The 57,151-nt window shown below is 73.0% G+C and carries 49 protein-coding genes and 1 riboswitch (2 of these 50 only partly in view); of the genes, 21 read left to right on the top strand and 28 right to left on the bottom strand.

What is annotated here, in order from left to right:
• Positions 1–295 carry the 5' end (the start) of a LysR family transcriptional regulator gene (locus ACVHNB_RS00515; protein ID WP_428953478.1) on the bottom strand. 692 nt of this gene lie to the left of the window's left edge, so the window shows 295 of its 987 coding nt (coding positions 1–295); it begins with the start codon at positions 293–295; the stop codon falls past the left edge of the window.
• A gap of 160 nt (positions 296–455) precedes the next feature.
• Between ACVHNB_RS00515 and snpA the strand changes: the two genes are divergently transcribed.
• Entirely contained in the window at positions 456–1,118 is a 663-nt protein-coding gene (snpA, locus tag ACVHNB_RS00520; protein WP_456229010.1) for a snapalysin, read from the top strand.
• A 133-nt stretch (positions 1,119–1,251) separates the two neighbouring features.
• On the opposite strand, the gene ACVHNB_RS00525 is transcribed toward snpA, so the two are convergent.
• The 6 genes from ACVHNB_RS00525 to ACVHNB_RS00550 all read right to left on the bottom strand — a co-directional run bounded on the left by ACVHNB_RS00525 (position 1,252) and on the right by ACVHNB_RS00550 (position 7,859).
• The gene (locus ACVHNB_RS00525) at positions 1,252–3,228 is read right to left on the bottom strand and encodes an FUSC family protein (protein ID WP_456227178.1); all 1,977 of its coding nucleotides are present in this window, start codon (positions 3,226–3,228) and stop codon (positions 1,252–1,254) included.
• A 94-nt stretch (positions 3,229–3,322) separates the two neighbouring features.
• Complete coding sequence (locus ACVHNB_RS00530) at positions 3,323–4,342, bottom strand: endonuclease/exonuclease/phosphatase family protein (protein ID WP_456227179.1); 1,020 nt, start codon at positions 4,340–4,342, stop codon at positions 3,323–3,325.
• A gap of 103 nt (positions 4,343–4,445) precedes the next feature.
• Positions 4,446–4,961, bottom strand: a complete 516-nt coding sequence (locus ACVHNB_RS00535) for a DUF7144 family membrane protein (RefSeq protein ID WP_428953476.1) — start codon at positions 4,959–4,961, stop codon at positions 4,446–4,448.
• Positions 4,962–4,977: 16 nt separating this feature from the next.
• Positions 4,978–5,922, bottom strand: a complete 945-nt coding sequence (locus ACVHNB_RS00540; RefSeq protein WP_456227180.1) for a hypothetical protein — start codon at positions 5,920–5,922, stop codon at positions 4,978–4,980.
• A 78-nt stretch (positions 5,923–6,000) separates the two neighbouring features.
• Entirely contained in the window at positions 6,001–6,849 is an 849-nt protein-coding gene (locus tag ACVHNB_RS00545) for an ABC transporter permease (RefSeq protein WP_428953474.1), read from the bottom strand.
• Positions 6,846–7,859, bottom strand: coding sequence for an ATP-binding cassette domain-containing protein (locus ACVHNB_RS00550; RefSeq protein WP_456227181.1), 1,014 nt, complete (start codon positions 7,857–7,859; stop codon positions 6,846–6,848). The genes ACVHNB_RS00545 and ACVHNB_RS00550 overlap by 4 nt, the downstream gene beginning before the upstream one ends.
• A gap of 132 nt (positions 7,860–7,991) precedes the next feature.
• Between ACVHNB_RS00550 and ACVHNB_RS00555 the strand changes: the two genes are divergently transcribed.
• A complete protein-coding gene (locus tag ACVHNB_RS00555; protein WP_456227182.1) occupies positions 7,992–8,429 on the top strand; it encodes an SH3 domain-containing protein in 438 nt (145 codons plus the stop codon).
• A gap of 101 nt (positions 8,430–8,530) precedes the next feature.
• A complete protein-coding gene (locus ACVHNB_RS00560) occupies positions 8,531–8,971 on the top strand; it encodes a hypothetical protein (RefSeq protein ID WP_428953471.1) in 441 nt (146 codons plus the stop codon).
• Here the strand turns inward: ACVHNB_RS00560 and ACVHNB_RS00565 are convergent.
• The 5 genes from ACVHNB_RS00565 to ACVHNB_RS00585 all read right to left on the bottom strand — a co-directional run bounded on the left by ACVHNB_RS00565 (position 8,961) and on the right by ACVHNB_RS00585 (position 14,425).
• On the bottom strand, positions 8,961–10,202 hold the full coding sequence (locus tag ACVHNB_RS00565; RefSeq protein ID WP_456227183.1) for a PP2C family protein-serine/threonine phosphatase: 1,242 nt from the start codon (positions 10,200–10,202) through the stop codon (positions 8,961–8,963). The two genes, ACVHNB_RS00560 and ACVHNB_RS00565, sit on opposite strands and share 11 nt — an antisense overlap.
• 90 nt (positions 10,203–10,292) lie before the next feature.
• Positions 10,293–11,690 carry an IclR family transcriptional regulator domain-containing protein gene (locus tag ACVHNB_RS00570; RefSeq protein ID WP_428953469.1) on the bottom strand — a complete coding sequence of 466 codons (1,398 nt, stop codon included), beginning with the start codon at positions 11,688–11,690 and terminating at the stop codon, positions 10,293–10,295.
• A 17-nt stretch (positions 11,691–11,707) separates the two neighbouring features.
• The gene (locus ACVHNB_RS00575; protein WP_428953468.1) at positions 11,708–12,520 is read right to left on the bottom strand and encodes a ParB/RepB/Spo0J family partition protein; all 813 of its coding nucleotides are present in this window, start codon (positions 12,518–12,520) and stop codon (positions 11,708–11,710) included.
• The gene (locus ACVHNB_RS00580) at positions 12,520–13,293 is read right to left on the bottom strand and encodes a nucleotide-binding protein (RefSeq protein ID WP_428953467.1); all 774 of its coding nucleotides are present in this window, start codon (positions 13,291–13,293) and stop codon (positions 12,520–12,522) included. Before ACVHNB_RS00580 ends, ACVHNB_RS00575 begins: the two co-directional genes overlap by 1 nt.
• Before the next feature lie 85 nt (positions 13,294–13,378).
• A complete protein-coding gene (locus ACVHNB_RS00585) occupies positions 13,379–14,425 on the bottom strand; it encodes an Lrp/AsnC family transcriptional regulator (RefSeq protein WP_456227184.1) in 1,047 nt (348 codons plus the stop codon).
• A 162-nt stretch (positions 14,426–14,587) separates the two neighbouring features.
• On the opposite strand from ACVHNB_RS00585, the gene ACVHNB_RS00590 reads away from it, so the two are divergent.
• Entirely contained in the window at positions 14,588–16,528 is a 1,941-nt protein-coding gene (locus ACVHNB_RS00590; RefSeq protein WP_428953465.1) for a hypothetical protein, read from the top strand.
• 181 nt (positions 16,529–16,709) lie between these two features.
• On the opposite strand, the gene ACVHNB_RS00595 is transcribed toward ACVHNB_RS00590, so the two are convergent.
• Both ACVHNB_RS00595 and ACVHNB_RS00600 read right to left on the bottom strand, forming a co-directional pair.
• Positions 16,710–17,516: a DUF4389 domain-containing protein gene (locus tag ACVHNB_RS00595; protein WP_428953464.1), complete on the bottom strand. Its 807-nt coding sequence runs from the start codon at positions 17,514–17,516 to the stop codon at positions 16,710–16,712.
• Between the two features lie 69 nt (positions 17,517–17,585).
• Entirely contained in the window at positions 17,586–18,809 is a 1,224-nt protein-coding gene (locus ACVHNB_RS00600; protein WP_456227185.1) for an MFS transporter, read from the bottom strand.
• Positions 18,810–18,892: 83 nt separating this feature from the next.
• Between ACVHNB_RS00600 and ACVHNB_RS00605 the strand changes: the two genes are divergently transcribed.
• The 3 genes from ACVHNB_RS00605 to ACVHNB_RS00615 all read left to right on the top strand — a co-directional run bounded on the left by ACVHNB_RS00605 (position 18,893) and on the right by ACVHNB_RS00615 (position 21,460).
• Positions 18,893–19,822, top strand: coding sequence for a LysR family transcriptional regulator (locus tag ACVHNB_RS00605; protein ID WP_456227186.1), 930 nt, complete (start codon positions 18,893–18,895; stop codon positions 19,820–19,822).
• Positions 19,823–19,925: 103 nt separating this feature from the next.
• On the top strand, positions 19,926–20,888 hold the full coding sequence (locus ACVHNB_RS00610; protein WP_428953461.1) for a S8 family peptidase: 963 nt from the start codon (positions 19,926–19,928) through the stop codon (positions 20,886–20,888).
• A 131-nt stretch (positions 20,889–21,019) separates the two neighbouring features.
• On the top strand, positions 21,020–21,460 hold the full coding sequence (locus tag ACVHNB_RS00615) for a hypothetical protein (RefSeq protein WP_428953460.1): 441 nt from the start codon (positions 21,020–21,022) through the stop codon (positions 21,458–21,460).
• 27 nt (positions 21,461–21,487) lie between these two features.
• On the opposite strand, the gene ACVHNB_RS00620 is transcribed toward ACVHNB_RS00615, so the two are convergent.
• Together ACVHNB_RS00620 and ACVHNB_RS00625 are read right to left on the bottom strand one after the other, a co-directional pair.
• A complete protein-coding gene (locus ACVHNB_RS00620) occupies positions 21,488–23,338 on the bottom strand; it encodes a DUF6049 family protein (protein ID WP_428953459.1) in 1,851 nt (616 codons plus the stop codon).
• 96 nt (positions 23,339–23,434) lie between these two features.
• Positions 23,435–23,845: a bleomycin resistance protein gene (locus tag ACVHNB_RS00625; RefSeq protein WP_456227187.1), complete on the bottom strand. Its 411-nt coding sequence runs from the start codon at positions 23,843–23,845 to the stop codon at positions 23,435–23,437.
• A gap of 120 nt (positions 23,846–23,965) precedes the next feature.
• Between ACVHNB_RS00625 and cbiE the strand changes: the two genes are divergently transcribed.
• A complete protein-coding gene (cbiE, locus tag ACVHNB_RS00630; RefSeq protein WP_456227188.1) occupies positions 23,966–25,201 on the top strand; it encodes a precorrin-6y C5,15-methyltransferase (decarboxylating) subunit CbiE in 1,236 nt (411 codons plus the stop codon).
• Positions 25,198–25,947: a precorrin-4 C(11)-methyltransferase gene (gene cobM, locus ACVHNB_RS00635; RefSeq protein ID WP_428953456.1), complete on the top strand. Its 750-nt coding sequence runs from the start codon at positions 25,198–25,200 to the stop codon at positions 25,945–25,947. The genes cbiE and cobM overlap by 4 nt, the downstream gene beginning before the upstream one ends.
• Positions 25,948–25,978: 31 nt before the next feature.
• On the opposite strand, the gene ACVHNB_RS00640 is transcribed toward cobM, so the two are convergent.
• Positions 25,979–27,118 (bottom strand): cobalt-precorrin-5B (C(1))-methyltransferase, encoded by a 1,140-nt coding sequence (locus ACVHNB_RS00640; protein ID WP_456227189.1) that lies wholly within the window; start codon positions 27,116–27,118, stop codon positions 25,979–25,981.
• Positions 27,119–27,129: 11 nt separating this feature from the next.
• Here ACVHNB_RS00640 and ACVHNB_RS00645 point away from each other — a divergent pair, with 11 nt between their 5' ends.
• Positions 27,130–27,873, top strand: a complete 744-nt coding sequence (locus ACVHNB_RS00645; protein WP_428953454.1) for a cobalt-precorrin-6A reductase — start codon at positions 27,130–27,132, stop codon at positions 27,871–27,873.
• A gap of 3 nt (positions 27,874–27,876) precedes the next feature.
• Here ACVHNB_RS00645 and ACVHNB_RS00650 read toward each other — a convergent pair whose 3' ends face one another.
• The 3 genes from ACVHNB_RS00650 to ACVHNB_RS00660 are packed head-to-tail and all read right to left on the bottom strand — an operon-like array spanning position 27,877 to position 31,287.
• Positions 27,877–29,391 carry a precorrin-2 C(20)-methyltransferase gene (locus ACVHNB_RS00650; protein WP_428953453.1) on the bottom strand — a complete coding sequence of 505 codons (1,515 nt, stop codon included), beginning with the start codon at positions 29,389–29,391 and terminating at the stop codon, positions 27,877–27,879.
• Positions 29,388–30,029, bottom strand: a complete 642-nt coding sequence (locus ACVHNB_RS00655) for a precorrin-8X methylmutase (RefSeq protein WP_428953452.1) — start codon at positions 30,027–30,029, stop codon at positions 29,388–29,390. The genes ACVHNB_RS00650 and ACVHNB_RS00655 overlap by 4 nt, the downstream gene beginning before the upstream one ends.
• A 13-nt stretch (positions 30,030–30,042) precedes the next feature.
• The gene (locus ACVHNB_RS00660) at positions 30,043–31,287 is read right to left on the bottom strand and encodes a cobalamin biosynthesis protein CobG (protein ID WP_428953451.1); all 1,245 of its coding nucleotides are present in this window, start codon (positions 31,285–31,287) and stop codon (positions 30,043–30,045) included.
• Between the two features lie 99 nt (positions 31,288–31,386).
• A riboswitch (cobalamin riboswitch) is annotated at positions 31,387–31,477 on the top strand.
• 53 nt (positions 31,478–31,530) lie between these two features.
• On the opposite strand from ACVHNB_RS00660, the gene cobN reads away from it, so the two are divergent.
• The 3 genes from cobN to ACVHNB_RS00675 all read left to right on the top strand — a co-directional run bounded on the left by cobN (position 31,531) and on the right by ACVHNB_RS00675 (position 38,076).
• Positions 31,531–35,154 carry a cobaltochelatase subunit CobN gene (cobN, locus tag ACVHNB_RS00665; protein ID WP_456227190.1) on the top strand — a complete coding sequence of 1,208 codons (3,624 nt, stop codon included), beginning with the start codon at positions 31,531–31,533 and terminating at the stop codon, positions 35,152–35,154.
• A 221-nt stretch (positions 35,155–35,375) separates the two neighbouring features.
• Entirely contained in the window at positions 35,376–37,358 is a 1,983-nt protein-coding gene (locus ACVHNB_RS00670; RefSeq protein WP_456227191.1) for a WD40 repeat domain-containing protein, read from the top strand.
• A gap of 127 nt (positions 37,359–37,485) precedes the next feature.
• Entirely contained in the window at positions 37,486–38,076 is a 591-nt protein-coding gene (locus ACVHNB_RS00675) for a Uma2 family endonuclease (protein WP_428953447.1), read from the top strand.
• A 15-nt stretch (positions 38,077–38,091) separates the two neighbouring features.
• Here ACVHNB_RS00675 and ACVHNB_RS00680 read toward each other — a convergent pair whose 3' ends face one another.
• On the bottom strand, positions 38,092–40,578 hold the full coding sequence (locus ACVHNB_RS00680; RefSeq protein ID WP_456227192.1) for a polysaccharide lyase family 8 super-sandwich domain-containing protein: 2,487 nt from the start codon (positions 40,576–40,578) through the stop codon (positions 38,092–38,094).
• A gap of 202 nt (positions 40,579–40,780) precedes the next feature.
• Here ACVHNB_RS00680 and ACVHNB_RS00685 point away from each other — a divergent pair, with 202 nt between their 5' ends.
• Both ACVHNB_RS00685 and ACVHNB_RS00690 read left to right on the top strand, forming a co-directional pair.
• Positions 40,781–41,908, top strand: coding sequence for a ThiF family adenylyltransferase (locus ACVHNB_RS00685; RefSeq protein ID WP_428953445.1), 1,128 nt, complete (start codon positions 40,781–40,783; stop codon positions 41,906–41,908).
• On the top strand, positions 41,905–42,510 hold the full coding sequence (locus tag ACVHNB_RS00690; RefSeq protein WP_428953444.1) for a GNAT family N-acetyltransferase: 606 nt from the start codon (positions 41,905–41,907) through the stop codon (positions 42,508–42,510). Before ACVHNB_RS00685 ends, ACVHNB_RS00690 begins: the two co-directional genes overlap by 4 nt.
• A 53-nt stretch (positions 42,511–42,563) precedes the next feature.
• On the opposite strand, the gene ACVHNB_RS00695 is transcribed toward ACVHNB_RS00690, so the two are convergent.
• Positions 42,564–44,135, bottom strand: a complete 1,572-nt coding sequence (locus tag ACVHNB_RS00695) for a PTS ascorbate transporter subunit IIC (RefSeq protein ID WP_456227193.1) — start codon at positions 44,133–44,135, stop codon at positions 42,564–42,566.
• A gap of 33 nt (positions 44,136–44,168) precedes the next feature.
• Positions 44,169–44,975, bottom strand: a complete 807-nt coding sequence (locus tag ACVHNB_RS00700; RefSeq protein ID WP_456227194.1) for a PTS sugar transporter subunit IIA — start codon at positions 44,973–44,975, stop codon at positions 44,169–44,171.
• Positions 44,976–45,170: 195 nt separating this feature from the next.
• Between ACVHNB_RS00700 and ACVHNB_RS00705 the strand changes: the two genes are divergently transcribed.
• Positions 45,171–46,271 (top strand): PP2C family protein-serine/threonine phosphatase, encoded by a 1,101-nt coding sequence (locus ACVHNB_RS00705; protein WP_456227195.1) that lies wholly within the window; start codon positions 45,171–45,173, stop codon positions 46,269–46,271.
• A 21-nt stretch (positions 46,272–46,292) separates the two neighbouring features.
• On the opposite strand, the gene ACVHNB_RS00710 is transcribed toward ACVHNB_RS00705, so the two are convergent.
• From ACVHNB_RS00710 to ACVHNB_RS00730, 5 genes are all read right to left on the bottom strand, one after another.
• On the bottom strand, positions 46,293–46,796 hold the full coding sequence (locus tag ACVHNB_RS00710; RefSeq protein WP_428953440.1) for a DUF6069 family protein: 504 nt from the start codon (positions 46,794–46,796) through the stop codon (positions 46,293–46,295).
• An 89-nt stretch (positions 46,797–46,885) separates the two neighbouring features.
• Positions 46,886–47,296 carry an SHOCT domain-containing protein gene (locus tag ACVHNB_RS00715; RefSeq protein ID WP_428957603.1) on the bottom strand — a complete coding sequence of 137 codons (411 nt, stop codon included), beginning with the start codon at positions 47,294–47,296 and terminating at the stop codon, positions 46,886–46,888.
• Between the two features lie 173 nt (positions 47,297–47,469).
• A complete protein-coding gene (locus ACVHNB_RS00720) occupies positions 47,470–49,131 on the bottom strand; it encodes an acyl-CoA dehydrogenase family protein (RefSeq protein ID WP_428953439.1) in 1,662 nt (553 codons plus the stop codon).
• 28 nt (positions 49,132–49,159) lie between these two features.
• Entirely contained in the window at positions 49,160–49,768 is a 609-nt protein-coding gene (locus ACVHNB_RS00725; protein WP_456227196.1) for a TetR/AcrR family transcriptional regulator, read from the bottom strand.
• 101 nt (positions 49,769–49,869) lie between these two features.
• A complete protein-coding gene (locus ACVHNB_RS00730) occupies positions 49,870–50,346 on the bottom strand; it encodes an ArsI/CadI family heavy metal resistance metalloenzyme (protein ID WP_428953437.1) in 477 nt (158 codons plus the stop codon).
• A gap of 79 nt (positions 50,347–50,425) precedes the next feature.
• On the opposite strand from ACVHNB_RS00730, the gene ACVHNB_RS00735 reads away from it, so the two are divergent.
• From ACVHNB_RS00735 to ACVHNB_RS00755, 5 genes are all read left to right on the top strand, one after another.
• Positions 50,426–50,815 (top strand): ArsR/SmtB family transcription factor, encoded by a 390-nt coding sequence (locus ACVHNB_RS00735; protein WP_456227197.1) that lies wholly within the window; start codon positions 50,426–50,428, stop codon positions 50,813–50,815.
• The gene (arsB, locus tag ACVHNB_RS00740) at positions 50,812–51,909 is read left to right on the top strand and encodes an ACR3 family arsenite efflux transporter (RefSeq protein WP_456227198.1); all 1,098 of its coding nucleotides are present in this window, start codon (positions 50,812–50,814) and stop codon (positions 51,907–51,909) included. The genes ACVHNB_RS00735 and arsB overlap by 4 nt, the downstream gene beginning before the upstream one ends.
• Positions 51,910–51,967: 58 nt before the next feature.
• Positions 51,968–52,318: an arsenate reductase ArsC gene (locus ACVHNB_RS00745; protein WP_456228827.1), complete on the top strand. Its 351-nt coding sequence runs from the start codon at positions 51,968–51,970 to the stop codon at positions 52,316–52,318.
• A gap of 68 nt (positions 52,319–52,386) precedes the next feature.
• Positions 52,387–53,064 (top strand): hypothetical protein, encoded by a 678-nt coding sequence (locus tag ACVHNB_RS00750; RefSeq protein ID WP_456227199.1) that lies wholly within the window; start codon positions 52,387–52,389, stop codon positions 53,062–53,064.
• Positions 53,065–53,579: 515 nt separating this feature from the next.
• Positions 53,580–57,151 carry the 5' portion of a DUF5979 domain-containing protein gene (locus tag ACVHNB_RS00755; protein ID WP_456227200.1) on the top strand. The gene runs 1,501 nt beyond the window's last position, so 3,572 of the gene's 5,073 nt are visible here — the first part of the coding sequence; the start codon lies at positions 53,580–53,582; its stop codon lies beyond the right edge, outside the window.

The raw sequence follows: 57,151 nt of genomic DNA on the forward strand, positions 1-57,151 counted from the left end.
GCAGCCGGCCGGGGCCCTCGCCCGTGGTGGCGGCGGTCGCGCGGGTCTCCTCGACCAGGGTGCGCAGCCCGTCGACCAGCGGGCGGGCGCGGGTGAGCAGGACGCGGCCGAGCGGGGTGGGGCGGCAGCCGGTGCGCTCGCGGGTGAACAGCCGGCCGCCGAGGAAGTCCTCGATGCGGCGCAGTTGGGTGCTCAACGCGGGCTGGGTCATGCCGAGCCGGCGGGCCGCCTTGTGCAGGCTGCCGGTGTCCTCGATCGCGCACAGGGCGCGCAGGTGCCGCACGTCCAGCTCCATGGGCGTCGAGGGTAAGCCGGTCGCGTGGGTCGCACCAGTACGCCTCACGGGTTCCGTCCGGACCCGGTGGTGCCCCAACGCCCGGGTGATAACCCGGAGTTATCGCCAAGTGCCATCATTCCCAGGCGCCCCTCAGGCCCCCACAATCTCTTGCATGACCATGACACCACCCCCCACAGTCATTCGTCTCCTCGCGTGCGCGTTCGGCGCGGGGCTCACCGTCACGGCGCTCGCGGCCGGCCCGGCCACCGCGCAGACGCAGCCGCAGGCGGCGGCGCAGGCCCGCTACACGGGCTCCGCGGAGGAGGCCGCGGCCAACAAGGCGTTCTTCGAGGCGGTCGTGAAGTCCGTCGCCGAGAAGCGGGCGGCGAACCCCGCCGCCGCCCAGGTCACCGTCACGTACGACGCTTCTGGAGCCCCCACGTTCCAGCAGCAGATAGCGAACAGCGCGTCGATCTGGAACTCGTCGGTGTCGAACGTGAAGCTCCAGGCGTCGTCCGGCGGCGGCGACTTCTCGTACCGCGAGGGCAACGACGCCCGCGGTTCGTACGCGTCGACGGACGGCCACGGCAGCGGCTACATCTTCCTCGACTACGCGCAGAACCAGCAGTACGACTCCACGCGCGTGACCACGCACGAGACCGGGCACGTGCTCGGCCTGCCGGACCACTACGAGGGTCCGTGCAGCGAGCTGATGTCGGGCGGCGGCCCCGGCCCGTCCTGCACCAACGCGTACCCGGACGCCAATGAGAAGTCCCGGGTCAACTCGCTCTGGGCCAACGGGTTCGCCAAGGCGCTCCAGAAGGCGGGGGCGCTCCGCTAGGGGGCGGGTTCCGGATCACCGGGTGCCGATGGAGGTGCGTGGCCGGCCGCGGCTGTCGTCGTGGCCGGCCACGCCCCGCGGCGGAGCCGCTGATCGACACAGCCCCGCGCCCCTGAGGCGCGCGCGACCCCGCTCACGCCGCAGCCGGCACGTCGCCCGACGGTCCTTCCCGGACTCCGATCGCACGGGCGGCGGCCACCTCCTGGCGGACGTGTTCCAGGACGCCGTCCTGGGGCCCGGACGGGCCGAAATCCGCCCGGACCTCCTCCAGCACCTCGGAGTCCCGCAATCCCTCGGCCAGCTCCCTCAGCTGACCGAGCACCTGGGTCACCTCCGCCGCAGAAGGCGGAGCCGCACCATGCCGTACCCGGACCCGCGCCGCGGTCGTCGCGTCCACGATGCGCTCGACCGCGACGACGAGGGGCCACCACGCCGCCGCCCGCCTCCCCGTGGGCGGCGGCTCGGTGAGCGCCCGCTGGAACTCCGCGCGGATCACCGACAGGTCCCGGTACAGGCGGCGCCGCATCCGCGCCCGTTCCGCCGGATCGGCCTCGCCGGCGGCGCCGAACGCGCACTCCACGTACGCCGCCGTGTCCGCGACGGCGTCGGCGAGCCGGTCGCCGATCCGGGTGTGCCAGCTCTCCGGCCACAGCAGATAGCCCGCGACGAGCGCGATCGCGCAGCCCATCAGGCTGTCCAGGAGCCGCGGCCACAGCAGCGCGGTGCCCTGGTGGTTGAGGATGTCGGACAGCAGCAGGATCACCGGGGTGATGGCCGCGGTCTGGAACGCGTAGCCGCGCGGGGTGAGCGCCGGGATGAGCGGCGCGAGCAGCATCATCACCGGCACGTCCCACCAGCCGAGCGGTACCTCGGCGAGCACGGCCGCCGCCACGACGAGCCCCGCCGCCGTGCCGAGCGCGCGCAGCACCGCCCGCGAGAACACCGAACCGAAGTCCGGCTTCATGACGAACGTGATGGTCAGCGCCACCCAGTACGAGCGCGGGACGGGCACGAGCGAGACCAGTGCCTGCGCGATGCCGATGCACAGGGCGAGCCGCAGGCCGTAGCGCCAGGAGGCGCCGGACAGCAGGACGGTGCGGGCGCCGCGGCGGGCCCGCACCCGCAGCGCGGCCGGGCGGCCGAGCCGGTCGTCGACGTTCGTGAACTCGCTGTCCCCGGTGCGTGCAGCGACCTCGGCGGCGTGCCGCACCGCGTGGTCGACGGCGCGCGAGGCCGGCCCGTCGGGTTCGGGCAGGGCGGGCGGCACCGCGTCCAGGGGGCGGCCCGAGGCGATGGCGTCGGCGAGGGCGCGGACGGCGTCGGGCACCTGCGGCGGCAGCGGAACCCCGCACTGGTGGGCGGCGGGCGCGGCCTCCACGACGGGTGTCACGGCGTTCAACTGGGCGACGAGCCGGACCAGTTCGGGATTGCGGCCGTGGGTGCGGGCCCGCCGGGCGAGGACGAGGTCGTAGGCCTGGTTGAGCGACTGGGTGACGGCGAGGCGGGTCTCGGCGTACGTGAGGGGGTCCTGGCCCGCGGCTTCGAGGAGGTGGGCGACACCGCGGTACGTCGCCGCGACCGCGGCCCGCTCGGGCACCCCGCCCCGCAACGGCCAGGCGAGCAGCGCGAGGAGCAGGACCAGCGCGCCGCCGCTGGTCATCAGCAGCGGTGCCAGCCACCAGTCGCCCGGCATCGGCAGGCCCGCGCCCACCACACAGTTGAGCAGGAGCAGCAGCCCGGAGACCGAGGCGACCGCGCCGATCGTCGAGATCATCCCGGAGACCAGGGCGACGGCCGTGACGGCGGCGACCGCGAGCCAGCCGTGCCCGTACACCAGCGATCCGATCGTCACGCCGACCGCGCCGAACAGCTGGGGTACGGCGATGTTGAAGATGCGCATGCGGTACGCGTCCGCGGTGTCGCCGATGACGCCGGAGAGGGCGCCCATCGAGGCGAGGGCGCCGTACGCGGGTTGGTCCGTGACCAGGCCGATCGCCAGGGGGGCCGCCATGGCGATCGCGGCGCGGGTGGCTGCCGCCCAGGGGACGGGGGCTCGTTGGGGCCGGAGTGTTCTGACCAGCCAGTCGGGGGGCGTCAGGCGGGGCGGCATATGGCCAGTATGCGATCTTCTGTTGCTGTCACGGGGCTCCGCCCCGGACCCCGCTCCTCAATCGCCGGAGGGGCTTGATTTGGGGCTCCGCTCCTCAATCGTCGGAGGGGCTTGGAGCGTGCAGTGTCAGATCCACCAACAACGCCCTGTGATCCGTGTCCGCCAGTTTCAGGAAGCGGGAGTCCTCCGCCGAGAACTCGGCGCTCACCAGCACATGGTCGATCTGCGTGCCGAGCGCGCCGGGGGCCGACGACGGCCAGCTGGGGGTGCGGGCGTGGCCGGTCAGGCGGGCCGCGTCGCGCAGCCGGCCCGCGTCGAGGATGTGCCGGAACGCGGCGTGGTCCTGCGTCGCGTTGAAGTCCCCGGCCAGGATCGTCGCGTCCCCCGCGCCGTCGGCCGCGACGTCCCGCAGCCGGCCCAGTTCGCGCTGCCACAGCCCGACCTGACCCGGCAACGGCGGCATGGGATGCGCGAGTTGGAGCCGTACCGCGTGCCCCCGTACGTCGGCGGTCGCGCCCGGCATGCCCATCGTCCCGGGCACCGTCGGCGCCGCCTTCAGCGGGAAGGCGCTGAGCACGAGGGAGCCTTCCGAGCCGCCCGCGCGCACCGCCTGCCGGTACGGGTACGCGGTCTCCAGGGAGTTGCGTTCCAGCGTGTCCTGGCAGCCGTAGTCGCATTCCTCGACGAAGACGATGTCCGGCTCGTGCCGGGTGATCGTGTCGATCAGCGCGTCGGTGCCGCGCCCGAACTGCACGTTCGAGGACAGCACGCGGATCCCGGAGACCGGCGGGCCGTCGGCCTCCGCGTCCGCCCCGTACGGCTCCAGGTACCAGGCGAGGGCGCCGAGCGCGACGACGCCCCACAGCATCCCGGTGCGCCAGCGCGCGAGGAGCGCGAGCAGCAGCGCGGCGACGGTGGGGGCGATCAGCCACGGCAGGAAGGCGAGCAGCTGGGTCACGGGGGTGATGCCGTCGCTGTCCGCGGCACGGCAGCCGGCCACCGCGCTCACCCCGGCCAGCAGCAGTCCGGCCGCCCACGCCCCGGCTCTGTTCACCCGGCGGCGCCCGCCGTCCCCGGTCCCGGACCGCAGGTCGCCGGACGCCGCGTCGGTCATCTGCCGCTGGTCCAAAGCCGGGCCTTCCGTAGGGAGTTCTGCTGGATCCTCCCGGAAAGACGGGACGGCGGGCCAGACGGTTGTCGGGCCCGCCGGACTGCCGTCAGGCGGTCTTGGACCGGGCGGCGCGGTCCGGTTCGGTGGCGAGGGCCCAGATGACGAAGACGCCGATGCCGATGGAGATCACCGACCACACGGGCGCGTACGGCAGGAACATGAAGTACTCGACGATGTAGAGCGCCGCCAGGCCGATGCCCGCGCCGCGCGCCCACTCCGAGCCCTTGAGGATGCCCCAGCCGGTGAGCGCCACGAGGATGCCGAGGATCAGGTGGATCCAGCCCCACGTGGTCAGGTTGAAGGAGTAGACGTAGTCGCCGACCCGGCCGTACACGTCGTCCTTGGCGATGCCCGCGATGCCGTTGAGGATCCCGAGGACGCCGCTGACCAGCATCAGGACGCCGGCGAAGACGGAGCCGCCGGTGGCCCAGCCGTTGCCGGGGCCGTCGCCGCGGGTGGGGTCGGGGGTGCGGGCCCGGTGCTGCGCGGACCAGGCGCCCGGGTCGGGGCCCGGCTCCGCTCCGGGGTTCGGGGGCGTTCCGGGGGGTGTCGTCTCGCTCATGGTGGGGCCTCCTCAGTCACGGGAATGCTCGCCCCGGCGCGGACTCGCGGCACTCGGTGTAGGGCCGGACGGGTGACTGCTGCGGGGCGGAGCCCCCGGCCGTGCGGCGCGCGGCCCGCGCGGACCGGCCGGGCCCGAACCGGCCCGTCAGCCACGCCCCCAGCGCCACCGCCGCGCCCACGCCCACGATCACCCAGGACGCCGTCCGCATCGACGACGTCAGCGCGTCGTACACCGCGCCCGCCGCCGCCTTGTCCGCGTCGCTGTCGAGGTCGCCGAGGGTGAGGGAGCGGGCGATCGTCTGGGCGACGAGGAGGGCGGCCGCGCCGAGGGCCGCGCCGAGCGCGGTGGCGGTCAGGGCGCGGCGACGGTGGACGGCCAGGAGCAGGCCCGCGACGGCGAACACGAGGGCGGCCAGGGGCAGCCACAGCCCCGCGATCTGGAGCATGTGGAACACCGTGCGCAGCTGGTCGAGGTCACCGGCCGACAGGATGGTGATCTCGCTGTGGGTGACGGGGATCTGGTCCGCGAACGGCACGCCGTCGTCCTGGAGCTGCCGCTCGACCTGCTCGCCGACCGGGGCCAGGTCCAGGGTGACGGGGCCGGTGCTGCCGTCGTCGAGGGACTGCTGCACGGCGTCGTGGGCGGCCCGGTTGGCGGTGTCCCAGGCCTTGCGGAACGCGGCGGTGTCGGTGAACGAGACGACCGCGTCGTGCAGGTACCGCTCGACCGTGGACTGCAGCGGGCCCACGCTGATGTTCTTCATGATCCCGGTGGTCACCGCGTCCGCGACCGCGTTCTGCACGTCCGGGTCGCCGGCCAGCGGCGCCATCGCGGACACGTAGCGGTCGCTGTCGCCGATCTCGTACTTCGCCCAGGTGGACAGCGTGCCCAGCGGAACCAGGAGACAGGCGAGGACCAGCAGGACGGTGGCGACGACGGTGCGGGCTTTTCGGGTCACCGTCCCAGGCAAGGCCCCGGCCGCGTACCGCGCGACCGGGGTACCTGCATACGGCCTACGGAAGCCCCGGAGGACGGGTCACTTCCGGTTGTACAGCCGCATCGTGACCGGCCCGAACACGGCGACGAGCAGTGCCGCCCAGCCGAGCGACCACAGCACCTCCGCCGTCGGCCAGTCGCCCGCCATCAGGCCGCGCACGGCGGACGCCACGTGCGTGACGGGGTTGTTGTTGACGAAGGCCTGCAGCCAGCCCGGCATCGTCTCCGGCTCGACGAAGATGTCGCTGAGGAACGTCAGCGGGAAGATCACCATCATGCTGACGCCCATCACCGACTTCTCGGTGCGCAGCAGCAGCCCGAACATCGTCCAGATCCACGAGAACGCGAACGAGAAGACGAGGAGCAGCGCCACGCCCGCGAGGACGCCCGGCACGCCGCCGTCCGGCCGGAAGCCCATGATGAGGCCGACCACGAGCATCACGACGGACGCGATCGTGTAGCGCAGGGCGTCGCCCAGCAGATAGCCGACCATGACCGCCGGGCGCCAGATCGGCAGCGTACGGAAGCGGTCGAAGACGCCCTTCTCGATGTCGGTGTTGACCGAGACGCCCGTGTACATCGTGATCATGACGACGGACATCACGAGGATGCCGGGCAGCAGGTACTGGATGTACTGGGTCGGGGAGCCGGCCAGCGCGCCCCCGAACAGGTACGTGTACATCAGCACCAGCATGATCGGGAACGCCGTGACGTCGAAGAGCTGCTCCGGCACGTGCTTGATCTTCAGGATCGCCCGCCAGCCGAAGGTGAGCGCCGCCGACACGGCGCCGGGCCGGGGCGGCCGCTGCGTGGCGACGAGCAGCGCGGCGAGCGAGTCGGCGCTGACCGGGGCGAGTTCCTGGGCGTCGGTGCCGGTGACGGTGGTCATGCCGTCGCCTCCTCGGTGGTCGCTGTCTGGACCGGCTGGTCGGTGAGGGCCAGGAACACCTCGTCGAGGCTGGGCTGGCCCAGGGAGAAGTTGTCGACGGTGATCCCGGCGGCGGTCAGCTCGGCGAGCGCGCGCGAGGCCTGTTCGGCGGCGCCGAGATCGCTGTCGGAGACCCGGGCGGTGAGCGCGACGGGGTCGGGCTCCAGCTGCACCTGCGCGTCGAGCACGAGGCTCAACAGCCGCTCCGCCTCCGGGCGTTGGTGCGCCTCGCGCAGGCGTACGTGCACGGCGCCCGCGCCGACCGACGCCTTCAGCTCGCCCTTGGTGCCCTCGGCGATGACGCGGCCCTTGTCGATGACGGCGATCCGCGCCGCCAACTGGTCGGCCTCGTCCAGGTACTGGGTGGTGAGCAGCACGGTCGTGCCCTGGGCGACGACCGCGCGGACGATCTCCCACACCTGGTTGCGGCTGCGCGGGTCGAGGCCGGTGGTCGGCTCGTCGAGGAAGAGCAGGTCCGGGGTGTTGAGGATGGACGCGGCGATGTCGATGCGCCGCCGCATGCCGCCCGAGTAGTTCTTCACCTGGCGGCCCGCGGCCTCCAACAGGCCGAAGGCATCCAGGAGTTGCTCGGACCGCTGGGCGGCCGCCTTCCTGGCGTGCCCGGTCAGCCGGGCCAGCAGGACGAGGTTCTCGTGGCCCGTCAGGTCCTCGTCCACGGACGCGTACTGCCCGGTGAGGCTGACGCGGGCGCGGACCGCGTCGGCCTCGCGCACCACGTCGTGCCCGAACACGTGTGCCTCGCCCGCGTCGGGCCGCAGCAGCGTGGCGAGCATCTTGACGGTGGTGGTCTTGCCCGCGCCGTTCGGCCCGAGCACGCCGTAGACCGTGCCGGCCGGGACGGTCAGGTCGACGCCGTCGACGGCCCGGTTCTCACCGAACGTCTTGACGAGGCCCGCGGTCTCGATGGCGGGTCCTGCGGTGCTCGTGGCGGTGGTCGCCGTGGTGCCCATGTCGGGTGCCCCTCTCGGTCACGTCACAGAGGAAGACCGGAGGAACGGCGGCAACTCATCGGCGGAGCGCTTCTCCGGTGGAGCACTCGTCCGAACGGGTGTTTCCTGGACGGGGGAGCTAGGAGGCCGATCATGCGCCGCACCACTCCGGCCCTCACCGCTGCCGCCCTGCTGACGGGCGGCGTCCTGGCGGTGACCGCAGCCGCTCCGGCCAGTGCGAACAACGGCGGCGGGGACGTCGTCTGGGGGACGGTCGTCTCCCGATCCGACCTGAATCTGCGATCCGGTCCCAGCACGTCGGACGCGGTCGTCTACCGGCTCGCGCCGGGCAGCCAGGACCGTATCGAGTGTGCGACCCACGGGTCGTCCGTGCACGGCACCTCGGTCTGGTACTGGTTCACCGGCGCCCACGGCTGGGCCAGCGCCGCCTACGTCGACACCGGCGGCCGGGGCGTGCCGAGCTGCTCGACGCCCTGCCCGCCCGACGACGGGCAGCACCAGGGCGGCGACAGCCCGAGCGGATTCTGGTTCCGCTCGGACTACCGCGTGGAGTTCGGCGTCACGTACTGAGCGGCCGGGCCCGCCCCCGCCGCGTTGCGCGACGCCCCCCGAGCGCCGTCAATGGAAGACGGGAAGGGGGGCGCTGGGGGACACCCGGAAAGGAGCCCGTCATGGCTCACGCGGCACCCGCACCCACCCGCTCCGCACCCGGCGGCCGTCCCGCCACCCCGTCCGTGACGACCGTCGCGAAGGTCCTGCCGGTGGTCGTCGGCGCGCTCTACGGGTTCTGGGCGGCGAACATCGCGCGCTTCGGCCAGGAGGTCAGCGGCGGCAACATCGCCCTCGGGTTCGTCTCGGGCATCCTCGTCGCGGTCCTCTGGTTCGCCATCCACCGGTGGTGCACCCAGCAGGGCAGCCGCCACATCGGCCTGCGCGCGCTGGTCTGGGGCGCGTTCGCCGGCATCGCCATCGGCTTCCTGCACAGCCTGTCGAACCCGACCGTCCTGTGGTCGGTGATCCTCGGCGTGTTCGTCGCGGGCGGGACGTTCGTGAGCGTCTACTACCGCTACTACTCGTCCAGCGAGTACGCGCCGGAGCACGTCACGGCCTGACCCCGGCCCGCGCCGCGAGCCGCGGCTCGTACAGGGCGGCGTCGGCCTGGGTGACGTACGGCGCGACGCTCGTCGCGGTCCGCCGGATCACGGTGATCGCCGCGTCGTCGTGGGGCGCCCCGTGCCGGTGCCGGTGCAGGTCCTGCGCGAGGAGCCGCAGCAGCTCGCCGGGCGGCCGCTCGGCGGTCGCCGCCGACACCAGGCGCGGCAGCCGCTCCCGTACGGGATAGAAGACGCCGCCCTCGTCCCGGCACTCGGTGACACCGTCGGTGAACAGCACGAGCGTGTCGCCGGGCCGCAACGGCAGCCGCACCGGCGCCGGCGGCCCGGCGCCGAGCGCGCCCATGCCCAGCGGCAGCCCGGGACGGACGTCCGGGGTGTGCACGCGGCCGTCGGCGGAGACCACCAGGGGCGGCTCGTGCCCGAAGTTGACGATGTCGACGGCTTCCTCGTCCGGCGGGAAGTGCAGCAGCAGGGCCGTCGAGAACGCGTCCGGGTGCTCGCTGTCGTGGATGCTGCGGGCCCACGCGTTGTAGCGCTGCATGGCCGTCTCCAGGCGGCCGGCCACCTCGCCCACGCAGGCCTCGTGGTAGCCGGCCTCGCGGAACGCGCCGAGCAGCGCCGCCGACGCGGACACCGCGGGCAGCCCCTTGCCGCTGACGTCGCCGAGGACGGCGCGGATGCCGTGCGGGGAGGGCTGGAAGTCGTACCAGTCGCCGCCGAGCCGGGCCGCGCGGGCGGCCGGCTGGTAGAAGTCGGCGATGTGCAGCGGGCCGACCCGGTCGGGCAGGGTCCGCATCACCGCGCGCTGGGTGGCCTCGGCGACGTCCGTGACGGCCTGCAGCCGGGCCAGCTGTTCCTCCTTGCGGCGCGCGATGAGCACGCCGAGCAGCCCGCCGGTGCCGATCATCAGCGGCCCGAGCACGGCCAGACCGCCGGAGGGCACGGGGGAGAGCGACTGCAGCGTCATGTAGACGACCAGGAGCACTCCGGTGACGACGGCCGTCGCCATGACCGGCGCGAGGAGCGCCACGGCGATGGGCACCAGACCGAACAGGGCGCGCGCCCTGAGGTCGGCCGGCGTGGCCAGGTCCAGGGTGACGACAGCGGTGATCATGGCCGTGACCAGCAGCACCACGGCACGCCAGCCGCCCGTGGGGCGCACGGCACCGGGCCGGTCCTCATGGGCGGTGGGGGGCTGGTAGTAGCTGCTGGAGCTGCGGAAGGGCATGTCACATAAAGAGTGCAGGGGCGTTCAGCGGACCGAGTAGGGCCGAAGGTCCGTACGCCCCGTGAGATCCGCGTCTCACCGGCCCGCCCCTCAGTGGGCCGGCACTGTCACGAACCGTGAGGTCACGTGCAGGTCGGCGGCGATCGCGGCGCCGGTTGCCCGCAGCGCCCCGGTCCACTCCGCGGTGTCCCCGCGCCCCTGGTGGGCGGTGACGTCGAGCGCCGAGACGACCCGCCCGGCCCGGTCCCGCACCGGCACCGCCACGGACCGCAGTCCGTCCTCGGGCCCGTCCACGACGGCGTCCTCGGCCCCGTCGCGCAGCACCCGCCCGGCGGCGGTGACGTCCGCGGGCAGCCGCGAGCCGACGCCGATGTCGACGCTCATCACCCGGCGCGGGGCGACCCGCGCCGTGCACCGCACCCGGTCCCCGTCGGCCACGGACAGCCCCACGGACTCCCCGACCCGCTCCGACAGCGCGGCCAGATGGGGAGCGGCGATCCGCGGCAGCGTCGTACGGGACAAGGGGGCACACCCCAGCCCGAGCACGCGGGGCGTCAGCCGGTACGTGCGGCCGTCCCGCGCGACATGACCCAGGTGCTCGTACGTGAGGAGAGCCCGCCGAGCGGTGGCCCGCGCCAGCCCGGCCCGCTCGGCGATCTCGCTCAGGGACATCGCGGGACGAGAGGAATCGAAGACGGTGAGCACACTCAGCCCCCGAGCAAGGGAGACAACGGGCGCATCACCGAACCCGCCGGTTCCAGCCCCTCCGGCGTTCGAGGAGCGGGGTCCGGGGCGGAGCCCCGAGGCCTGAGGGAGAGCGGCCAGCACCTGTTCCATCTCAGCGACACACGCCGACAGCCGCCCGCGCACAGCGTCCCGCAACGAGTCCACCCCGTGCCGGCTCGTATGGCTCACCACACTCACCGCACAGACGACACCCCCGCCCGCCCCCCGCACCGGCACGGCCACCGCGATCAACCCGGGCTCGACCAACTGATCGTCCACCGCCAGCGGCACCCCGTCACGGAAGACCAGCCCGGGCGCGGAGCGATCGCCCGGCAGGGAGTCACCCACCCGGAAGCTGATGGACAGTGCCCGCCGCCGCAGCACCTGGTGCACGAAGCGGATGTCGGGGCCGTCGGGGACGGCGAGGGAGACGGACTCGTCGAGGTCGTCGGCGAGCCGGTCGGCGAGCGGCCCGAGCAGTTCGGGCACCCGCAGCGCGTCCAGGCAGGCGTTGGCGACGGCCATGAGGGGCGGCGCCAGCGACGCGTCCCGCCCGTCGAGGCGTACGTGGCCGAGGTGGGCCAGCGTCGCGCAGATCCGGTCGACCGTGGCGCGCGCGAGGCCGCTGGTCCGGGCGAGTTCGGCGAGGGCGAGGGTGCCGTCCGCGTCCGTGAGGCGCCGCAGGACGTCGAGGCCGCGGATCAGCGGGGTGACGGCCTCGGCGGGCGGCTGGGTCACGGACGGGGACGGCACGGGAAGCACGGGGCAACCGTAGACGCTCAGCGGCTCAGGAGTTCCAGGACCCGGTCGAGCGCGGAGGGGGCGAGATGGCGGCGCAGCGCCTCGACGACCTCGTCCGGGGTGGCCCGGCTGTCGATCCTGATTACGCCGTAATCGCGGCCGCGCTTCTCCTTGCGGGCCGGGGGCACGGCCGCGGCGGGCAGTTCCCCGTACTGGCCGGGCAGCTGCTGGTCCTCCCGGGGCAGTCGGGCGATGCGCCGGGCGTCCTCGACGGAGACGCGGCCGTCGGCGAGGGCCTCCTGGAGGTCCTCGCGCAGCTTCATCAGGGACAGCCGCTGCGAGACGAAGCCCTGGGTCTTGCCGATGCGGGCGGCGACCTGGCGCTGCGAGTAGCCGTACGTGGTGATCAGGCCCTGGATGGCCTGGGCCTGCTCCAGCTCGGTGAGGTCGTCGCGCTGGACGTTCTCGATGAGCGCGTCCTCGTCGGAGCGGGTGGCGTCGTCGCGGACCAGGACGGGCACCTCGTCGAGGCCCGCCATCTTCGCCGCGGCGAGCCGCCGGTGGCCGTGCAGCACGACGTACGGGGCCGTGCCGACGGCCTCCTTGTGGTGCGGGTGGGCGGTGACGAACACGGCGGCCGGGACCACGCCGAGGGCTTGGAGCACGCCGCGCTCGCGGACCGTCTCGGCGAGGCCGTCCAGGTCGCGCAGTTCGTGGCGCGGGTTGTCCGGGTTCTCGGCGAGGTCGCCGACCGAGACGGTCAGCGGCTTGGTGTCGGGCCGTTTCCGCGCGACGGGCGCCTTGTCCGCGTCCGCGGTCAGCAGGGAGGACAGATCGGTGCGGCGCCCCATCAGCTGGTCACCTTCTTCTTCGTGCGGGACTTCGTGCTCTTCCTGCGCGCGGGCTTCGGGATCGCGGCGAGCCCCACTTCCAGGGCGAGCCGGAAGAAGTCCTCGCGGGCCTGGAGGGCGACGCGGTTGGCGCCGTACTGGGTGACGACGAGGCCGTCGGCGCTGGCCCGGGTGTGCAGCTTGTAGTGGCGTACGACGGTGCGGGCCAGCGGCCAGCCCTGGCCCTCGACGAAGGCGCGGGTCTGCTCCAGGTCGGCCTTGCCGTCGCGCGGGTCCCAGTTGTTGATGACGACGCGGAACGGCAGGCCGCGCGGCTTCACGACCTTCTCGACCGTGCGCTGCGTCGGCTGGAAGCCGAGCGGCTCGGGCTCGATGGGGACGATGACGTCGGTGGCGTTGGACAGCACGGCGCGCAGCGCGTCGGCGGCGGCGCCCTTGCCGAGGGGGTCGGCGCCGTCGTCCTCGGCGAGGTCGAGCCAGCCCGGGGTGTCGACGAAGACGTGCTGCGCGGACGGGATGCGGGACAGCGCGGCGAGGCCCGCGAGGTCGTCGTGGGCCTGGACGAAGTCGAAGGGCAGGCCCTCGCCGACGCGCTCGGACCACCACACGGCGGAGCCCTGCGGGTCGATGGAGACGGCGACGACCGGCGGGCGTTCGCCGTCGTGCTGGTTGCCCGCGCCGAGGACGTCGGCGGTGACGGCGGCGAGGTTCACGGCGAGCGTGGACTTTCCCACGCCGCCTTTCTGATTGAGGATCACGTGTACGTGGGCCACGAATGCTCCCTCAACGGTGTGTTCGGGGCGGATGTTCGTGGTCACTGTGGCAGCGCGGCGCCCGTGGGGCCGGGTGTACACGCCGTTACGCGGTGCCGTTGATGTCCCAGATGTCCGGCGGGACGAAGTGTTCGCGCAGACCTTCGGGGGAGAGGGTGTGCGCGCCGATCTTGTGGACGCGCAGCGACAGGACGGTGTCCGCGATCCGCAGGCCGGGCGCGATCCGGGTCACTTTCTCGGCGTACTCGTGGAGTTGCTCGACGCGGCGCAGCCAGCCGCACACGAAGAGGTTGTGCGGGCCGGTCACGGCGGTCACGGTCCGGGTCTCGCGCATCCGGGCCGCCGCGGCCGCCACCGACGCGATCAGGTCCGGCGGTACGTCGGCCCGGATCTGGTACCAGACCGGCCGTCCCGAGACGCGCGGCGCCGACTCGGTCAGGGCCAGCAGCTCCCCGGCCGACTCCATGCGGGCGAGGCGTCTGCGCACGGTCGACTCGCTGGCGCCGCACCGCTTGGCCAGGGCCGCGACGCCGAGCCGGCCGTCCTCGGCGAGGGCGAGCAGCAGCCGCTGGTCGGCGGTGTCGGGCGGTGCGAGGGGTCGCGGGACGCGGTCCACGCGCGGGTTCAACTCCCTTACTCTGTGCTGCTGTCGGGGTGTGAGCTGGCCCAACGGCGGCTGGGTGGCGGCCCGGTACACCGACGTGATGATGTGGGTGCGGGTGGCCCGCACGCCGGGCAGGCGGTGGACGCGCCCGGTGAGGTAGCGGTCGAGGGCGGTGAGGTCGGCGCACGCCACGTAGAGGACGAGGTCGGCGTCCCCGGTGACGTGCTGCACGGTCAGCGTGACCGGGTCGGCGGCCAGCCGGGCCGCGGTGTCCGGGATGCTGCCCACCGCGCACTCGACCTGGATCCACGCGCTGCACGCCGCCGGGCTGCCCGCGGCCAGCGCCCCGGGCAGCACCCCCGACCAGGCGTGCCCGTCCCGGGTCAGCCGGGACCAGCGCCGGGCGAGGGTGTCGGCGGAGGGACCGAGCGCGCCGGAGAGCTGGGCCCAACTGGCGCGCGGGGCCAGCTGAAGTGCATGGATCAGGGCGAGATCGGCCTCGGAAACGGCGGATTCCCGTGTGCGCACCGGCTCTCCTCGGTGGTTGTCCCGGTAACCCCCGGGCGGAGCGTCGAGCGGCGCGAACATGGGCCTGGGGCATATGCATTCAATCGGGCGTCCTTGCCCAAGACCATTAAGCCTGCCCCGAATCCGGAATGCCGGGGGAACGGTGACATGAGGTGTGACAGCGTGGGCGATGTGACGATGCGGAATCTCGTCGGGCGGAGCCGCGCACTCGCCGCGCTGCTCACCGCCCTGGCGACGGCCCGTCTGGTGTCCCTGACCGGGCTGCCCGGCGTGGGCCGCACCCGGCTCGCCCGCGAGGCCGCCGCGCAGCTGACGTGCGAGGTGGTGTGGGAGTCCGGCCGCGGGTACGAGCCCGACCTGCTCGACGGGGTCGCCGCGCGGCTGCGGCACCGGCTCGGCGGGCGGCGGGGGGCGCTGCTCGTGCTCGACGACTGGGAGCGGTTCGGCGGCGCCGGGACGGCGTTCGTGGCGGGGCTGCTCCAGGACCTGCCGGGCCTGACCGTGCTGGTCGTCGCCGACCGCCCGCGCCATCTGCGCGGCGAGTGCGTCGTCGCGCTGCCGCCGCTGCCGGTGCCGCCCGTGGGCTGCGCCGGCCCGGAGGCGGCCCGGTACGCGGCGGTGGAACTGGTCGCCGCGGCGCTCGGCGACGACGTGGTGGCCGAGCACCCCGGGGCGGTCGCGGAGCTGTGCCGCAGGTTCGGCGGGGTGCCGGGCCCGCTGCTCGCGGCGGCGCGGGCCTGGGCGGCGGACGGGCGGACCGGCGACCCCCACGCCCTGCCCGTGGACGAGGCCGAGGTGACCGCGGCCCTGCGGGCGTACGAGAACTGTTCCCGGGTCGAGCGGCTGCTGTGGCGGCGGCTCGCCGTCTTCGAGGGGAGCTTCGGGCGGGACGCCGTACGGGAGGTGTGCGGGTCGGGTTCGCTGCCCGCCACGGAGGTGCTCGGGCTGCTCGACCGGCTCGCGCCGCAGCTCCTGGTCCGCGACGGCCCCGACCGCTACCGCCTGTTACCGCCCCAACGAGCGGTGGGTGCACGGGAGTTGGACGTCCTGGGTGAGCGCTGGGCCGCGGTCCTGCATCACCGCCGGTGGGCCGCCGGGGTCGCCGCGCAGGCCGCCGAGTGGTGGAGCGCCGGCCGCCAGGACGAGGCGCGGGCCCTCGCGCTGCGCGAACTCCCCGATCTGCGCACCGCGATGGACCCGGCCACGGCACCCCTCTCCCCGCACGTCGAGTCGGGCACGGCGCTGGAAGTGGTGCTCGGCCTGTGGTTCCTGTGGACCGCGTGCGGCCGCACCGCGGAGGGCCGCGACCGGCTGCGGCACGCCCTGGCCCTGCACCGGGACGCCCCGCCGGGCCGCGCGCTCTGGCTGGCCGCCTGGCTCGAACTCGACCTGGGCGCGCCCGAGGCCGCCGACCCGCTGCTCGCCACGGCGTGGGCGGCGGCGGTACGCGAGGGCGACGACCACTGCCTCGGGCTGCTCGCGCATCTGCGCGGCGCGGTCGCGCTGCGGCAGGGCCGGGCGGACGCGGCCGCCGCCGAGTTCCGCGAGGCCATCGAACTCCTCGGCGACGTACCCGACTTCGGCCCAGGACCCGCGCTGTGCCGGGCGTCCCTGGCCCTGGCGCTGGTCCGCACCGACCCCGAGGCGGCCCTGGAGACGGCACTGCCGGGCCGGTCCGTGCCGGGGCGGATGCGGGACGGCTGGGCGGAGGCGTGGCTGCGGTACGCCCGGGCGGAGGTGCTGCGCTGGGAGGGGGACGTGGAGGCCGCGCGGTATCTGGTGGTGTCGGCGCTGCGGACGCATCTGGCGTACGGGAGTGTGGTCGGGGCGGTGTGTGCCGGGATGCTCCTGGCGGACGTGGTGGCGGTCGGGGGCGACGGGGTTCTGGCGGCGCGATTGCTGGGGGCGGTCGATGGGCTGGGCCCGGTCTCCGGTTCTGGCTCCGGTTCTGGCTCTGGTTCTGGCTCTGGTTCCGCGTATCTGGATCCTGTGCGGCGTCGGTGCGAAGGGGCGGTGGCGGGGCTCGTGTCGGGGCGGCGGTGGGTGGCCGCGTACGAGGAGGGCGGGCGGTTGGGGCTGGCGCATCTTGTGAGGGTGCTTTGAGGTGACGCTTGCGGGTGCGGCCCGGTGGGGCTTCTCGCGCAGTTCCACGCGCCCCTGGAGCATGCGGCTTCGCCGCTGCTCCCTCGATGAGATGCCGCACGAAGTGCGTGCGTCTCAGGGGCGCGGGGAACTGCGCGACCAGCCACGACGGAACGCGCACCCGGCGACGCGCACGACAGCCCTACGGCGCCTGGCCGGAGCCGGACCCGACCCCCGCCTCCGCCGGAGCAGGGTCGTAGCGGACCGCGTTGCCGGCCCACCCCAACAGCCCGAGCACCAGGAACGCTCCCACCAGCACCTTCCCGGTCCCGCCCACGAACAGCGGCCGGGTCGCGGAAGCCCCCCGCACCGTCCCGATCACCGAGTCCGCCGACCCCTGGTCCCCGAACAACCGCTTCGGATACGCGGACGTCAACAGCAGCACATACGCCGACACCCGCATCCGGAACCGCAGCACCGCCGCCGTCGCCTCGAACAACGGCTGCGGCATCCGCCCGAGGACGAGCACGACCAGCCACGACAGGAACGACACGGCCCACCAGCCCGCCGTCACGAGCCCGCCCACCACCGCCGCGGGCAGTACGAGCAGCAGCCGGAACAGCACGGCGAGCCGGTTCAGCGCCGAGGAGTGGAGCCGCAGCTGCACCGGATAGCCCGACGGCCCGCCGAACTCGAAGGGCGGGTACCGGCCGGTCAGGAGCATCGCCGCGGCCGAGAGCCGGGTCTCGTAGCCGAGATAGCCCGCGAGCCACCGCTCCAGCGGGTCCGGGACCCGGCCGAGCAGCAGCGCCCCGCACCACGCCGCCACCGCGACGAAGAACGTGAGGAAGGACAGCACGGCCAGCACGATGGCGTGCGGCACGAGCAGCAGCAGGCGCAGCAGCACCGTGAAGCGGTTCTGCCGGCCGGGCGGCGGGATGTCGAGTTCAGGGAGGGTCTCGGCGCCGGGGACCAAGGGAACGGCGCCGTAGCGGGGGGAGGCGGCCATGCCGCAACTCTGCCCAGCGTCGCAGGTCACGGCATCCGCTGGCGGCCGTTCAGGTGGCCTCCGACGCGTTCAAGCGGGGCGCGGCGCGGCGGACTTCGTCACCCGGGGCAGCAGGAACGGCGTACCCAGCAACAGCACACCCGCGGCGGCCAGCGCCTCGCGCGTGCCGATCGCCGCCGCGAGGCCGCCCCACGCCAGGGTCAGCGTCGCGGTCACCGTGCTGCCGGTGATGGTCCAGGCGGACAGGACGCGGGCCACCCGGTCCGACTCGGTGCGCTGGAGGCGTTCCTTCGCCATGACCGGGTTGAAGACGCCGCAGCACGTGATGAGGCCGAGCTCGACCAGCATCACCACGACCAGCCCGCCGGACCCCGGCCCCGTGAACGCCAGCCCGACCGGCCAGCACGCCCGCGCCACCCCGCTGACCCGCAGCACGCGCGCCGCCCCGTACCGCTTCACCAGGCGGGGCGCGAGCCGCGATCCGACGAGCCCGCCGAGGCACGGCACGCTGAACGCGAGGCTGTACTGCCATACGGGGAAGCCGAGTTCACGGAGCATGAGGACGGCCATCAGCGGGGCGCCGACCATGATCAGGGCGTTCACCAGGGCCGTGTTCAGGAACAGCCCGCGCAGACCCGGATGCCGCCACACGTACCGCCAGCCCTCCACCACGTCCGCCCGGCCGAACCGCTTCCCGCCGCCCCCGGAGGGGACCGGCTCGGGAGTGCGGATCGCGCGGACGCCGAGCGCGGACAGGACGTAGCTCAGCGCGTCGCCGACGACCGTGGTCAGCGGCCCGAACGCCCCGATCGCGGCGCCGCCGAGCGGCGGCCCGAGCGCCGTGGCCGTCCACATCGTCGTCTCGAACCGGGCGCTCGCCACCAGCAGCCCGTCGGCCGGGACCAGCGCCTTGAGGTGCGCGCCGCTCGCCGCCCGGAAGACGATGTCGGCCGTCGCGACGACCACCGAGACCAGCACCAGCTGCGTGAAGCCGAGGACGTCCAGGACGTACGCGAGCGGCAGCGTGAGCAGCGCCGCGCACCGCACCAGGTCCGCCCCGATCATCGCGGGGCGCTTGCGGCGGAACTCCACCCACGGGCCGAGCGGCACCGCGAGCAGCGCCCCGGCCGCGAGCCCGGCCGCCGCCAGGAACGACACCTGGGCGGTGCCGCTGTGCAGGACGAGCACCGCGATCAGCGAGAACGCGTCGAGGGCCAGCCAGCTGCCCGCCGTGCTCACCGCGAACGCCGCCCACAGCCACCCGAAGTCCCGGCCGAGCCTCATCTCCGTCATGACCTGCGATCCAAGCGGTGCGGGCGGTGTCCGATCAAACAACCGGACGCCCCCCGTCGTACAACCCGTGGTTGTATGGCGAGGTGGATCTCGAAGCCGTACGCACGTTTGTCGCCGTCGCCGACGAGGGCCAGTTCCAGGTCGCCGCGGAGGAACTCGGCATCAGCCAGCAGGCCGTCTCCAAGCGTGTCGCCGCGCTGGAGCGGGAGCTGGGCGTGCGGCTGTTCACGCGGGTGCCCCGCGGGGCCCGGCTCACCCTGGACGGCCAGGCGTTCCTGCCGCACGCCAAGGCCGTGCTGCGGGCCCTGGACAAGGCGGCCGCGTCGGTACGGCCGGGGCGCAGGCCGCTGCGCGTCGACGTGATGGGCACCCGCGCCATGACCGCCGGGCTCATCCAGGACTTCCACCGGGCCCACCCCGGCCTGCCGCTCGACGTGGTGGCCCTCGGCGCCGCCGGGAAGGCCGTGCTCGCCGCCGTCCGCGACGGGAGCATCGACGCCGGGTTCTGGGCGTGCCGCGTCCCCGCGGACCGGCTGCCGCCCGGGGTGCGCAGCACGCGCGTCGCGGACGAGCCGCTGGTGCTCGTGACCGGCCCCGGCCATCCGCTCGCGGACGCGGACGCCGTGACCCCGGCCGATCTCGTCGGGCACCGGATCTGGATGCCGAGTCTCACCGAGGGGACCGAATGGGCCGCGTACTACGCGGAGTTCGCGGAGGAGTTCGGGCTCGACATCGACGCGGCCGGGCCCAACTTCGGGACGGATCACTTGTTGCAGGCTGTGGCGGGCTCGGCGGACGTCGCCACGTTCATGGGGCCGCGGACCCCGCTCGCGTATCCGGCCGGGCTGGATCTTCGCACCATTCCTGTGCGGGATCCGATGCCGGTGTATCCGCACTCCCTGGTGTGGCGGGACGACAATGCGCATCCTGGGCTGGAGGCGCTGCTCCGTCATCTCGCGGCCGGTTATCAGGGCCTCGGCCCGGACGAGCGGTGGCTGCCCGCCTGGGCCTGAGGCCACGGGGCTCCGCTCCTCAACCGCCGGAGGGGCTGGATTCGGGCCCTCGTACGGCCGCCGCCCACATGCGTGACACCCGAACCGCGCGCACGCTCGAATCATGCGTACCCGGACTCCTCTCGCCTACTGCCTCGCAGCCGTGCTCCTGCTCGCCGCCACCGCTTGCGGGGGCGACGACAGCAAGCCCGATCCGAAACGCGGCGACCAATGGGCGCTCGACGCGTTGAAGCTGCCGGACGCCTGGAAGACGTCCCAGGGTGACGACACGGTCATCGCCGTCGTCGACTCCGGCGCCGACCTCGACCATCCGGATCTGAAGGGCCGCCTGGCCGACGGGTACGACTTCGTCGACAACGACGACGAGCCGAAGGACATGAACGGCCACGGCACGCACGTGTCCGGCATCGCCGCCGCCCACACCGACAACGGCATCGGCATCGCGGGCGGCGCCCCCGGCGCCAAGATCATGCCCGTGCGGGTGCTCGGCGCGGACGGCTCCGGCTCCAACGCGAACATCACCAAGGGCATCGTGTGGGCGGCCGACCACGGCGCCGACGTCATCAACCTCTCCCTCGGCGAAGGCCCGTTGATGTCGAACCTGCTCCAGGGCGGCATCCTCAACCAGGCCATCGAGCACGCCCACGACAAGGGCGCCGTCGTGGTCGCCGCGGCCGGCAACGACGGCAAGGCCACCCAGCCGTACAAGGTCGACACCCCGGTGCTCGTCGTCGGCGCCGCCGACCAGAACGGCAAGCCCGCCGACTTCTCCAACTTCGGCGCGGAGCAGGGCGTTTCGGCCCCCGGCGTCGACATCCTCTCCACCCTCCCCACGTACCGGACGAAGGAGAGCCTGAAGAACACCTCGGGCTACGGGGACCTGTCCGGTACGTCGATGGCCTCGCCCTACGTCGCCGCGGTCGCCGCCCTGCTGCACCAACAGGGCCTGGAACCGGACGACATCATCGCCACGATCCGCGACACCGCGAGCAACCCGGACAAGCTCGCCAAGCTGGGCCTCGGCATCGTCGACGCGCAGGCCGCCGTCAAGAAGAAGGGCTCGTAGGGGCCGCGTCGGGCGCGGTGACATTTGTACCGGCAGGGTCGGGACGCCTCGCTCTGCCGGGCGGGGGTGCCTCTCCGCGAAGCTCAGTGGTGTCGGAAACGGAGCACGGACACCACCGGGGGACGGACATCATGGGCGCGGACAAGGTGACGGCGGAGCAGGCGCGGCAGGTCGTGCGGGGCACGGACTTCAAGGGGCTGCCCGCCTGGTACTTCCCGATCATGGGCTGCCTCGCCGGAGTCTTCGACGTCGCCCGCGCCTACCCGGCCGTCTACTGGGTCGTCCCGATCGTGCTGACCGCCAACCTCGCCCTGACCCTGACCGTGCTGCGCACCCGGATGCGGCTGATGAAGGCCCTGTGGAAGAACAAGCGCACCCGCTTCCTCGCCCTCGGCCTGGTCGGCGTCCGCTTCGCGGTGCGGGCCGGACTCGGGGCCCTCGGCCTCGCGCTCGGCGCGGCCACCGGCAGCCTGGCCGTCGGCATCCTGATGGCCGCGCTCGGCACGGCGATGGCCTGGGGCGACCAGTGGGTGATCCTGCGGACGCTGCGCCGCACCACCGCGGCCGCCTGAGGCCTCCCTGTGAGGTCCGTTCCGCGTCTACTCCGCCGGGGGCTGCTGCCCCCGGCGCCTGCGTACCTGGTGCATGCGGAACGCCGCCGCCAGCACGATCAGGCCGACCCCCGCCGCGACCACGGCGATCGCGCCCGTCGACACCGACGTGACGTCGACGTCGAACGTCATCGGGTCGCCCCACGGCTTCCCGTCGGCCGTCGTGTAGAGCTGCGCGGTGAGCCGCGCCCGGCCGTTGGCCCGCGCGGTGACGCCGATGGGGGAGGTGTGGTTCGCGGATCCCGCGGCCTCCACGGACAGCTTCGGGTCGTTGACCTTCAACCGCTCCGCGTCACTGGAGGAGATCCGCAGTTCGAGTCCGGACACCGGCTGCTGCAGCCCGTTGTCGAGCGTCACCGGGATCGTCGCGTCGCCGGAGGTGACGGTGACGGTGGTCTTCGGGACGAGGCGCAGCGAAGCCACCGACGTCGACAGGAAACCGGACGTGCGCTGCTGGAAGGCCTGCTGCGCGTCGTCGTCCGCCGCACGCCAGGCCGTCGACAGGGCCCGGGCCATGGCCGCGTGCACCGACGCCGTGGTCGCCTTCGGATCGGCGAGCACCTTCGCCAGGGTGGCCAGACCGTCCAAGTCGCTTGCCACATCGGTCAGTTGGGCCGCGGTGAGTTCGCTGCCGCGCACCTTCGAGGGGTACGAGGCGCTGTCCGCCGCCCGGCCCTTCACCGGGTCGTTGTCGGCGGTGCGGATGCCCTCCAGGTCCAGCCAGCCCTCGTCGGTGCCGGAGTCGAGGGCCGCGCCGAGCGTGTTCGCCGCCGTGCCGGACAGATCGCGGGGCGGTACGAGGACGGGGCGGTCGTTCGCCTTGAGGAGCGCGGCGACGCGGGTGACCGCCGCCGGGTCGGGCGCGTCGGGGCCGTCCTCGAAGTCGCCGCTCGCGGACGCCGAGGGGCTCGGCGTGGCGGACGCCGTACCCGACGGGGACGCAGCGGCGGAGGGGGACACGGAGGCCGACGGGGACGGGGAGGCGTCCGGGTCCGGGTCCTTGATGCGGGACAGCGCCGACGTGAGATCCGTGTCGTAGGGCAGCGCCGTGACCTGGCCCGCGTCGTCGGCGTCGTCTGTGTCGTCGGCGTCGGCGTCGGCGTCGGCGTCGGTGCCGAGCGTCACCGGGTCCGGGCCCGCCGGGGTCAGGCCCTCCCCGGAGGCGAGCACCCGGGTCACCCCCACCTTCGTCCCCAGCCGGGTGACCGAGGTGTCCAGCGCGCCGTCCGCCGGCCAGCCGAGGCCGGGCCGGGTGCCGGTGCCGAGGATCCGGTCGACCCGCTCCTTCGCGTCGTCCGCGAGCCCCGCCACGACCTCCGTCAGATCGTCGGTGTCGGTGCCCGGGTGGTGCGCCAGCGAGGCCAGGTCCGCGTCCGCGTACGGCAGCAGCCACACGTCGCGCCCCTTCACCGCGTCCTTGAGCGCGGCCAGCCAGGACCGCGCGGCGCTCTGCCCGGTGCCCGGCGTGCTGTTCTGCGGATTGCTGGAGCCGTCGCTGCCCGCGACGCGGTAGCCGTTCGCCATCGCCTGCGCGGCGAGCACCAGGTCCGGGTCGAGGACCCAGCTGACCTCGCGTTCCCTGCCCGCGTCGACGACCTCCCGCAGCCGCCCGCCCGCCGCGAACAGCTCGGCCAGCGCGTCGTCGTCGAACACCGCCTTCGCGTCCGGTCCCGAGCCGAGCGCCGCCGCCGTCATGTGCGGGGTCGCCATGACCGGCCAGACGACCGCCGCGTGCACGGGGGCGTCGTCCGCCGCCCGCGCCTGCGTGCCCGGCAGGGCCGACGCCCCGAGCACCACGGCGGACACGACCCAGGCCCGCGCCGCCCCGTATCTCGTCATGTCGTCCCGTACCTCCCGCTCGCGGTCACCCGCCCCTGAGGTAACACCGTGGAGGTGGCCGCTCCGGGGACCGCGCCGCCGGGCGGCGCGTCGGCGTCAGCCCTCCGTCGCCTCCAGCACGGCGCCGATCCTGAGCAGATTCCCGTCGGCGTCGACGAGCGCGAACTCCCGCATCCCGTACACCGTGTCGTCGGGCTCCACGAGGCGCGGCGTCGCGTACGGGTCCTCGCTCAGACCCGTGCCCCGCCACTCCTCGTGCAGCGCGTCCACGACGTGCGCGCCGCCGTCGAGCCGCAGGTACACGGCGTGCGCGGTGCTCAGCGGGTCGGTGTCGGGGGCGTGGAAGAAATGCAGTTCGGCCTCGTCGCGGACGAGGATCAGATAGCCGTCGTCGGGGTAGTGGGCGTCGGCGGTGAAGCCGAGAGCCGCGTAGAAGGCGATCGTCGACGGCAGGTCGCGGCTCGGCATGATCGGGGCGAGGCGGCCGGTGAGAACGGTGCGGGACATCGGCGCTCCAGGGGCGTCGGAGGGGGAGCCGATGTCGCCCGATAGAGTGCGGCTCCCGTAACTTCACGTAACCCTCCCGAGCATGACGCACCACGTACGAGGTACCAGGCAGTGACTCCCGTGACTCCCGCCCCACCCGTCGTGACCGTTGTCGGGATCGGGGCCGACGGGTGGCCCGGACTGCCGGACACCTCCCGCGCCGCGCTGCGCGACGCCGAGGCCGTCGTCGGCGGCCCGCGCCAGCTCGCGCTGCTGCCCGCCGAGTGCGCCGGGGAGCGGATCCCCTGGCCGTCACCGCTGCGGCCCGCCGTGCCCGGCCTGCTCGACCGGTACGCCGGACGCCGCCTCGCCGTCCTGGCCAGCGGGGACCCGATGTTCTACGGGATCGGCCGGACGCTGACCGAGATCGCGGGCGCCGCCGCGGTACGGGTCCTGCCGCACCCCTCCTCCGTCTCCCACGCCTGCGCCCGGCTCGGCTGGCCCGTCGAGGAGACCGAGGTCGTCACCCTGGTCGGCCGCCCCGCGGACCGGCTCGCCGCCGCGCTGCACGACGGGCGCCGGGTGCTGGTCCTGTCGGCGGGGGCAAACACCCCGGCCGAGGTGGCGGCGCTGCTGACGGACCGCGGGTTCGGGCCCAGCCGGCTGACGGTCCTGGAGCAGCTCGGCGCCGGCGCCGAGACCGCGTACTCCGGCACGGCGGCCGGCTGGGACCACGCGCCCGGCGACCCGCTGAACGTGATCGCCGTCGAGTGCCGCCGCGCCCCGGACGCGCTCCGCCTGGGCGCGGCGCCGGGCCTGCCGGATGCCGCGTACGAGCACGACGGGCAGCTCACCAAGCGGCACGTGCGCGCCGCGACGCTCGCCGCGCTCGCGCCCGCCCCCGGCGAACTGCTGTGGGACGTGGGCGGCGGCTCCGGCTCCATCGGCGTCGAGTGGCTGCGCACGCATCCGTCGTGCCGGGCGTACGCCGTCGAGCGCGACCCCGCGCGGGCCGAGCGGATCGGGCGGAACGCGGCCCGTCTCGGCGTACCGCAGCTCCGGGTCGTGACGGGCCCGGCACCGGACGCGCTGGCCCAACTCCCGGCCCCGGACGCGGTGTTCATCGGCGGCGGGCTGACCGTGCCCGGCCTGCTGGAGACGTGCTGGGCGGCGCTGCCGCCCGGCGGCCGCCTGGTGGCGAACACGGTGACGCTGGAATCGGAAGCACTGCTCGCCGACCGGTACCGGCGGCACGGCGGTGAGCTGGTGAAACTGTCCGTCGCGCACGCCGTGCCGGTCGGCGGCTTCACCGGGTGGCGGCAGGCGATGCCGGTCACGCAATGGTCGGTAACGAAAGCAGGGGCTGAGGAACGATGACCGTCTACTTCATCGGGGCGGGCCCGGGCGCCGCCGACCTGATCACGCTGCGCGGCGCGCGCACCCTCGCGGCATGCGGGGTGTGCCTGTACGCGGGCTCCCTCGTGCCCCGCGAACTCCTCGCCGAGTGCCCGCCGGACGCGCGGCTCGTCGACACGGCGAACCTCGATCTCGACGCCATCGAGGCGGAGTTCGCCGCCGCGCACGAGGCCGGGCAGGACGTGGCCCGGCTGCACTCCGGCGACCCGTCCGTCTTCAGCGCGGTCGCGGAACAGATGCGGCGCCTCGACGCCCGCGGCATCCCGTACGAAGTGGTGCCCGGTGTCCCGGCGTTCGCGGCGGCGGCCGCGGCGCTGAAGCGGGAGCTGACGGTGCCGACCGTCGGACAGACCGTCATCCTGACCCGCATCGCGCAGCAGGCCACGCCGATGCCGGCCGGCGAGGACCTGGCCACGCTCGGGGCGAGCGGGGCGCTGCTCGTCCTGCACCTGGGCGCGCGCTACGTCGACCGGATCGTCTCGGAGCTGCTCCCGCACTACGGCGCGGACTGTCCCGCGGCGGTCGTGGCGTATGCGAGTCGGCCGGACGAGCTGGTGCTGCGCGGGACGCTCGGGGACATCGCCGATCAGGTGAAGTCGGCGGGGGTGTTGCGGACGGCGGTGATTCTGGTGGGGCGGACGCTGGGGGCTTCGCAGTTCCGGGACAGTCATCTGTACTCGGTGGAGCGCGACCGGCACGTCTGCTGAGCCCACGGGGCGCTGCCCCGGGCCCCGCTCCTCAAGCGCCGGAGGGGCTTGATTGGGATGATCTGCCCACTACCGTTCCGGCCCGGTCGATGCAGATGACGTCGACCGTCACCGGGGCCCCGCGGAGCACGAGCAGGGACTGGTCCCTGGCCTCCGTGGCGACCAGGTCGCCGAGGGGGACGTTCGCCGCCGCGCACAGCTGGAGCGCGGCCAGGCCGGTGTTGGCGGCGGCGACCTCGGCCGCGAGGTCCGGGCCCGCGCCGCCCTTCACGGCCAGCTCCGCGAGGAACCCCTTGTCCACCTGGGAACGCCCGGAGTGCAGGTCGAGATGGCCCGCCGCCAGCTTCGACAGCTTCGCGAAGCCGCCGCAGATCGTCAGCCGGTCCACCGGGTGGCGCCGGATGTACTTCAGGACGGCCCCCGCGAAGTCGCCCATGTCCAGCAACGCGTCCTCGGGCAGCGCGTATTCGCGTACGACCGTCTTCTCCGAGGTGGACCCCGTGCACCCGGCGACATGGGTCCGGCCCGCCGCCCGCGCCACGTCCACGCCGCGCCGGATCGAGTCGATCCACGCCGAGCACGAGTACGGCACGACGATGCCCGTGGTGCCGAGGACGGAGAGGCCGCCGAGGATGCCGAGGCGCGGGTTCCAGGTGGAGCGGGCGATCTCCTCGCCGTGGTCGATGGAGACGGTGACCTCCACGTCGCCGTGGCCCCCGCACGCGGCCGCCACCCGCGCCACGTGCTCCCGGATCATCTGCCGCGGCACCGGATTGATCGCGGGCTCCCCGACGTCGAGCGGCAGCCCGGGCCGGGTGACGGTGCCGACGCCGGGCCCGGCCCGGAAGACGACCCCGGACCCCGCGGGCAGCAGCCGCACGGTCGCGCGGACGAGGGCGCCGTGCGTGACGTCGGGGTCGTCACCGGCGTCCTTCACCACCCCGGCCGTCGCGGACGACGCCGTCAGCTCCTCGGCGGCCAGCGCGAACGCCGGGGTCTGCCCCTTCGGCAGCGTGATGGTGACCGGGTCGGGAAACTCCCCGCTCAGCAGCGCGGTGTACGCGGCGGTGGTCGCGGCGGTCGCACAGGCCCCGGTCGTCCAGCCGGGCCGCAGACCCGTGTGCTTGAGTTGGGCTCCGCGCCCGCCCTTCGCCTCAGCCGATTCGTCCATGGAGTTCCCCGATGCATGTACTCGTCCTCGGCGGAACGACCGAGGCCCGGCGGCTGGCCGAGACCCTGCACGCGCGGCCGCGGCTGCGCGTGACCAGCTCCCTCGCGGGCCGGGTCGCCGCGCCGCGGCTGCCGCCCGGCGAGGTGCGGATCGGCGGGTTCGGCGGGGTGGCGGGCATGACGGAGTGGCTGCGCGCGCACGCGGTCGACGCGGTCATCGACGCCACCCATCCGTTCGCCGGGACGATCAGTTTCCACGCGGCCGAGGCGGCCGCCACCGCCCATGTTCCCCTGCTGGCGCTGCGCCGGCCCGGCTGGGTCCCGGGCGAGGGCGACGACTGGCGGGAGGCCGGCTCGCTGGCCGAGGCGGCCGAGGCCGTACGGGGAGCGGGCCGACGGGTCTTCCTCACCACGGGCCGGATGGGTCTCGCGGCGTTCGCCCACATCGACGACGCCCACTTCCTCGTCCGCTCCGTCGACGCCCCCGAACCGCCGTGTCCCCCGCACATGGACGTCCTCCTCGACCGGGGCCCGTTCACCCTCGACGGGGAACGCGAGGTCCTCGCCCGGCACCGCATCGACGTCCTGGTCACCAAGGACAGCGGCGGCGCGGCGACCGCCCCCAAGCTGACGGCGGCCCGGGAGGCGGGCATCCCGGTGATCGTCGTGCGCCGCCCTCCGGTGCCGCAGGGCGTGGCGGTGGCGGCGACGGCGGAGGCGGCGGCCGAGTGGGCCGCCGCCCTCAGCGGGACGTGACCCTCACGCCTCCGGATACCGCCGCGGCGTCCACGCCACCGTCCGCCCGTCGCCCCGCGCCACGGCCTGCGTCTGGGACGAGCCCACGATGAGCAGGGTGCGCATGTCGACCTCGGACGGTTCCAGGTCGGTCAGGCGGACCACCCGCACCGACTCCTCGGGGCCGCCGACATCGCGGGCGACGATCACCGGGGTGTCGGGCAGGCGCAGTTCGAGCAGCAGCTCGCGGGCCTTGCCGACCTGCCAGGTGCGGCTGCGTGAACCGGGGTTGTACAGCGCCAGCACCAGATCGGCGGCCGCCGCCGTGCGCAGCCGCTCCGCGATGACCTCCCACGGCTTGAGCCGGTCGGACAGGGAGAGCGTCGCGTAGTCGTGGCCCAGGGGCGCCCCTGCCTTCGCCGCCGCCGCGTTGGCGGCGGTCACGCCCGGCAGGACGCGTACGGGCACGTCGGCGTAGGCGTCCTGCGAGGCCACTTCGAGGACGGCCGTGGCCATCGCGAAGACGCCCGGGTCGCCGCCCGACACCACGGCCACGCGCCGCCCGCGCCGGGCCAGGTCGAGGGCGAACTCGGCGCGCTCGGACTCCACCTTGTTGTCCGAGCCGTGCCGCCGCTGTCCGGGGCGGACCGGGACCCGGTCGAGGTAGGTGGTGTAGCCGACGAGGTCGTCCGCGTTGGCCAGCGCGCCGCGCGACTCGGGTGTCAGCCAGGGCGCCCCGGCGGGACCGGTGCCGACGACGACGACCTCGCCGTGGTCGGGCGCCTCGGCCGGTTCGGCGTCGATGCGTGAGGGCAGCACCGCGACGGAGAAGTACGGGACGGACTCCGGGTCGATGTCGGTGAGCCGGCCGGTCCGCTCCCCCTTCATGAAGGCGCGCTCCACGTACCTGGCGTCGTCCAGCCGGCCCGAACTCTCCAGCGCCGTACGGACCTTGGTGAACGTCCGGCCCAGCTTCATGACCACCGCCGAGTCGGCCGCGGCGATCCGCGCGGTCAGCTCGTCCTCGGGGAGCGTCCCCGGGATGATCGTCAGCGTCTCCTTGTCCTCGCACAAGGGCTCCCCGAGCCGGGCGGCCGCCGCGCTGACGGAGGTGACACCGGGGATGACCGTCGTGTCGTACCGGTCGGCGAGCCGCTTGTGCATGTGCTGGTAGGAGCCGTAGAACAGCGGGTCGCCCTCCGCGAGCACGGCGACGGTGCGGCCCGCGTCGAGGTGTGCGGCGAGCGTGGCGGCGGCTTCGGCGTAGAAGTCGTCGAGCGCGCCGCGGTAGCCGCCGGGATGGTCGGTGGTCTCCACCGTGAGCGGGTACATCAGCCGCTCCTCGATCTGGTCCTCGCGGATGTGCTCCGCGGCGATCGAGCGGGCGATGGACCGGCCGTGCCGGGCGCAGTGGTACGCGATGACGTCGGCCCCGGCGATGGCGCGGACGGCGGCGACGGTCATCAGCTCCGGGTCGCCGGGCCCGAGCCCGACCCCGTACAACCTGCCCGTGCGCGCGGGGGATTCGGTGCTGCTCATGCCTGGATCTCCACCTCGGTCGCGATGGCGTTGATCGCGGCGGCCGTGATGGCGCTGCCGCCACGGCGCCCGCGGACGATCAGGTACTCCAGCCCGAGCTCGTTCGCGGCCAGCGCGTCCTTGGACTCCGCGGCGCCGACGAACCCGACGGGGATGCCGAGGACGGCGGCCGGCCGGGGCGCGCCCTTCCCGATCATCTCGAGGAGGTGGAAGAGGGCGGTCGGGGCGTTGCCGACGGCGACGACGGCACCGTCCAGCCGGTCCCGCCACAGCTCCAGCGCGGCGGCGCTCCGCGTGGTCCCCAACTCCGCTGCGAGAGAGGGGACTTCGGGATCGTTCAGGGTGCAGATGACCTCGTTGTCGGCGGGCAGCCGCTTGCGGGTGACCCCGCTGGCGACCATCCGCGCGTCGCAGAGGATCGGCGCGCCCGCCCGCAGGGCGGCCCGGGCCTTCGCCACGACGCCGGACGAGTAGCCGATGTCCTGTACGAGATCCACCTGACCGCAGGCGTGGATCATGCGGACCGCCGCCTGGGCGACGTCGGCGGGCAGCGCCGCGAGTCCGTCCGCGGCCTCCGCTCGGATGGTGGCAAAGGACTCGCGGTAGATCGCCGCGCCGTCCTTCTCGTAGTCATACACGGGTTCGGCTCTCTCAAGTGGGTTGGGAGGTAGGGGGGTTGGTGATGTCGTACGTGCCGTCGGGGCGGGCCACGACGTCCACGTACGGTCCGGCCGGGTGCCCGCAGCGGCGCTCGCAGCCGGACCAGTAGGTGGGCAGGTGCGGGTGGCGCGCGGTGGCGTCGGCCCGTACGTCGGTGTGGGCCTTGGCGCATCCGGGCCGTCCGATGCAGGCGCCGGTCCTGGCCCAGGGTGAGTCGGGGTCGGTGACGAGCCCGGTCCGGTCCAGCTCTCCGGTGGGGGCGGGGCCGGCCCCGGGCACGACGATGCTCCGCCAGGGGGTCAGCCGTATTTCCTGGGCCGGGAGTTGTCCGGCCAGGTCGGTCAGGGCGGTCCATTGGCGTGGGGTGATGGTGCCGAAGGGGGCGATCACAGTGAGCGCGGCCGATCCAGCCCCTCCGTCCCATCCAGCCCCTTCGGCGTTTGAGGAGCGGGGTCCGGGGCGGAGCCCCGAGTCGTTCGCGGGTGCGCCGCCGTCGTGACGGAAGGGGCTTGCCTCGATGCCCGCAGAAGACAGACGGTCACCTGTCAGCACGGCCAACTCAGTTACAGGCAAGCCGAGTTCACGAACTCGCCACACCCGACGGCCCGTCACCTCGCGCGCGGCCGCCACGAAGACCTCCGCCGCGACAACCGCCCCCCGAGCCGCATCCGCGTACGGCACCAGGAACTCCGCCCCGCCGACGGAGAGCACCGCACCCCCACCGCTCACCCCTCGGACGAGCACGTCGGGCCCGAGCCCGGCGACATCCCCGCGCCCGTCGTCGAGCGCGAAGAGGAACCGCCCGGACAGCTCCGGAGTGACGGAACTCGCACACAGCGCCTCGTCGAGAGCGGTCAGCCAGGGGCGTACGTCGACGAATCCGGCCCCGTCGAGCCCCGACATCGGCGACGCCACCACGTTGCGGACCCGTTCGTGCGCGGCCGACGGCAACAGCCCGGCCGCCGCGAGGATCTCCGCCAACTCCCCGCCGCACCCGTCCCGCAGGCCGCGCAGCTGCACGTTCCCCCGCGAGGTGAGATGCAGTGCCCCGTCCCCGAGCCGGGCGGCCGCGTCGGCCAGCGCGCGCGCCTGCGGGACGCCGAGCACCCCGCCGGGAATGCGGACCCGTGCCAGGAACCCGTCGTCCGCCGCGTGCAGCCGCAGCGCGCCCGGGCAGGCGTCACCGCGGGACGAACCGGACGTACCGGTGCCGACGGATATGTGGGAGGCGGGCATGCCGGGGAGCATACCCATCGGCCTGTGACGGGCATCCCGTACCAGCTCACGCCCCGGACCCGTACGATGAACGGCGGCGGGCCGAACCGGTCCGCCACATCGCCAGCGACGGCGACAGGGGAGGAAGCCCGGTGCGATTCCGGCGCGGTCCCGCCACTGTGAGCCCCCACGTGGGGTGAGCCAGGAACTCCCGCCGTCCGTACTACCCGGGGCGCGGACACCCCGAGGAAGGCCAGTCGACGCATGCCCCAGCAGCAGCTCCTGCTCCTGTCGACATCCGACACCGACCTGCTCAGCGCCCGCGCGGCGAACGCCGCGAACGCCCCGGTCGGCTACCGCTTCGCGAACCCCTCCCGCCTTCCGCTCGACGATCTCGACGCCCTCCTCGACGGCGTCGGCCTCGTCGTCGTCCGCCTCCTCGGCGGGGTGCGCGCCTGGCAGGACGGCATCGACCGGCTCACCGCGGCCGGGCTCCCGATGGTCGTGCTCACCGGTGAACAGGCGCCGGACGCCCAGCTGATGGCGGCCTCCACGGTGCCGGTCGGCATCGCGGCCGAGGCCCACAAGTACCTGGCGCACGGCGGCCCGGCCAACCTCGACCAGCTGGCCCGCTTCCTGTCCGACACGGTGCTGCTCACCGGCCACGGCTTCGAGCCCCCGGCGGCCGCGCCGACCTGGGGCCCGCTGGAGCGCACCCCGGGCACGTCCGACGGCCCGACGGTCGCCGTGCTGTACTACCGCGCCCACCACATGAGCGGGAACACGGCCTTCGTGCACACCCTGTGCGACGCGATCGAGCGCGCCGGGGCCCGCCCGCTCCCGCTGTACGTGGCGTCGCTGCGCGCCCCCGAGCCGGAGCTGGTCGACGCCCTGCGCGGCGCCGGCGCCATCGTCACGACCGTCCTCGCGGCGGGCGGCACCCGTCCCGCCGAGGCGAGCGCGGGCGGCGACGACGAGTCGTGGGACGCGGGCGCGCTCACCCGGCTCGACGTGCCGATCCTCCAGGCCCTGTGCCTGACCTCGTCCCGCGCGGACTGGGAGGAGAACGACGAGGGCGTCTCGCCGCTGGACGCCGCCACCCAGATCGCGGTGCCCGAGTTCGACGGGCGCCTCATCACCGTCCCGTTCTCCTTCAAGGAGATCGACGAGGACGGGCTCCCGGCGTACGTCGCCGACGCCGAGCGCGCCGCCCGCGTCGCCGGGATCGCCGTGCGGCACGCCCGCCTCAAGGAGATCCCCGCGGCGGACAAGAAGCTGGCGCTCGTCCTGTCCGCGTACCCGACGAAGCACTCCCGCATCGGCAACGCGGTGGGCCTGGACACCCCGGCCTCCGCGATCGTGCTGCTCAAGCGGCTGCTCGACGAGGGCTACGACTTCGGGGACCCGGCCGGGATCCCGGGCCTGGCCTCCGGTGACGGTGACGAACTGATCCGCGCGCTCATCGACGCGGGCGGCCACGACCAGGAGTGGCTCACCGAGGAGCAGCTCGCCAAGAACCCGGTGCGCATCCCGGCCGCCGACTACAAGCGCTGGTACGCGACGCTGCCGCAGGAGCTGCGCGAGCAGGTCGAGCGGCACTGGGGCCCGCCGCCCGGCGAGATGTTCCTCGACCGCTCCCGCAACCCCGAGGGCGACATCGTGCTCGCGGCGCTGCGCCGCGGCAATCTGCTGATCCTCATCCAGCCGCCGCGCGGCTTCGGCGAGAACCCGATCGCGATCTACCACGACCCCGATCTCCCGCCGTCCCACCACTACTTGGCGGCCTACCGCTGGATCGCGGCCTCGGCCGACGACGGCGGCTTCGGCGCCGACGCGATGATCCACCTCGGCAAGCACGGCAACCTGGAGTGGCTGCCGGGGAAGAACGCGGGCCTGTCCGCGGCCTGTGCGCCCGACGCCGCCCTCGGCGACCTGCCGCTCGTCTACCCGTTCCTCGTGAACGACCCGGGCGAGGGCACCCAGGCCAAGCGCCGCGTGCACGCCACGCTCATCGACCACCTCGTCCCGCCGATGGCCCGCGCCGACTCCTACGGCGACATTGCGCGCCTGGAGCAACTCCTCGACGAGTACGCGCAGATCAGCGCGATGGACCCGGCGAAGCTCCCGGCGATCCGCGCCCAGATCTGGACCCTGATCCAGGCCGCGAAGCTCGATCACGACCTGGGCCTGGAGGACCGCCCGGACGACGACGGTTTCGACGACTTCCTGCTGCACGTCGACGGCTGGCTCTGCGAGGTCAAGGACGCCCAGATCCGCGACGGCCTGCACGTCCTCGGCCAGGCGCCGGCCGGCGTCGACCGCGTCAATCTCGTCCTCGCCATCCTGCGCGCCCGCCAGATCTGGGGCGGCAACCAGGCCCTGCCGGGCCTGCGCGAAGCCCTCGGTCTCGACGAGTCGAAGGCGACCCGGACCGACGCCGACGCGGCCGAGGAGGCGGCCCGCGCCCTGGTCGAGGCGATGGAGGCGGCCGGCTGGAACCCGGACGCGCTGCCCGCCGACGTCTCCGAGCAGGTCCGCGCCATCCTCGACTTCGCCGCCCGCGAGGTCGTGCCGCGCCTCGACGCCACCACGGACGAACTCGACCACGCCGTAAGGGCGCTGGAGGGCCGCTTCGTCCCGGCGGGCCCGTCGGGCTCCCCCCTGCGCGGCCTCGTCAACGTCCTGCCGACCGGCCGCAACTTCTACTCGGTCGACCCGAAGGCCGTTCCCAGCCGGCTGGCCTGGGAGACCGGCCAGGCATTGGCGGAGTCGCTGCTGGACCGCTACAAGCAGGACAACGACGGGCAGTACCCGACCTCCGTCGGCCTCTCCCTGTGGGGCACGAGTGCCATGCGCACCGCGGGCGACGACGTGGCCGAGGCCTTCGCGCTGCTCGGCATCCGCCCGGTCTGGGACGACGCCTCGCGGCGCGTGACGGGCCTGGAGCCGGTCCCGTACGAGGAGTTGGGCCGCCCGCGCATCGACGTGACGCTGCGCATCTCGGGCTTCTTCCGCGACGCGTTCCCGCACACGATCGGCCTGCTGGACGACGCGGTGCGCCTCGCGGCGTCCCTCGACGAGCCGGACGAGCACAACCACGTCCGCGCCCACGCGCAGGCCGACCTCGCCGAGCACGGTGACGAACGCCGCGCCACCACCCGCATCTTCGGCTCCCGCCCCGGCACGTACGGCGCGGGTTTGCTCCAGCTGATCGACTCCAAGGACTGGCGCACGGACGCGGACCTCGCCGAGGTCTACACGGTGTGGGGCGGTTACGCGTACGGCCGCGGCCTCGACGGGAAGGCGGCCCGCGGCGAGATGGAGACGGCGTACAAGCGGATCGCGGTCGCGGCGAAGAACACGGACACCCGCGAGCACGACATCGCCGACTCCGACGACTACTTCCAGTACCACGGCGGCATGGTGGCCACGGTCCGCGCGCTGCGCGGCACCGCGCCCGAGGCGTACATCGGTGACTCGACGCGCCCCGAGACGGTCCGCACCCGCACCCTCGTCGAGGAGACCTCCCGCGTCTTCCGGGCCCGCGTCGTGAACCCCAAGTGGATCGAGGCGATGCGCCGCCACGGCTACAAGGGCGCCTTCGAACTCGCCGCGACCGTGGACTACTTGTTCGGCTACGACGCCACGACCGGCGTCATCGCCGACTGGATGTACGACAAGCTCACGGAGACGTACGTCCTCGACGAGACGAACCGCCAGTTCCTCTCCGAGGCCAACCCGTGGGCCCTGCACGGCATCGCCGAGCGTCTCCTGGAGGCCGAGTCGCGGGGCATGTGGGAGAAGCCGGACCCGCAGGTCCTGGAGGCGCTGCGTCAGGTGTACCTGGAGACCGAGGGCGACCTGGAGTCCGACGGGGCCGACGAGTAGCCGAAAGGTTGTACGGGGCCCGCGCGAAAGATGTCACAGCCGTCGCACGGCGAATATCCCTACCCGCGGGCCTCCTGGGTGACTTACGATGCAGCCGTCTTCGAGCCTGCGTTGACCAGTGGCTTCTCCGGTGGGGGGTACCTCCGGCGCCCGGACGTCCGTGAGCTCTCACAGCAGTACCGGCCGCACGTCCGCCGGTTCACCCAGGGGGTTCCACTCTCGTGCGCAGACGCGCTCTGTCCACCGCGACCGCTCTCGCGGTCCTCGCCGGTTCGGCCGCGCTCAGCGTGGCCGTGTCCGGCACCGCCGTCGCCGACTCGGCGAAGGCGCTCGGCGTCAAGACCGTCGCCGACATCGCCGTCGACGGCGTCCACCAGCGGGTCTACCTGTCCGCGCCGCAGGACGACGCCGTCGTCGTCACCGACTACTCCGGCACCGAGGTCAAGCGGATCACCGGCCTCGACGGCGTGCAGGGCCTCGCCCTGTCCGCCGACTCCGGGCGGCTGTACGCGGCCCTGCAGAACACCGACAAGATCGCCGCGATCGACACGGCCGACACCACCAAGGTCACCTCCTACGACCTGGGCGGCGCCGACGCCCCGACGGATCTCGCGGTGGCCGGTTCCACCGTGTGGTTCAGCTACGGCGCGTCCGCCGAGGGCTCCATCGGCTCCCTCGACCCCACGCAGGAGACCCCCGCGGTCTCGCTCGGCCAGTCCGGGCGGACCTTCTACGGGGCACCGGTCCTCGCCGTGTCCCAGGACGGCACCGAGCTCGCGGCCGGCGAGCAGGCCAGCAGCGGCGGCGTCGTCGCGGTCTACGACCTGAACGGCGGGACCGCCACCCAGCGCGTCGCCAAGGGCCTGGACGGCTCCTTCTACGACCAGCTCGCCTTCTCGCCCGACGGCAGCCAGCTGGTCACGGCCAGCGGCTCCCCGTACGAGCACCCGGCGTACGCGACGACCGACCTGAGCAAGGTGCACACCTACCCGTCGGGGGACTACGGCGCCGGCGTCGCCATCTCCCCCTCCGGCACGGTCGCCGCGGGCACCAGCTCCTGGTACCAGGACGACCTGCACCTCTACCGGCAGGGCGGCACCGAGGCGATCCGTACCTACGAGTTCGGCAACACCTCCACCACCAGCGGCGGCGACACCCTGATCGACGGGGTGCTGGCCTGGTCGCCCGACGGCTCGACGCTGTTCGCGGTCTCCGACAACTACAACGGGAACATCCGCTTCCACTCCTACACGGACCCGGACCGGACCGTTCCCACCCTGACGGTGAACGCCCCGTCCACCGCGACCCGCGCCACGTCCCTCACGGTCACCGGCAAGATCGGCTCGGCGGTCCCCTTCGGCGGCCCGGTTCAGCTGGCGGTCACCAAGACGGACCTCGACAACCCGTCCGGCAAGGCCCTCAAGACCGTCACCACCGCGGCCGACGGCACGTACTCCTTCACCGACACCCCGTCCGTCGGCGGCAAGGTCACCTACAAGGTCTCCTACGCGGGCGACGCGGACCACGCCGCCGTCAGCAGGTCCGACACGGTCGAGGTCTCCCGCAGCAGCACCGCGCTGACCCTCAACAAGAACAAGAGCGTCTACGAGTACGGTTCCGACGTCACGTTCACCGCCCACCTGGGCACGACGTACAAGAACCGCAAGGTAGAGATCTACGCCAACCCGTACGGCAGCGACAAGCCGAACAAGCTGGTGAAGTCCGGCACGGTCAACTCCAGCGGCAATCTCTCCGTCACGCTCGACCTGACCCGCGACGTCACGCTCTCCGCGGTCTTCGCGGGTGACGCCCGCTACCAGCCCAAGACGGTCACCAACACCGTCTACACGCGGGCCCGCGCCTCGGTCGCCCTCTCGAACCACTACAAGACCGGGACCATCGGCTCGCACAAGTACTCCTACTTCCACAAGAAGTCGACGGTGTACGCGACGGCGTCGATGAACTACTACACGGGCCGCAAATTCCGCCTCGACCTCCAGGTCTACAGCGGTGGCGCCTGGCACTCCGGCGGCAGCGAGTACATCAAGCTCGGCAGCGCCGGCACGACCAAGGTGAACATGGGAGCGGTCGGCAGCGCGGGCTACAAGTTCCGCGTCCGCGCCGTCTACGTCAACGGGTCCTCCGGCGACAACGTCAACACGGGCAAGTACAGCAGCTGGAAGTACCTGTACTCGACGAACTGAACCTCCAGGGCCCGGGCCGCGCGGCGGCCCGGGCCCGCTGACACGTCCGGGCGGCGTGATCACGGATGCCGGGCTGTCGTGACGCCTACCCTGAGAGGGTCGCGCTGAGCGAAGGAGGAGGTCTGTCATGGCAGCTCTGCCGGTCCCGGAGCACTCGCCCGTGAGCTCCGGGCGTCTCGACGCCCGGGACATCGAGGAGGCCTTCACTCAGGTCAGCGCGGCCACCCCCAAGGGGTGGCGCGTGGAGTTGATCGAAGGGGAGATCCACGTGACGCCTCCGGCCAATGGCGAGCATGAGGAGTACGTGTCGGAGGTCAGCGGCCAGGTTCGTGATCACACCAAGGCCCATGGGCGCTACACCGGCATCGGCCTCAACGTGCCCGGCGCATCCCAGACCGGCCACGTGATCCCCGACCTCGTCGTCGCCCCCAAGGGCACCTTTGACAACAAGGAGGAGTGGCACGATGCGTCGGCCGTCCTGATGGTCGTCGAGGTCACTTCGGACTCCACCGTCGGGAACGACCGTGTCAAGAAGATCCGTGGCTACGCCCGTGCCGCCATCCCCGTCTACCTCCTGATCGACCGAGAAGCCGGACAGGTCACCGTCTGCACGGCCCCCGAGGGCGACGACTACACGACCAAGGCCTCGTACAAGACGGGCCTGGCCGTCCCCCTGCCCGAGCCCCTCGGCTTCGACCTGGACACCGCCGAGTTCTGAAGCCCGGTCGCCTTCCTACCGCAGCGTCGCCGTGAGGCTCCGCCCGTAGGCGTGCCGCGTGTGCACGTCGAGGCGCGTGCCGCCCGGTACCCGGGTCACCCGGACCGCGTCGTCGCCGGAGATCTTCCGCAGGGCACGGCCGGGCAGGACGAGGGTCACCGTGTCCCGCTCGGTCGTCGGGTCGGACACCGCGACCGTCACGTCCCCGTGCCGCCGGACCAGGACGGACGCCGGGCCCTCGACGGACAGGCCCGCCGTGTGATGGCGGCCGGACGTGAAGGTGTTCGCGGCGGTCAGGCCGAGGCCGCTGTGGTGAACGGCCTGCAGGCGAGGGGAGTTGGCGAGGACCCGGGCCCCGCGGTGCCCGCGCACCGCCGGCTCCGTCGCGTTCGGCAGCACCGCGTACGCGAACGACGCGGCCCGTGATCCGGCGGGCTGCTCCACCGCCAGCGAGAAGACCTGCTTCGTCACCGCCGTGTCCGGGTTCGAGGTGCGCACGACCCGGCGGCTGCGCGTCACCGTGTCGAGCCGTGCCTTCGGCCGCGGCCCGTCCAGCAGGACGTACCCGACCGACGCGGCCCGTGTCGCGTTCTCCCACCGCACCCAGGTGCGTCCCTCGGTCACGGCGACCCGGTCGTCCGCCGCCGCGATCCGCGCGTCCAGCGTCGTCGTCACCGCCCGGCCGCCGCCCGGCGCGTCCCCGACCCCGGCGGCGAGCACCACGACCTCGTCGTCCAGCAGGAACCAGGACTTCGTGGCCCGCGCGCTCCGGTACGCCACGAAGTCCTCCGGCAGGACCCCCGCCCGCTTGTCGCGCCACGGCACGTCGTCGGAGAGCACCCATCCCACCGCGCCGTACGCGCCGAGCACGGCGCCGCCCGAGTACGCCTGGGTCGCCGTCGGGAAGTACACGTACGTGTTCTGGGACTCGCTCGACGCCGTGAAGTCCAGCGGGTGGTCCGGGTTGTCGTAGAACAGCTTGCCGTCGTACGACTCCGGTACCGTGCGCCGCTGTTCGACCGGTGCCGTGACGCCCGCGAGGCCGTACGGCGAGACCGTCGTGAAGTAGTCGACGCCGAACGCCTGCGTCTGGTCCTGGCCGGACAGATACAGGTGGTGCGCGCCGTCGCCCTGGAACCAGGGCAGCAGGTTCTCGCCGCTCATGTACTCGTACTTGCTGATCCGCCGTGAGCTGCGGGCCAGCGCGAAGGCGTAGCCGGGGCGGCGGTGCACGGTCCGGTCCATGGCGTTGAAGGCGACCGAGCGGGCCGGCGGGTTGAGGTCGGCGGCGGGGACCGAGGGGTCGGCGAGGACGTCGGTGTAGCGGACGATGCTCAGCGGCGACACGAAGGCCGTCGGGTCGAGGGCGGCGCGGGACGTGGACCGGATGTGCTTCACATAGCTCTTGAGCGCGGTCGCGGTGTCCCCGGTCGCGAGCGAGGAGAGGTCGACGACGGCCTCGACGACGGTGGCGGCGTCGGCGTACCCGGTGCCGGTGCGGGACACCGCCCGGCCCTTGACCGCCTCCATCATCCAGCCCTCGAAGATCAGCGGCGCGAACCCGTCCCGCACCCACCCGTGCACGGTCGGCACCAGCTCCCCGCCGTGCGCGAACCCGGTCCCGTCGAGGATCTTCAGCGTCTGCACGACCCGGCTCAGCAGGCCCTTCCCGTACGAGCCGGTGTACGCGACCGAGGAGTGCTGGATGAACGACCCGTCGGCGTAGTGGCCGTCCGTCACCCCGTGGTCCAGGTGGTACGGGTCGATCGTCGCGAAGACGGTGAGCTGGTCGGTGAGCGCCTTGCGGATGCGGGCCTCGTCGGCGGTCAGGGCGCCCTGGAGGATGCGGTTGGTGGTGATGTCGGCGAGGTTGGCGCCGGTGTGGAAGCGGGAGTCGAGGTCGACGTCGCCGTCCTTGCCGTTGCGCAGGTAGGCGTCCATGGAGGCGATGTAGGTGCGTATCAGGTCGGCGGGGGCGCGGTCCGCGAGCAGGATCAGCGTTCTGCCGACGTGCTGGGATATGCCTATCTCCCAGGTGAACCAGTTGCCGTAGTAGCCCGCGGACTGGTCGCCGTAGTAGTGGTCGTGCAGCCAGGCGAGCTTGTCGAGGACCCGGTCCTGGGTCGCCGAACTCCCGTACAGGTCGGGGGAGATGCTGGGGGTGCGGGTGGCCAGGGCTATGTCGTACAGCCGTTGGTAGCTGGTGTTGAGGTTCGGGTCGCTGGTGCCGAGGGGGACTCCGGCGAACAGTTCGCCGTCGCCGGTCGCCGCGTCGAGTGCCGCCAGGTTCGTGCGGGCCGTCCGCTCGATCGCGGCGAGCTTGGCGGCGACCTCCGGGCGGGCGTTGGACTCCTCGTCGCCCGCGAGCATCGCGACGGTGTTGGCGGCCAACCGCGTGACGCCGTCGGCCACTTCGGCGGCGCCCGCCCATCCGGTGGGCACGGCGGCCAGGACCCCGGCCGCGGACAGCGCGGCGAGCAGGCGTCTCCGGGTGATCTCCATCGGGTCTTCTCCGTCCACGTGGTGTCACCGGGTCGGCTGGGCCTCGGCGGCGGGAGTCAAGCAGACGGCCAGGGCGGCGACAAGAGCGGGGACCCGCGGGGCGGCGCGCGGGCCGCGTCATGAATCCGCTCATTAATTCGCCCGTTCGCACTCAGCCCGACAAGGGCTTTCCATGATCAAAGTGCTGCTACCTTCCCGCATCGTGATCATTTCTGATATTTCCACGCAGAGGGACACCTTCCGGCCCGTCCTCCTGCGCCTGACCGAGGCCGACGACCGGGCGGCATTCGACGCGCTCGCCGCCTCGGGCGCCGTGCGGGAGACGCACGACCGCATCGACGAGCAGCTCGCCGAACTCGTGCGCTGCCTGCACCCCGCCGATGTCTTCACGGAAGCCGAACTCGACTTCGTCATCGACGAGTTGTGCGGGGGTGTCGAGCGGCGCCGCTACGGCACCTGGGCCTGGTACCCCTGGTCGGGCCGGCTCGTCCATGTCCTGCCGGAGCCCCAGTTCCGCCGGGTGCGCACCGACCGCAACCGCGACAAGATCACCACTGCCGAGCAGCAGCGTCTGCTCGGCCGCCGGATCGGCGTGATCGGCCTGTCCGTGGGCAACAGCGCCGCTCTGACCTGCGCCATGGAGGGCGTAGGAGGATCGTTCCGCCTGGCGGACTTCGACGCGCTGGGGCTGAGCAATCTCAACCGGCTGCGGGCCGGTGTCCACGACCTGGGCCTGCCCAAGACCGTGCTGTGCGCCCGGCAGATGTACGAGACCGACCCCTATCTCGACATCGAGCTGTGGCACGAGGGCATCACCGAGGACACGGTCGACGCCTTCTTCGGGACGCCCGACCGCCCCCTCGACCTGCTGGTCGAGGAGTGCGACACCCCCTGGGTGAAGGTCGCCGCCCGCGAGCACGCCCGCGCCCGCCGCGTCCCCGTCCTGATGGACGCCAACGACCGCGGCCTGCTGGACGTCGAGCGCTTCGACCAGGAGCCCGGCCGTCCCCTCTTCCACGGCCTGGCCGGTGACGTCACCGCGCGCGACATCCGCGCCCTCGACCCGGCGGGCACCCTCGCCTTCCTGCTGCAGGTCTGCGACGAGAGCCGGCTGAGCCCGGCGATGACCGACGCCCTCGGCCGGATCGGCCGCACCTTGTGCAGCTGGCCGCAGCTGGCCAGCGGCGTGATGCTCGGCGGCGCCCTGGTCACCGACGCCGCCCGCCGCATCCTGCTGGACCGGCCGGTGCCCTCGGGCCGCTACTACGTCGACCTCGAAGCCCTGATCAGTGCCGATCACACCCTCGACCCCGTCGGAGCCGCCCTGTGACCCACCTGCCCGAACTGCACGGCGAACACCTCTGGCTGCGCGAGATGCGCGCCACCGACCTCGCCCCCTTCGAACGCATCCACACCCACCGCGTCCTGACCCGCTACCTCGGCATCGACCGCATGGACGCCCGTCAGGCCCAGGACGCCTTCGCCCAGTGCCTGGCCCAGCCGTTCACCCACCCGCGGCGCAAGCACACCCTGGCCGTGTGCGCGCCCGGCGAGGAGACGATGGTCGGCACCATGGGCCTGCTCGTCGAGGAGTACGGGCGCAACGCCATGCTCACGAGCCTCGTCCTGCTGCCCGACGCCCCGGTGCGCGGCCACGGGCACGAGGCGGGCCGGCTGCTGATGGCCTACGCCTTCGGCCGGCTCGGCCTGCACCGCGTCTGGGCCGGCCACCGCACCGACCACGGCCGGATGCGGGAGGTGATGCTCGCGGCGGGCCTGCGCCCCGAGGCCACACTGCGCGAGCTGTTCCACACCCAGGGAGCCTGGCACGACGTCACCACGTACGCGGCCGTCGCCCACGAGTGGATCCCGCAGGCCGGTCCGGCCGAGCGGGCCATCCTGGACGGCGACGACGCACTGCTGATGGCCTGAGACGGCCCGAGGCCCGCGCGTGGCACGGGCCTCGGAGCTCGGTTCGCGGCGTCTCAGTCCTCGGGCGGCGGGGGCACCGGCGCCCCCGCGGGCGGCGGGATCTTCGCGTACGTACGGGAGACCGGGGTCTCGCCGGGCGCGGCCTCGTCGTGCTGCTCGGGCCGGTCCTCCGGCGGCAGCAGCGCGGCCCGCGCCGCCCCCGGGTCCCAGCCGGTCTCCACGACCCGCTTCTGCCACACGACGGCCGCGCCCAGGATGACCGCGCCGACCAGCAGCATCAGGATCACCCCGGCGATCTCACCGGCCTTGGCGACATTGCCGAGGATCAGGCCGAGCCAGCCGAAGTCCGCGTCGCCGAACGTGGTGTTGGCCGTGCCGAAGGACCCCAGGACGCCCAGCAGGAACGCGGGCAGGAAGGTGATCAGCACGCCGTTGAGGAAGGCGCCGATCGCGGCGCCCCGGCGGCCGCCCGTCGCGTTGCCGAAGACGCCGGCCGCGCCGCCCGTGAAGAAGTGCGGGACGAGCCCGGGCAGGACGAGGGCCGTGCCGAACGCCGGGTTGAAGACCCCGGCCAGCAGCCCGAGGCTCACCAGGCCGCCGACGAACGAGCAGATGAAGCCGACGAGCACCGCGTTCTGCGCGTACGGGAAGACGATCGGCGCGTCCAGCGCGGGGATCGCGCCCGGCACGACCTTCTGCGCGATGCCCTGGAAGGCGGGCACCAGTTCACCCAGGATGGTCCGCACGCCGAAGAGGATCACGGCGACCGCGATACCGAACTGCAGACCCTGGTTGAGCGATGCCATCAGGTAGTTGCCCACACCGGTGGACCCGGCGCCGCCGTCCGTGGCGAACGCCTTGAACGCCTCGGTCTTCCCTGCCTTCGCGAGGAACACGATGGCCATGATCATGTAGATGAGGACCATCGACAGGGCGGTGGCGACCATCGAGTCGCGCAGGAAACGCAGCCCCTCCGGCAGGTTCATCACCTCGGTCGAGCGGCTCTTCTTGCCGACGACCTGGCCCGTGGCGCCCGACACGATGTACCCGGCGGTCCCGAAGTGGCCCACGGCGACGGTGTTGTTGCCGGTCACGCGTTTGGTCCAGGGGTGCGCGAAGGCGGGCATCGCGACGAGCATGATGCCGAGGAGGACGGCACCGGCCACGACCACGACCCAGGACGCCTGACCCGCGGTGGCCATCACCATGGTCAGCAGCGTGGCCATGAACAGCATGTGATGCCCGGTCAGGAACACGTACGACAGCGGTGTGAAGCGGGCCAGCAGCAGACTGATCAGGAAGCCGAGGATCATCAGCCACGCCACGCGCGAGCCGTACTCGGCCTGCGCGATGCCGACGATCGCCTCGTTGGTGGGGATCACGCCGTGCGAACCGGTCGCGCCGGTGATCATCGTGCCCAGCGGGGCGAGGGAGTTGGTGACCAGCGTCGCGCCCGCCCCGATCAGCAGGAAGCCGAGCGTGGCCTTGATGGCGCCGCCGATGACCTGGCCGGCGGACTTCTTCAGGGCGATGAGGCCGACGGCGGTGATGATGCCGATGAGGTAGGCGGGGACGCTGAGGATCTCGTTGACGACGAACTTCGCGATGTCGACGAGGACGTTCATGGGGACTCCAGGAGCGGGTGGGAGAAGGGGAGGTCAGACGTCGTAGAGGTCGCGCAGCGCGGAGTCGACCTCCTTGGTGCTGGTGAAGTCCTCGATCACCCGCACCGGGACCCCCACGTCCCCGAGGGTCCGGGCGATCTCCCGCGACGTCATGATGGCCACGGCCTCGGACGCCTTGCCCTTCGCGGAGATGGTGTCGGTCGCCTCGGTGGTGATGTACCGGCCCCATTTCCACCGGTCGAGCACCTTGTCCAGCGTCGACTTGAGGAACAGGCTCGTGCCGACGCCGTTGCCGCACACGGTCAGGATCTTGTGCATCCCGTGCCCGGAGGAAGCCTTGCCCTGGGCGGCCGGGGCCGCCGCCTCGCCCCCGGTCTGCCCGGTCTCCCCGGTTCCCCCGGCGAGGATCTCCCGCACCGCCTCCGGCGTCGGCGCCCGGTCCAGGCGTGCGGACGTGCCGCTGTCGGCGAGCAGCCGGGCCAGGGCGCCCATGGCCTGCGTATGGGCGCCGGAGTCGGTCGCCGCGAGGGCGACGACCAGGTGGACCGGGTCGTTCGTCTCGTGCCCGAAGTTCACCGGGGTCGCCAGGCGCACCCAGGACATGCCCGTGCGGTGCACCGCGGGGGAGGGCCGGGCGTGTGCGAAGGCGAAGCCCGGCGCGATGACGATGTAGGGCCCGTTCTCCTCGACGTTGCGGGCCATCTCCTCGGTGTACGCGTCCGTGCTCACCCCGGTCGCCACCAGAAGATCACCGGCCGCCCGGACCGCGCCGCGCCAGTCGGGGGCCGCCACGTCGAGCCGGATGGCCTCGACCGGAATCAGGTCACTCAGTTCACTCATGCGAGCAGTCGCCCCCGTCGTCCCGCGCCGTGTCCCGGCGACACGCGGCGGCGTGACGCTTTCGTTATGGACCGTCGGACCGGCCGTAGGGGTGAACTCCCCGGAACCGGGCCGCCGGTGGGCCACCGGGCGGGCACGGCCGTGCTGCGATGGTCGGCCGACAGGCGGCTCAGCGCGGAAAGGACGCCCGAGAGCGTGACCAGGAGCGGAAGCGAGCACGGCGGTCCGGCACGCGGAGGGGTCCCGCCGCTGCTGCGGTGGCTGCCGTGGGCGGTGCTGGTCATCGCCCTGGCCCTGGAGCTGGTGACACCCTCGGCGGTGCGCGCGACGCCGCTCTTCGCGCTGGCCTGTGTGTCGGCGGGCGCGTTCCTGTCGCTGCGGTCCACGCTGGCGGTGTCGGTGACCGCCCTCCTCCTGGAGCTGCTGATCACCGGGCTGCTCGGCACCGAGCGCCAGATCCACGAGTACGTCGACGCGCTGAACGTGCTGCTCGCCGGCGTGGTCGGTGTCGTCGCCAACCGGCTGCGCTACCGCTACGGCAGCCGGCTCGCCGCGGCCCGCGAGGTCGCCGAGGCCGCCCAGCTGGCGGTGCTTCCGGCCCCGCCCGCCGACCTCGCCGGGACCCGGGTCGCCGTCGACTACCGCACGGCGCAGAGCGAGACCCGGATCGGCGGCGACTTCTACGCGGCGCTCGCCACGCCGTGGGGCGTGCGGTTCGTCGCCGGGGACGTACGGGGCAAGGGGCTCGGGGCGGTGGGCCTCGTGGCGATCCTGCTGGGGGCGTTCCGGGAGGCGGCCGTGCGGGTGCCGGGCCTCGACGAGGTGGCGCGGCGGATGGACGAGGCCGCGGTGCGCGAGGCCGAGCGGCGCGGCGGCGAGGAGCTGTGGGAGGGCTTCGCGACGGCGGTGCTGGCCGAACTGCCCGGCACGGCACCGGGCACCCTGCGGCTGCTGAGCCGCGGTCACCCGGCCCCGTACCTGTTCGCCGCCGACGGGTCGGTACGTGAACTGCCCGCCGCGCGGCCGGGGCTGCCGCTCGGCCTGGGGCTGCCCGGGGCGCCGGGGCCGGTCGCCGAGGAGTTCGCCCTGCCGCCGGGCGCCCTCGTCCTGCTGGTCACCGACGGGGTGACCGAGGCGCGCGACGGCGACGGCACGTTCTTCGACCCGGCCCGCCACCTCACCGGCGCCGCTCCGGCCGATCCGGCGGCCCTGCTCCGGACGGTGCTGGCCGCCGTGGCGGAGTGGACGGACGGCGACCGGGACGACGACATGGCGCTGCTGGCCTTCGCCCCGTGACCGGTGCGGCGGGCCGCGGCCTCAGCGCCGCACGGCTCCCCGGGCGACCGACGACAGCAGCGAGCCGATCGCGATCCCGATGACGAGGTAGACGGCCGCGGTGCCGAGCTTCGCGTCCAGCGGCAGCCCCGTGGTGAAGGGCAGCAGCACCATGACGGCCGTGGCCAGCGCGATGATCCAGGAGAAGAAGCGCTCCGGACGCGGGGTCGCCGCGATGAGCAGGTGCAGCAGGGCCGTCGCCGCGAGCGCCGCGAGCGCGGCACCGCCCGCGAGGGCGGCGGTCGAGGCGTCGCCCATCGCCCCGTCGCCCTCGGGCGCGAACACGGCGACGCCGAGGACACCGCGGACCAGCAGCAGCGCGACCACCGCGGTGAGCGCGGCCACCACGGCGGTCATCAGTCCGCCCGCCCACAGCTTGCCCGCGTCGAGGCGGGGCGCCGGGGGCGGGGCGGTGGGTTGTGCGGGAATCGGTGGTCCGCCGTACGAGGTGTTCTGCCGTCCGTACGGGCTGTTCGAGGGGTCCACGCGGTTCCGCTCCTCTCAGCGTGTGCGACGGCGCGTGCACCGGTCGCCCGCGCCGTCGAATTCCGGTGCCGGAATGTGCTGTGCGCCGGTCAGGCGAGCAGCTTGGTCTTCGCCTTGCCGAATTCCTCGTCGGTGAGCGCACCGGATCGGTGCAGTTCGGCCAGCTTGGCGAGTTCGTCGGTCCCGCTCGTCCCGGAACTCGTGCCGCCGTTGGTCTCCGCCGCGGTTTTCCGGATGTAGTCCTTGAAGGCCGTTTCCCGTTCCTGCGCCTGTTTCACATCGCGTTTGCCCATGCCGCGTCCCCGCACGATGACGTAGACGAGGACGCCGATGTACGGCAGGACGATGCAGAAAATCAGCCAGCCGGCCTTGCCCCAGCCGTTCAGCTCCTCATCACGGAAAACGTCCATGACGACGCGGAACAGCAGGAACAGCCACACGATCCACAGGAAGAAGTACAGCATGGTGAGAAAGAGGTCGAGCAGTGGATAGTCGTCCATGGATTCCTCTTTCCGGTCGAAGCGGGCGATGGTGCCGAGAAGTATCCCGCTTCCTTTCGGCTCGCGCATTTCGAGAGGAACCCAGAGGAGCCCAGGGGGCGACAGGGCCGAATTGGTCCCATCGTGTTTTCTGGTGACCGTTCTCCGGTGGCCGGTGCGGGCCCGCCGACCCGTCAGGCGGGCAGCCGTTCGAGCAGCGCCGCGAGGTCGGTGCCGGGCGGCAGCGTCCCGAAGGCGAGCCCCTGGTCGCCGGCGAGCCGCGACGCGCAGAACGTGTCGGCGACGGCGGCCGGCGCGTGCCGCACGAGCAGCGAGCCCTGCAGCACCAGCGCCGCGCGCTCGATCACCCGGCGGGCGCGCAGCGGGGCGTCCTCGGTGAGGACCAGCTGATCGCTCAACTCCCGCCAGGCGGCGTCCAGTCGGCGGTCGGCCCCGGCGGCCGCCTCGATCTCCGTACGGAAGGCGTCGAGGGACTCCGGCTCGCGGGCCAGGGCGCGCAGCATGTCGAGGGCGTTGACGTTGCCGGAGCCCTCCCAGATGCCGTTGAGCGGGGCCTCCCGGTACAGCCGCGGCATGCCTGACGCCTCGTCATAACCGTTGCCGCCGAGGCATTCCAGGGTTTCGGCGACGAAGGCGGGCTGCCGCTTGCACACCCAGTACTTGGCGACGGCGGTGGCGAGGCGCAGGAACGCGCGCTCCCGGCCGTCGCCGCGCTGCGCCCGGTCGGCGGCGCCGGCCAGCCGCAGCCCGAGGGTGGTCGCGGCCTCGGACTCCAGGGCCAGATCGCCGAGCACATTGCGCATCAGCGGCTGGTCGATGAGCTTCGCGCCGAACACCGAGCGGTGCCGGGTGTGGTGCGCGGCCTGCGCGAGCGCCTCGCGGAGGTGCCCGGCGGAGCCGAGCACACAGTCCAGGCGGGTCATCGTCACCATGTCGATGATGGTGCGCACGCCCTTGCCCTCGGCGCCGACCAGCCAGGCCACGGTGTCGTCGAACTCGGGCTCGCTGGACGCGTTGGAGCGGTTGCCGAGCTTGTCCTTGAGCCGCTGGATGCGGAAGGTGTTGCGGCTGCCGTCGGGCAGTACGCGCGGCACGAGGAAGCAGGACAGCCCGCCCGGGGCCTGCGCCAGCACGAGGAACAGGTCGTTCATCGGGGCGCTGGTGAACCACTTGTGCCCGCGCAACCGCCAGGTCCCGTCGGCCTGTTCGACGGCCGCGGTGGTGTTGGCGCGTACGTCGGTGCCGCCCTGCTTCTCCGTCATGCCCATCCCGGCGAGCAGCCCGCGCTTGCCCGCCGGGGCGCGCAGCCCCGGGTCGTAGACCGTGCCGGTGAGCAGCGGCTCGTACACCTTGGCCAGGTCGGGGGCGTGCCGCAGCGCGGGGACGACGGCGTACGTCATGGAGACCGGGCACATGTGGCCCTGCTCCATCATGGTCGCCACCATGAAGGTCGCGGCGCGCGCCACATGCGCCCCCGGCCGCTCGTCGGCCCAGGCCGTACCGGCCGCGCCGGCCCCGACGGTGGCGGTCATCAGCGCGTGGTACGCGGGATGGAAGTCGACCTCGTCGACACGGTTGCCGTACCGGTCGTGGGTGCGCAGTTCGGGTTCGTGCCGGTTGGCCTGGTCCGCCCAGGTGCGCGCCTCCTCGCTGCCGACGAGACGCCCGAAGCGGTGCAGGTCGTCGAGGTGCCACGCGGCGCCCTCCCGGCGCACCCCTTCGATCAGCACCGGGTCGTCGGCGGCGTCGTGTCCGGTCAACGGCGGTGCCTGGTTGGTCACTTCGTGCGTGACGGAGCTGGGGCGGCTGCTCGGCGTGCTCGTGCTGGTGGTCACGGTGCCTCCTCCTCGGGAGCGGATCGGGTCAGACGGTCGGGGCGCCCGCGCAGCGCAGTGCCGCCGCGGTCAGCTCGGCGAGGAGCTCGCCGTTGGTGCTGCCGTCGGCGGCGCCCAGCGGGTCGACGAGGACCTCGCCGACCGCGCCGGTGAGCGCGGCCGCGGTGATCTCGGCGTTCTGCGGCGGCAGTTGTCCCGCCGCCCGGCCCTCGCGCACCACCTCGGCGAACAGCGCGCGGTAGCGGCGGCGGAAGTCGATGCGCTCGGCGCCGACCGCGGGTTCGGCGGGAGCGGCGAGCAGGGCGTGGGCCAGGCCCCGGTTCTCCAGGGCGCGGCGGGCGAACACCTCGACGCCCCGGGCCAGCCGCTCGACGGGGTCACCGGGCCCGCGCAGCACCTCGCCGAGCACGTCCACCTCGTGCCCGGCCGCGCGCCGGAACACCTCCACGGCGAGCGCGGCTTTGGAGGGGAAGTGCTGGTAGACGGAGCCGGCCGCGATCCCCGCCGAGTCCGCGACGGCGGTCACGGACGCCTGCGCCCACCCCACTTCGGCGACGACCGCGGTGGCGCAGGCGATCAGGTGCTCCCGCGCGGCTTCGAGACGACGGATCTCGGCGGGGGTCTTGCGGTAGGCCATGCAAGGAGTGAACCAGCATTCAGATGTTCACGCCAGGGCCGGACGTCATCCGCCGCCGGTGCGGGAGGCCGCACCGGCGAGGGTCGCCGTGCCGTCCTTGTTCAGCCGCAGCCGCATGAGGCGGCGGCCGGGTCCGCCGCGCCGTCCCGGGTCTGCGTGCCGCAACACCCGTCGCCGGCGGTGCCGGCCTCGGCGCTCTTGCCGAGGGTGTCGGCGTCGGCCTTGACCACGTACACCTCCCACGGCTCCCGGCCGGGGCCGTGGACCCAGACCTTGTCCTGGAGGGCGTAGCAGCAGGAGGTGTCGCTCTCCTCGAACGTCGCCAGGCCGGCGTCCTTGAGGCGGCCGGTGGCCGCGGCGACCTGGTCGGCGGACTCGACCTCGACGCCGAGGTGGTCGAGGCGGGTCTCCTGCCCCGGCTCGCCCTCGATGAGGACGAGCTTGAGCGGCGGTTCGGCGATCGCGAAGTTGGCGTACCCCTCGCGCCGCTTGGCCGGTTCGGTGCCGAACAGCTTCGCGTAGAAGGTGATCGACGCCTCCAGGTCGCTGACACGCAGGGCGAGCTGAGCGCGGGACATGGCGGGACTCCCATCGGCTTGCATTGATGTCTGTCGAATCAGCATTGTGCTCTGTATCGAAGGATGTCAACATAGACGCATGTCGAAGCAAGAGCTGGTGGTGTGGGGGCAGGCCGACGAGGCCGACGCGTGCTGCCCGGGGTTGCTGACCGCCCCGCTGGACGAGGGCCAAGCCGTCGAGCTGGCGAAAGTCTTCAAGGCCCTGGGTGATCCGGTGCGTCTGCGCCTGCTGTCGATGATCGCTTCACGGGCGGGCGGGGAGGTCTGCGTCTGCGATCTGACCCCGGCGTTCGACCTGTCGCAGCCGACCATCTCGCACCACCTCAAGCTGCTGCGGCAGGCCGGGCTGATCGACTGCGAGCGGCGCGGTACGTGGGTCTACTACTGGCTGCTGCCGGAGATGACCGACCGCCTCGCGGGCATCCTGACCCGCCCCGACCGCGCGGCCACGGCGGCCGCCACGTCATGAGCGCCGACGCACCCGGGAAGAGCCCGGCCGGCCGGCTGTCGTTCCTCGACCGCTACCTGGCCGTGTGGATCCTCGCCGCGATGGCCGTGGGACTCGGCCTGGGCCGGCTGATACCCGGGCTCGGGAGCGCGCTGGCCACGGTGACCGTGAGCGGGGTGTCCCTGCCGATCGCGCTGGGTCTGCTCGTGATGATGTACCCGGTGCTGGCCAAGGTCCGGTACGACCGGCTCGACGCCGTGACCCGCGACCGGCGCCTGCTGCTGCCCTCGCTGCTGCTCAACTGGATCGTCGGCCCGGCCCTGATGTTCGCCCTGGCCTGGATCTTCCTGCCGGACCTGCCCGAGTACCGCACCGGCCTGATCATCGTCGGCCTCGCGCGCTGCATCGCCATGGTCATCATCTGGAACGACCTGGCCTGCGGGCACCGTGAGGCGGCCGCCGTGCTGGTCGCGCTCAACTCCCTGTTCCAGGTGCTCGCGTTCTCCGCGCTCGGCTGGTTCTACCTCCAGGTCCTGCCGGGGTGGCTCGGCCTGGACCGGACCCGACTCGACGTGTCCGTAGGGGAGATCACCCGCAGCGTCCTCGTCTTCCTCGGCATCCCGCTCGTGGCCGGCTACCTCACCCGCCGCATCGGCGAGAGGGCCAAGGGGCGTGCCTGGTACGAGGCGAGGCTGATCCCGCGCATCGGCCCGTTCGCCCTGTACGGGCTGCTGTTCACCATCGTCGTCCTCTTCGCCCTCCAGGGCGACGCCCTCACCTCACGGCCCCTCGACGTGGCCCGTATCGCACTGCCCCTGCTCGTCTACTTCGTGCTCATGTGGGCCGGATCCATGCTGCTGGGCAGGGCGGTCGGCCTCGACCACCCGCGCGCCACCACGCTCGCGTTCACGGCCGCGGGCAACAACTTCGAGCTCGCCATCGCCGTCGCGATCGCCACCTTCGGTGCCTCCTCCGGCCAGGCGCTCGCCGGTGTCGTCGGCCCGCTCATCGAAGTGCCCGTACTGATCGGCCTCGTCCACGTCGCACTGTACGCGCGCCGCTACTTCACCGCCCCCACCGCTGTCGCACCGCAGGAAGAGCCCACCCGTGCCTGACACCCCGCCCCGGCCGTCCGTGCTGTTCGTCTGCGTCCACAACGCCGGGCGCTCCCAGATGGCCGCCGCCTTTCTCACCCACCTCGCCGGCGACCACGTACAGGTCCGCTCGGCGGGCTCCGCCCCGGCCGACACGGTCAACCCGGCCGTGGTCGAAGCGCTCGCCGAGGTCGGCATCGACATCGCGGCCGAGGTCCCCAAGATCCTCACCGCACAAGCCGTCCAGGCCTCCGACGTCGTCATCACCATGGGCTGCGGCGACACCTGTCCCGTCTTCCCCGGCAAGCGCTACCTCGACTGGCAGCTCCCCGACCCCGCGGGCCAGGGCGTCGACGCCGTCCGCCCCATCCGCGACGAGATCGAACGACGGGTCAGGGCGCTCATCGGGGAGCTCGCCCCGGAGGGCTGATCGCAGCGGACAGCACAAAGGACCGGGCAGACGACCCGGGCTGTGTCAAAGGCGGCCATACTGCCGACATGGGCACGGACCCGTGGGACGGACGGCACGCCGCACGCGACGGCGCACAGGCCGAGGACAGGCGCGGGCAGGATGCCGATCGGCAGCAACGGATGGCCGACGAGCGGGACCGCACCGCTGACGCCCGCGAGGCCATCGCCGATGAGCGGGAAGCCATCGCCGATCGACGCGAAGCCTCCGCGGATCAGCGGGAAGCCACGGTGAGCGCGTGGCAGGACCAACTCGTCGCCTGGCAGCGGCGGCTGGACTCACGGCGTCGCGCGGCAGGAGATCCGACCCCCGGCGTGCGGGAGCGCTCGTACGAACTGATCGTCCGGTCCCGGGGCCTGCTCGCGGCCAGTCAGGAGCGCCTGGACCGCGTCCAGGCGGCACTGCTCCGCGCGGATGCGACCGACCTGCGGGAACAGGACGCCATCGACCGGGAGACGGATGCCTCCCTCACGCGGATGACCGCGCAGGAGGCGGCGTCACCGCGGAGCCTGGAGACCCTGGCGGACCGGTTCCGGGAGCAGGCCACCGCAGCGGCCGAGGCACTGGCCACAGCCGAGGACGCCCTGGCCGACCGGCACGAACGACATCACCGGGCCCAGCAGGCCGCCGAACACCGCCACCGTGCCGAGCGGGCACGCACCGCGGCCGCCACCCTGCGTGCCCGCCCCGGGCCACGCGAGGGCTAGGGCCGCGCAGCTGCATGGGCAGGTCGGCGGTCCCGGTGAAGTCCTGTGCGCGGGCCGGTGCGGAGCAGTCCGGCAGCGAAAGGGCCCGGCCCTGACCGACGAGAGCGTTGATCGCGACCACGAAGTCGAACACCGCCGGCAGGGCGAAGATGCTCCCCACCATGATCCATCCACCGTCTCGGGGACGACCGCCATGTCGATGCGGAACTGAACGGGTATGCGCCGGTCGTCGGGGCCGAACTGCCACAGGGAACGCCCCTTCGTCCCGGCCGGCCCGATGGTGGCGAACGCAGGGGTACGCCCTCCGGGCCGGACGAGCAGGACGGCTTCGCCGCCCCCTCGACGGGGCGTGGCAGCAGCATGCCCGGACTGTGGCCCCGCGCGTCCGGGCCGCTCGTCCGGACGGCCCAACTATGTGACAGATCATCATTTAAGGTGCGCGCCAATCCACTTAGGCGGACCTTGTGGACGTACGGTCGCCGGAAGATTCCATGACATAGGTGGAGGACCGGCACATGCCCAGACATCGGCACGCCCTGACGCGATGGCCCCTGGGCATCGCGACCGTGCTGAGCCTGTTGTTCGGCTCGCAGGCGGCGGCCGTCCCGCTGGCCCCCGCGGCGGACGACCCCAAGAGCGCCGTCGGCATCACCAAGACCAATGATGCCGACGGCCCCCTGGAGCCGGGCGATTCCTTCACCTACACGATCAACGGTCAGTGCTCCGGCCTCACGGTCGACTGCGTCGACTTCACCGTCACCGACACGCTCCCGGCGGGGCTGGAGGTGACGAGCCTTCCGCAGTCCACCACCACGCGGGACGTCACGTACGACGAGGCGACCCGGCAACTGACCGTCGTCTACAAGCAGCCCCTGCAGAACCCGGCGGGCAAGACCGGCCTGCGGGCCGGGCAGGCGGGCGCCGTCGAGATCGGGATGCGGCTGCCGGCCGACACCCAGGCGGCGGACGGCTCCACCATCACCAACACCGCCGAGGTCTCCGCGGACAACGCGGACCCGAAGGACTCCAGCACGGACGTCACCGTCTCCATCCCGCGCGTGGTCAAGCCGGTGGCCACCAAGACGTGGGAGGACGGTTCGGCGGTCGCGGGCAGCGCAGAGGCGTCCACGATCACGCTGGGCGTGCGCAACAACTCCTCGTCGTCCGCCGAGGTCACCGAGCTGTCGGTGTCCGACACGACCGCGGACACCTTCGAGTACTTCGACTTCACTTCGGCCACGGTGACCGCGTTCCCCAAGGGCGCCGACCAGGCCCACCTGGTGGTCACCACCGCGGACGGCACCCAGCACACCGGCGCCACCATCACCGCCCCCGGCGAACTTCCGCTGCCGGCCGGTGTCGACCCGGGCGACGTGGTCGGCTTCGAGGTCGTCTTCACCAACAGCAACGGCGACCCGCTCCCGTACGACGAAACCGGCGGCACCGTCGAGGTCGCCATGAACCTGCGCGACACCAAGCGCTCCGACGGCTCCCCGCTGAAGCCCACCGACAAGATCACCGTCGACAACTGCGCGACCCCGGCCGTCGAGGAGACCACCGAGGGCGACGTCAAGGGTGACCCGGTCTGCGCCCCCTACGACATCCTGCCGGACATCCTGGTGCTCCAGCCGATCAAGCGGTTCTACCCGGACACCAACGGCGACTTCGGCCAGGACACCGGCGAGCACGCGGTGCTCGGCGAGAACTCACCGGTCAGCACCGAGGTCGACGTGAAGAACGCGTCGCCGTTCCCGGTGAAGTCGATCACCATCACGGAGCCGTCGGCGGACACCACCAGCGAGTTCGACAAGCTCGACGTCGACAAGGTCCGCCTGCGCTTCCCCGACGGGGCCACCGAGGCGAAGCTGACGGTCACCTGCGCAGACGGGTCCACCGAGGAAGAGACCTACACGCAGAACGCGACCTACGAGGTGCCCGAAACCTGCCGGCAGGTCACCAAGGTCGAGGTCACGTACACGGGGGTGGACGACGACGGCAACCCGACCATCAAGGAGGGCGCCACCGCCGGTCTCGACCTGCACGGCACCCTGACCGACGACGTCACCGCGGAGGACCTGCCCTCGGGCACCAGCCCGGGCGTCGACAACTGCGCCGCCTACACGGGCGACGCGGGCCGCACCGACGGCAGTGGCACCGCCTCCGGCGACGCCTGCAAGACGCTGCCGATCGAGGAGCCGAACACCTCGGGCAGCGGAACGAAGGACTCCTCGCAGAACGACATCCCGGCCGACCAGCCGATCACGATGAATCTGAAGGTCACCAACAACGGCAACAAGCCGCTGGTCTCCCCGGTCGTCACCGACCCCACGGCGAACCCGGACGGCTCGCCGTCGACGGCGAACAACCCGTTCGACGTCGTCCAGATCGACTCCGTCACCGTCAGCCCGTCGGACGCGCCGGTCGAGCTGGAGCTGTGGGACCCGACGGCCGGCGGCGGAAGCGGCGCCTGGGTGCCCTACGACGCGAACGACGCCGACCTGCTCGAGCGCGCGAAGGGTGTGCGCGGCAGCTACCAGGGCGAGATGGCGCCGCAGAGCGAGTTCACCCTCACCATCGTCGCCGAGCGGCGTCCGGGTGTTCCCGACGGCACCACCCTGCAGAACTGCTACTCGATCGACGCGGGCGGCGACTACACGCCCGGTGCCCCGGTCTGCGGTCCCTCCATGGACACCGCGCCCGCCTCCGACTCGGCGTCGCTGAACAAGTCGATCAGCCCGGGCACGCTGCCCGAGTACGTGCCGGGCCTGCCGCGCCAGCACGCCGACATGACCCTCACCGTCGCCAACACCGGCAACATGTCCGCCAAGTACCTGCAGATGACCGACCGCGACGAGGACTTCTTCGACGCCGTCGACCTCGTCTCCATCAAGTCCGACCAGATGCCGGCCGGCGCCGACCGCGTACAGATCGACGCCTACGTGAACGGCGCCTGGGTCAACGGCACCCCCGCCTCCTCGGCCGCGCTCCCGGCCGGGGTGAACGCGGGCGACGTCACGGGCATCCGCGCCACCTACTCCTCCACCAGCACCAGCAACGACGGCTATGTCATCAAGCCCGAGTGCGCGGGCCAGAGCTGCTCCGGCATTCTCGTCCTCGACATCAGCCCCCGCGAAAAGCTGCGCTCCACCGGCAAGCCGGTCCCCAGCCACCTGGAGGACACGGTCAGCGGGTCGTTCCTCACCAAGCTGGAGGCCGAGGACAGCCCCAAGGCCATCGACCCGGTCGACGCCACGCTCAACCTGGTCAAGGGCGACCCGGTCATCGACGTCAGCAAGACCCCCGACACCGTCCTGGCCCCCGGCGAGGACGCCCCGTTCTACCTGAAGGTCACCAACACGGGCACCGCGAACGTGCCGGACCTGGTCGTCAAGGACGCGCTGCCGCAGGGCATCGCCTTCGTCGACACGTTCCAGGGCGACGACGGACAGCCGTACAAGATCATCGACGCGAAGGTGCCCGACGGCACCCCGGCCGTCCCCACCCCGGCCTTCACCAAGACCAACACCGGCGACCGGGTCTCCGGCCTCACCTGGGACTTCTCCGAGGACGACGACGGCAAGGCGTGGAACTTCGCCCCCGGCGCCACCTTCACCATCGAGATCCACGTCAGGCTGGAGGCCGGGATCGACGCCGGTGACGTCGTCACCAACACCATGGGCGCCACCTCCTCCGACCCCGACCTCGCCTGCGACGGCACGTCGCAGACCGACGGTGACTTCGGCTCCGGCCTCTACTGCGTGGCCGACGCCACCCTGACCGCGAAGTCCGGCGCCGCGTTCCAGGCCCGCAAGTGGGTCTCCGGCAACGACAGCCTCGGCTGGTACAACACCTCGACCGGCAGGACGGTCCCGGTCGGCGACGACTCCTGCCTGTCCACGACCGACTCGACCGGCCGCCGCTACACGGCCAACCCGTGCATCGCGCTCGTCAACCCCGGCGACCAGTACCACTACCTGATGCGCATCCAGAACGCCGGCACCGAATCCGGCACGGCCCTGCGCATCGTCGACCGCTTCCCCGTCCAGGGCGACAAGGGCGTCCTCCTCGACCAGGACCGCGGCACCGC

This window comes from Streptomyces sp. YJ-C3, from assembly GCF_053891275.1.

Bases quoted from the DNA above. Each gene is read 5' to 3' on its own strand.
- cobN (WP_456227190.1), top strand. From the start codon at position 31,531: ATGCCCCAGCAGCAGCTCCTGCTCCTGTCGACATCCGACACCGACCTG.
- ACVHNB_RS00675 (WP_428953447.1), top strand. From the start codon at position 37,486: ATGGCAGCTCTGCCGGTCCCGGAGCACTCGCCCGTGAGCTCCGGGCGT.
- ACVHNB_RS00730 (WP_428953437.1), bottom strand. From the start codon at position 50,346: ATGTCCCGCGCTCAGCTCGCCCTGCGTGTCAGCGACCTGGAGGCGTCG.
- ACVHNB_RS00550 (WP_456227181.1), bottom strand. From the start codon at position 7,859: ATGGGCACCACGGCGACCACCGCCACGAGCACCGCAGGACCCGCCATC.
- ACVHNB_RS00725 (WP_456227196.1), bottom strand. From the start codon at position 49,768: ATGGCCTACCGCAAGACCCCCGCCGAGATCCGTCGTCTCGAAGCCGCG.
- ACVHNB_RS00600 (WP_456227185.1), bottom strand. From the start codon at position 18,809: ATGACGGAGATGAGGCTCGGCCGGGACTTCGGGTGGCTGTGGGCGGCG.
- ACVHNB_RS00745 (WP_456228827.1), top strand. From the start codon at position 51,968: ATGGCCGCCGCCTTTCTCACCCACCTCGCCGGCGACCACGTACAGGTC.
- ACVHNB_RS00715 (WP_428957603.1), bottom strand. From the start codon at position 47,296: ATGGACGACTATCCACTGCTCGACCTCTTTCTCACCATGCTGTACTTC.
- ACVHNB_RS00565 (WP_456227183.1), bottom strand. From the start codon at position 10,202: ATGCCCTTCCGCAGCTCCAGCAGCTACTACCAGCCCCCCACCGCCCAT.
- ACVHNB_RS00575 (WP_428953468.1), bottom strand. From the start codon at position 12,520: ATGGGGCGCCGCACCGATCTGTCCTCCCTGCTGACCGCGGACGCGGAC.
- ACVHNB_RS00615 (WP_428953460.1), top strand. From the start codon at position 21,020: ATGGGCGCGGACAAGGTGACGGCGGAGCAGGCGCGGCAGGTCGTGCGG.
- ACVHNB_RS00735 (WP_456227197.1), top strand. From the start codon at position 50,426: ATGTCGAAGCAAGAGCTGGTGGTGTGGGGGCAGGCCGACGAGGCCGAC.
- ACVHNB_RS00535 (WP_428953476.1), bottom strand. From the start codon at position 4,961: ATGAGCGAGACGACACCCCCCGGAACGCCCCCGAACCCCGGAGCGGAG.
- ACVHNB_RS00695 (WP_456227193.1), bottom strand. From the start codon at position 44,135: ATGAACGTCCTCGTCGACATCGCGAAGTTCGTCGTCAACGAGATCCTC.
- ACVHNB_RS00620 (WP_428953459.1), bottom strand. From the start codon at position 23,338: ATGACGAGATACGGGGCGGCGCGGGCCTGGGTCGTGTCCGCCGTGGTG.
- ACVHNB_RS00530 (WP_456227179.1), bottom strand. From the start codon at position 4,342: ATGACCGACGCGGCGTCCGGCGACCTGCGGTCCGGGACCGGGGACGGC.
- ACVHNB_RS00610 (WP_428953461.1), top strand. From the start codon at position 19,926: ATGCGTACCCGGACTCCTCTCGCCTACTGCCTCGCAGCCGTGCTCCTG.
- ACVHNB_RS00645 (WP_428953454.1), top strand. From the start codon at position 27,130: ATGCATGTACTCGTCCTCGGCGGAACGACCGAGGCCCGGCGGCTGGCC.
- ACVHNB_RS00650 (WP_428953453.1), bottom strand. From the start codon at position 29,391: ATGAGCAGCACCGAATCCCCCGCGCGCACGGGCAGGTTGTACGGGGTC.
- ACVHNB_RS00545 (WP_428953474.1), bottom strand. From the start codon at position 6,849: ATGACCACCGTCACCGGCACCGACGCCCAGGAACTCGCCCCGGTCAGC.
- ACVHNB_RS00595 (WP_428953464.1), bottom strand. From the start codon at position 17,516: ATGGCCGCCTCCCCCCGCTACGGCGCCGTTCCCTTGGTCCCCGGCGCC.
- cobM (WP_428953456.1), top strand. From the start codon at position 25,198: ATGACCGTCTACTTCATCGGGGCGGGCCCGGGCGCCGCCGACCTGATC.
- ACVHNB_RS00560 (WP_428953471.1), top strand. From the start codon at position 8,531: ATGGCTCACGCGGCACCCGCACCCACCCGCTCCGCACCCGGCGGCCGT.
- ACVHNB_RS00700 (WP_456227194.1), bottom strand. From the start codon at position 44,975: ATGAGTGAACTGAGTGACCTGATTCCGGTCGAGGCCATCCGGCTCGAC.
- snpA (WP_456229010.1), top strand. From the start codon at position 456: ATGACACCACCCCCCACAGTCATTCGTCTCCTCGCGTGCGCGTTCGGC.
- ACVHNB_RS00555 (WP_456227182.1), top strand. From the start codon at position 7,992: ATGCGCCGCACCACTCCGGCCCTCACCGCTGCCGCCCTGCTGACGGGC.
- ACVHNB_RS00680 (WP_456227192.1), bottom strand. From the start codon at position 40,578: ATGGAGATCACCCGGAGACGCCTGCTCGCCGCGCTGTCCGCGGCCGGG.
- ACVHNB_RS00660 (WP_428953451.1), bottom strand. From the start codon at position 31,287: ATGCCCGCCTCCCACATATCCGTCGGCACCGGTACGTCCGGTTCGTCC.
- ACVHNB_RS00525 (WP_456227178.1), bottom strand. From the start codon at position 3,228: ATGCCGCCCCGCCTGACGCCCCCCGACTGGCTGGTCAGAACACTCCGG.
- ACVHNB_RS00750 (WP_456227199.1), top strand. From the start codon at position 52,387: ATGGGCACGGACCCGTGGGACGGACGGCACGCCGCACGCGACGGCGCA.
- ACVHNB_RS00640 (WP_456227189.1), bottom strand. From the start codon at position 27,118: ATGGACGAATCGGCTGAGGCGAAGGGCGGGCGCGGAGCCCAACTCAAG.
- arsB (WP_456227198.1), top strand. From the start codon at position 50,812: ATGAGCGCCGACGCACCCGGGAAGAGCCCGGCCGGCCGGCTGTCGTTC.
- ACVHNB_RS00625 (WP_456227187.1), bottom strand. From the start codon at position 23,845: ATGTCCCGCACCGTTCTCACCGGCCGCCTCGCCCCGATCATGCCGAGC.